Here is a 57,671-nt window from a genome sequence, read left to right as displayed (position 1 = left end):
TGTGCGCTGCGCGATACGGCTACGGTGCGCCGTGTTGCGGCATGGTGGGCGCGCCGGCTCGAGACGCACTGCATCATCGATCTCGCAGCGGGATTCTTCGTCGATCAGAAATGGGCGGACCTGCTGCCGGCCTTCATCGAGCACACCGCCATCCTGCGCCATCCCGGCTACAATGTGGCTTATTGGAATCTTGCGCAGCGAACGGTTCGGGCGCCGGCGGAACCAAGCGCCGGCGGCTGGAAGGTCAACGGCGCGCCGCTTCGCTTCTTCCATTTCAGCGGTTCGGCGGTCGATGAGGATTCGAGCTTCAGTCGTCACAGCCAGCAGTTCCGCACGGAGGCACTGCGCGACGTCGGAACGCTGTTTGAGCAATATCGGTCCGAAGTAAGGCGCTTTGGGCGAGAGGACTACCGGCGCATCCCCTATGCCTTCCGCTGGAATGGTGCCGGGCAGGAGAACGAGCACAGCCCGAGTTCGCTGCAGGACTTCACCGCGGTGAAAGGCGCCGCGGCGTCCTCGCGGCCTCTCACCATCGAGGCCCGGGCACCCAACCTGCCGGTGCTGCGCGCACGTTCCCAGGGCGAGATGTCGGCGTTCGCGGCCGACCTCGCGCCGAAGATGGCGCGACGCCGTGCCTTCGAGGCGAGCCTGGTGCCAAACGAGTCCGGCGAGGCGGGGTTCACGGTCGAAGGCCAGTGCGTCGTCTGCGGCGGCACGCGGCCGCTTCAGGTCAACTTCAACTACGCGACCGGACGACTGCCGGACGGGCGCACCCTGCCGAACTGGCGGGAGCACCTGGCCTGCACGGGCTGCGGCCTCGGCAACCGGCTGCGGGCTTCTTTGCATCTCCTCTGGCAGGAACTCCGGCCGCGGCAGCACGACCGCATCTACATCACCGAGCAGGTCACGCCGCTGCATGACTGGCTGCGCCAGCGCTTTCCCTTCGTCGTTGGCAGCGAGTACCTGGGCCCGGGCCACACCCCGGGCGAGATCGTGGACGGCCTGCGTCACGAGGACGTTCATCGGCTGAGCTTTCCCGATGCGGGCCTGGACCTGATCCTGAGCTTCGATGTGCTCGAACATGTTCCCGATGCGCGGCAGGCTCTCGCGGAGTTCTGGCGCTGCCTGAAGCCGGGAGGTTCGCTGCTTTTCACGGCACCATTCCGCGAGGATCTTCACAGCCACCTGGTGCGTGCGGTGCTGCGCCCTGACGGCTCCATCGAGCATCTGATGGAACCCGAGTTCCACGGCAATCCGGTTGATCCGGAGGGCGGCAGCCTGTGCTTCCAGTATTTTGGGTGGAAGATCATCGAAGACCTGTCCGCCGTCGGCTTCAGCGACGCGGAGGGCCTGTTCTACTGGTCGGCGCAGTTCATGTATCTCGGCGGCGCGAACAGCGTCTTCATCGCGCGGAAGCCGCTATAGGCCTTGTGCCGGCCGCCCCGGTCGCCGGGGCGGATCCTATCGGGGCGAAGGCGGCGCGGCGGGCGCCTCGGGCATGTTCCTGGGGCGCCGGTCGGTCCAGCAGAGCATGGCCCGCTCGACGGGCAGCCACCAGATCTCGTCGGGCTGGAACTGGTCGATCCACTTCCAGTCGAAGTGACAGCCCTCGTGATGCAGCCAAACGACGCGCCGGGCATTCTGCGCGGTCAGCATCAGAATTTCGACGTTGGAGAAGGAATCGCCGATGATCATGATCGTCGGCCCTTCGACCCGATCGGATGTGGTGACGAAGGGGGGTGGAAAGGGTGGGTTACCCGGCAAGGTCTCGCCCTGAGGCATCGGGATCGTGAGGTAGCGGACGGGCTCGGACAGATCGGCGCCCAGGCCGAGCAGACGGCTGAGGTCGCTGCCGCTGCGCCGTGTCGTAGGCCCGAAGATCGTAGGCCGATCAACCCGCCATGATTCGCGTCCCATGGCGGCGACTACGGCGTTGTATCCGGCCAGCGAACCCGCCGGGTTCCAGTGCGTGTCATAGCGAAAATAGACGCGCCCGGCCTGCCGCGCGGCACGAAGGCTAGGGCGCATGTCGAGGGTCCTGACGCCGCGCTCGCGCAGTTCCGTCATCAGCAGGTCGTATTCAGTTGTCCGATCGCCGCGCCGAGCCCAGCGCGGCAGCAAGTCGTCATAGATCGTGCTGCCGTTCGGGGGGACGCCGAAGATGAACCCGATTCCGCGCGCGGCGAGTATCGTATCGACTTGGCGAACGAGATCTGCCGTCTGCCGCACCTGATCCGCACGGATCAGGTGCCCGGCGCTCTGCTCAACGGCTCCCTCTGCGCGATAGAAAAGCTGCCAGCGCTTGCCGATCAACACAGAGTCATTGCCACTGGCCAGCAGCCAGTGCGCCACCAAGGCCTGAGCATGGATCATGTGGCGGCGAAGCCCGAAGTTATCGCGCAGCCAGGGATCGACCCGCGCTGGAAATGTGATCCATTCGAGCCAGCCCCGCGGCATGGCGGGCGCTTCGGCAGGGGGGCGCAGTTCATCGGGGGAGCGCATGGTATTGGGGAACACCACACCGGTAATCAGCGGCACGGCGAGCAGGGCCACCAGGCAGAGGAACCATCCGCGGCGATACCGGAAGAACATGGGCCTCAGAACCTGAAGTAGAGAAAAGGGCTATAGGTCCCGGCTGCAGCATAGAGCAGGCTGAGAATCAGCAGACCAAAGGTCCAGGCCGTGTCCACTGTGGCGCGAAGCCTAGCCAGGCCCGGGACGGCCAATCGACGCAGGGCAGGACCCCAAGCCGGCATCGTCGCGAACGCCCATCCGGCTGCAAGCGCCAGCATGACGCCGGGCTCGAGCGCGAGATGGACCTGTAAGCGCATGGCGCCGATACCGTTCCAGCCCAGCAGCCCGGCATACATCGCCGCAGCCCCGCCGACGTCATGCGCGCGGAACAGCACCCAGCCACCCATCACGGCGAGGATTGTGTAGGCCCAGCGCAGCGCCACCGGCAGCCTCCCCAGCACGCGGTTCAAGCCCATCCGTTCGATCACCAAAAAGGCGCCATGCCAGGCGCCCCAGAGCACGAAGGTCCAGTTGGCGCCGTGCCAGAGCCCGCAAAGCAGGAAGACGAGGATCAGATTGCGGTAGAGTTGCGCAGAGCTGCCTCGGCTACCGCCGAGCGGGATATAGAGGTAGTCCCTGAGCCAGCTCGACAAGGAGATGTGCCAGCGCCGCCAGAAATCGGTGATGGACAACGCGGTATAGGGAAGCCGGAAGTTCCGCGGAAGACTAAAGCCAAGGATGAATCCGAGGCCTACCGCCATGTTGGAGTAGCCGCAGAAATCGAAATAAATCTGGACCGTATAGGCAAGCAACCCTGTCCAGGCCTCGAGCATCGACGGCGCGGAGGTGCGGTCAAAGACGGTCTCTACGAGGATTGCGACCTGATCCGCGATAAGGATCTTTTGGGCTAGACCGATAATGAAGATGCGCGCCCCGATCGAGGCTCGGCCAAGTGTATGTCGGCGCGAGCGCAATTGCCGCGCGATTGTTTTGTAACGCACGATCGGTCCCGCCACGAGCTGCGGAAATAGAACAATATAGAGTGCGATTTCACTAGGACGCCTATTCGCGCGGAAGCGGCGCCGATAAACATCAATGATATAAGAAAGGCAATGAAACGTGAAAAATGATATCCCCAATGGCAGGGGAAGATTTGGCTGCTTTATAGAAACCCCGAGAACGGGCAATAGTACTGCATTGATATTCTGAACTATGAAATCCCCGTACTTAAAGGATGCCAGAAGGAGAAGATTCAGTGCCACGGCGACGATCGTGGCGATCAATCGATTCCGTCGCTCTTCACGATCTATATAGATCGCCGCCGTCCAGTTGAGCGCCAGCGATAAGAGAAGCACCAGAACGAACCACGGTTCGCCCCAACCATAGAAAATTAAGGAGAAAACAATTATAATATAATTTCTGATTTTATCTATTTTTACTGTAAAATAACACAGAAAAAATAAAGGAAGAAAGAAAAACAAAAATATCGCTGACGAGAAAACCACGATTTTACTTACCAGAAACGCTTAACGTTCTGATTGTCAGGTGATTCATTGTGGCGGGCTTCCGGTGTGGTGCGCGGCCACAGACAGGCCAGCAGGATGATGCGATTCGGCGTAGGTATTGTGGTGCTTAGCATTGCGGCCTCCTAAGTCAACGGAGGCCAACGAACACCTGGATCATCCCGTGAGGTCTTGTCTGATCCACTACCGCGGCGAACGCACACCTCGAACAATCCCCGCCATTGGAAGCCGGTGAAAGTGGCGAGTGGGGCGCTGCAGGAGACGGGCGTCCGTCTATCGACCGCTGACAGGGACGATTACCGCCCCGCCTGTATTTCCGGTGGTTGGGCTTGCACGCGGACGCGCCTCTCCCTTCGACCCAGACCAGGCGGCGCATGTGGTGGGCCGGGTTGGTCAGCGTGATGTGCGCGCGGCGCGGAAAAGACCGAAGCAGCGCATAGCCAGGACCTCCAGCGTCCTCCGGCCCGTATCCGTCGCCACATTCTTGCGGTTGTAACCGTTGTGACGATGTAGGTCCGTCAACAGGTCGCCCGGGAACTTCCAAGAGACCTTGCACTCGGCGTGAAAGCTCAGCAGGCGGAGAGCGGGACGCCAAAGAGAACTGGCGGCGGAGCTAGTCATTGGCGAACCCGCCTCGGGCCCGAACTCCCGGCTACCAGGGAAAATACTGGGAAAACTCGAGCAGAACGCCGGATTCCATCGTCGCTGCGCGCCCGAAACCCAAGAAATTTGGGCCTTGCCGCCGGGACACCCTACTACCCGAACAGGGAATTTCTGGGTCCCTAACAAGGATTGCTCAGCCATTGGCAGGCTACTTAAGCCGGCCCATTCCCGCAGGCGTTATCGGCGTGGCGTCGGCACCAAGGCCGGCAAAACGCTCCCGCACTATGGCCCCGCCAATCGATGCGCCACTCTGGCCCGTTGAGCGCATCTACGCTCTCCGCTGGCGCGACGTCGATGCCAGCAGCGTAACCCAGCTTGATGACAGCCTCTTCTACGCTCGCGGTTCACTATTCGCGCGCGCCGGACGCGTTCGGCACCGCATCGCCGCTTCAAGTGCGAAGGCATCTCGCGTCTGCCCGAGACCGACGGCGGGATGCGACGGCCAGACATTCCAGCGTTGGCGCCGTGGAACCCTTGGATGTGGGTACCACACGGTTGACATGACCATCTCATGGTCGTTTTGCCTATTTTTCGACCCTATTATTTCTGCATGAGAGCGTCTTGCTGATATTTTCCGCATCTCTATAGTCAACCACGGGACGGACGTCGCACTCCAGCAGGGGATTACAGCGCATGTTCCGTCGCCGAGACCTTGGATCAGCCGTTGCCGCCGCCGTGGCGATGCCCCGACTGGCCTCCGCGCAAGCACAGCGCGTGCTGCGTTTCGTGCCGCAGGCCGACCTTCCGAACATTGATCCGATCGCCGGCACGCAGATCGTCGTGCGCAACGCGTCGTACCTCGTCTACGACACGCTGTTCGGCGTCGACTCCCGCCTCGTGCCCCGGCCGCAGATGGTCGAGGCCTATGACCTGTCGAGCGACGGGAAGGTCTGGACCTTCCGCCTGCGCGAAGGGCTGCGCTTCCATGACGGCGAGCCGGTCCTGACCCGCGACGCCGTCGCCAGCCTCCGGCGCTGGCTGGCGCGCGATACGATGGGACCGATGATCCTCTCGCGCCTTGACGCTATCGAGGGGATCGACGACCGCAGCTTCCGCATCCGCCTGAAGCAGCCGATGCCGCAGCTCCTCTGGGCGCTGGGCAAGCCGGCCTCGGCGGTGGTCATGCCGGAACGCATCGCCTCGCTCGACCCGCATCGCGTCGTGCCGGAGTTCATCGGCTCCGGGCCGATGATGTTCAAACGCGACGAATGGCTGGCCGGCGCGCGTGCGGTCTTCGTGCGCTCGCCGCACTTCCGGTCGCGCGACGAGCCGTCGGACTGGCTCGCCGGCGGCAAGCCGATGGCCTTCGATCGCATCGAGTGGATCACCATGCCCGATCCGTCGACGGCCGCGAACGCGCTGAGCAGCGGCGAGATCGACTGGTGGGAAAGCCCGATCGTCGACCTCGTGCCGCTGCTTCGCCGCAACCGGCGCATCAAGGTCGATATCGCCGATCCGCTCGGCAATGTCGGCACCTTCCGGATGAACCACCTCCATCCGCCGTTCAACGATGTGCGTGCGCGGCGCGCCATCCAGCTCGCACTGAGCCAGGAAGACTACATGCGCGCGATCGTCGGCGACGACGCCGACCTGTGGCGCCCGATGCCCGGCTTCTTCACGCCCGGCACGCCCACTTATACCGAGGTCGGCGGCGACGTGCTCAAAGGCCCGCGTCGCTACGACGAGGCGAAGCGCCTGCTCGCCGAGAGCGGCTATGACGGCGAGCCGATCGTGCTGCTCGCGACCTCGGACGTCCACATCAACAAGGCGCAATCCGACGTCACGCGCGACCTGCTGGCCAACCGCCTCGGCATGAACGTGGATTTCCAGTCGCTCGACTGGGGCACGGTCGGCCAGCGCCGCGCCAGCAAGGCGCCGCCATCCCAGGGCGGGTGGCACATCTTCCACACCTGGAGCGCCGGCGCATCCTGCCTCGTTCCCGCCGGCTACAACGGGCTCGCGGCCAGTGGCGATCGCGCCTGGTTCGGCTGGCCGAGCTCGGATTCGGTGCAGGAGGCGATCGCATCCTGGTACGCCGCCGTGGACGATGCCCAGGCCCGCGAGGCGATCGACCGCATCAACCGCGTCTCGATGGACTTCGTGACCTCCATCCCGACCGGATTCTTCCTGGGCCATACGGCCTGGCGAGACAATGTGCGCGGCGTCGTGCAGGCGCCCTTCCCGCAATTCTGGGGTGTGACGAAAGCCTGAGGGAAACGGAGCAAGACATGCAATACGATCTGATCCTGCGCGGCGGCCGCGTGCTCGATCCGGGCGGCGGCGTCGACACGGTGACCGACATCGCTTTCGCCGGCGGCAAGGTCGCGGCACTCGGCGAGGCGATCGGCAGCGCCAAGGCGGCTGAGGAGCGCAATGTCGCCGGCTGCATGGTCATGCCCGGCATGATCGACTTCCATACGCATGTCTACTGGGGCGGCACCTCCATCAGTGTCGATGCCGACATTCTCGCGCGGCAGGCCGGCACGACGACCTGGCTCGATGTGGGCAGCGCCGGCCCCGGCAACTTCCCCGGCTTTCTCAAGCACGTCATCGAGCCGAGCCAGACGCGCATCCTCGCCTATCTGCACATCTCCCATGCCGGCATCTTTGCTTTCACCATCATGGGGGAAAGCGAGGATCTACGCCTGATGAGCGCGCCGGCCTGTGCCAAGGTGGCGCGCGAATTCCCCGACGCGATCCGCGGCGTGAAGGTCCGCATCGGCGCGAATACCAGCGGATCGAACGGCATCGCGCCGCTCTATCACGCGATTGAGGCTGCCGACCTCGCCGGCCTGCCGACCATGTGCCATATCGACAAGCCGCCGCCGCGCTATGTCGATGTGCTCGAGGTGCTGCGCCCCGGCGACATCCTGACGCATTGCTACAAGCCATTCCCGAATGCACCCGTCTATGCCGATGGCCGCATCAAGGAAGGGCTGTGGGCAGCGCGCGAGAAGGGCGTGTATTTCGACATCGGCCACGGCCGCGGGTCCTTCGCCTTCAAGGTCGCGCGGGCCATGCTGGAAGGCGGCTTTCCGCCGGACATCATCAGCTCCGACGTGCATGTGCAATGCATCGACGGGCCGGCCTATGACAACCTTGTCACCATGTCGAAGTTCCTTTGCCTCGGCATGCCGCTTACCGAGATCGTGCGCGCGGTGACGGCCACGCCGGCGCATGTGCTGAAGCGTCCGGACCTCGCCGATCTCACGATCGGCACCACGGGCGATGCGACGGTGCTGCGCATCGAGGACGGTGACTTCCTCTATACCGACGTGGTCGGCGAGAAGATGCGGGGCAAGCAGCGCTTCGCCCTGGACAGCGTCGTGCTGGGCGGCCGCCTCTGGCACGCTGCTTCCGACGCGCTGCCGGCCTGACATCATGTTGTCGCGCAGCAACTCCCCGATCGTCGCCGCCTATGTCGAAGCGACGCCCGGCTCGGCCGCGCTGCATGCGCAGGCGGCGCAGCGCCTGCCGAGCGGCGTCGTGCATGACAGCCGCTATACCGACCCCTATCCGATGTACACGGAACGCGCGACGGGGCCGCGCAAATGGGACGTGGACGGGCGCGAGATCGTCGATTTCTACGGCGGCCACGGCGCCCTGATCCTCGGTCACTGCCACCCCGACATCACCGCGGCCGCGCAGCGGCAGCTCGCCCTCGGCACGCATTTCGGCAGCTGCCACGCGCTCGAGGTCGAATGGGCGGGGCTGATCCAGGAGATGGTGCCCTGCGCCGAACGCGTGCGCTTCACCTCCTCCGGCACCGAGGCGACGCACATGGCGCTGCGCCTCGCGCGTGCCTTCACCGGCAAGCCGCGTATCCTGCGGTTCCAGCGGCACTTCCACGGCTGGCATGACCACATGGCCTTCGGCGTCGATGGCCATTTCGACGGGTCGCCCACACCGGGCGTGCTGCCCGAGATCGCGGCGGAGGTGCTGCTCGTCCCGCCCGGCGACATCGCGGCGGTCGAGCAGGCACTCGACGAACATGACGACATCGCCGCCGTCATCATCGAGCCGACCGGCGCCTCGACGGGCGCGGTGCCGGTCTCGGCCGAGTTCCTGCACGGCCTGCGCGCGCTGACGCGCCAGCATGGCGTCGTGCTGATCTTCGACGAGGTGGTGACCGGCTTCCGCGTTTCGCCCGGCGGCGCACAGGGCGCGCTCGGCGTCACGCCGGACCTATGCACCCTTGCGAAGATCGTCGCCGGCGGTCTGCCCGGCGGCGCAGTGGCGGGGCGCTGGGAGATCCTCGACTGGCTCGACTTCGACGCCGCCGCCGCGAGCGGGCGGGAGAAGATCAAGCACCAGGGCACCTACAACGCCAATCCGGTCTCGGCCGCGGCGGCGATCGCCGCGCTGACGCTGATCCGCGACGGCGACGTCTGTGAGCGCGCGACCGCCGCGGCGCAGGCGCTGCGCGTGGCCTTCAACCAGGTATTGGTGGAGGAAGGCATCCCCTGGTCGGTCTATGGGGAACATTCCGTGCTGCACTTCTTCACCAACCCGCAGGGGATGCGGATCGACCCGCTCGACTTCGACGCCATGGCACAACCGGCATCCGTGCTGGCGAGTGATCCGCGCAAGACGATGCTGGCGAAGCTCTATCTCGCCCTGGTGCTCAACGGCATCGACCCGAAGGGAAGCCGTGGCCTGATCCTCTCCGCGACGCACGGCCAGGCGGAACAGGATTGGGCGGTCGCGGGCTGGCGCCGTGCGCTGCGCATGCTCAAGGCCGAGGAGGAGGTCGGCGCCCGGGTGGCCGAGGCTGTGCGCTGAGATGTCGCTCGCCGCAAGCCCCACCATGTCGGCGGCCGAATGGCAAGCGCGGTGTGAACTCGCCGCGCTGTATCGCGTCAGCGAGCATCTCGGCTGGACCGATCTGGTCAATACGCACATCTCGGCCCGCATCCCGGACGAGCCCGACACCTTCCTCATCAACCACTATGGCGAGCTGTTCGAGGAAATCACGCCCGCAAGCCTCGTGAAGATGGACATGCGGGGCAATGTGATCGGCGACTCCCGACGCTTCAACAAGGCGGGCTTCGCCATTCACAGCGGTGTCCTGCTGGCGCGCCCGGACGCGAATTTCGTGCTGCACACGCATACCCGCGCCGGGATGGCAGCCTCCCTCCTGCCCAATGGGCTGCGGCCGATCAGCCAGGATGTGCTGCATGTCTATGATGACCTTGCCTACCATGCGTACGGCATGCCTTCGACGCAGGAGGAATGCGATGCGTTGGGCGAGACTTGCCGCCTCGGCAGCTGCGTCGTCCTGCACAATCACGGCCTGCTGACCTTCGGCCGGAATGTGCATGGCACGATGCTGCGCATGTACAAGCTGGATCGCGCCTGCGACGTGGAGGTGCTGTCGCGCTCGCTCGGCGTCGCGCCGGTTGAGGTCGATGCCGCGCTGGTCCCGCAGATCGGCGCGAAGATGCGCCGCTGGCGGGATGGCGACGAATATGGCCGCGCCGAGTGGCAGGCGCTGCTGCGCAAGATCGGCTGGCGGCCCGACACCTGAACCCACCGCCGCCTTCCAGGACCATTCCGGAGTGGATTGATGAAGTACCTCATCGAGCAGATGACCTCGGTCGAATTCAAGGAACGCATGGCCGAGGATCCGGTGATCCTGCTGCCGCTCGGCAGCCAGGAGGTGCAGGGGCCGTGCAACCCGATGGGCGACTTCATGCTGGCGCGCGACCTTGCCGCGCAGGTCGCTGAGCGCACCGGGGCGCTGGTCGCGCCGACCTTTCCGTTCGGCTGGTCCGATTCCTTCCGTGCCGTTCCCGGCGGCATCCAGGTCTCGCCCGAGAGCTTCACCGGCGTGGTGCGCGACATGATCGGGGCATTCCTTGATCATGGGGTGAACCGTCTCCTGGTGTTCAACGGCCATACCGGCAACCACGCGCTGCTCGACCGGCTGGTGCGCGACATTCGCCGCGAGCGAGGCATCATCGTTCCTTTCATCGACATCTGGCCGATGGTTCCGGCGCGCGTGCGCGAACAGGCGCACGGACCGAACTGGAAGGCATCGGTCGGGCATGGCGTCGATCCGATCGGCTCGGTCTATGCGCATCTCTATCCCGAGCTCCGCCGTCCGGAACTCGCGGACCCGGTGCACAACGGGAAGATCCTGATGGGGCTGCCGACGCAGGGATTGAACTCCGTGCGCATGGGTGAACTCGACGTCTATGTGCCGATGCACATCACCGATCACACCGATGGCACGGTGAATGGCGACACCTCGATCTCGAACGCCGCCGCCGGCAAGATCTTCGCCGACTACATCGTCGATCAGACGTCGAAGCTGGTCGAGCACATGAAGCTGGCTGATCTCCGCGCGCCAGTGGCGTGACGCGATGCCGCGGTGCGCATCATTCGCCGCACAATTGCGCAGCGACACGCGATGGTGAGCAAGCCATCGCGGCTGTTCGCGGCGATGCCGCCGATGGCACGCCACTTGCTGCGCGGTTCAATCGATAGAGTCGTGTCCGCAGGCGAATGCGCACGATCACGCTGCATCGGGAATCCCAGGCAATGACGTCTCCCAGGCAGATCCATCTCGGCGTGTCGATGCGCAACCCGTATCACATCGCGGCCTGGCGCCATCCGGATGCGCCATCCCGCGCGGAGATCGACCTGGACAACTATGTCCAGGTCGCCCAGATCGCCGAGCGCGGCAAGTTCGACATGGCATTCCTCGCCGACGGCGTCGGCGTGCGTGCGAAGGAACATGCGGCGCGCCACATGGTCGCGCATGACATCGTGAATTTCGAACCGCTGACGCTGCTCGGCGCGCTGTCGATGGTCACGAGCCGCATCGGGCTGATCGCGACCGCGTCCACCACCTACAACGAGCCCTATCACATCGCGCGGAAATTTGCCTCGCTCGACCATATCAGCAAGGGTCGCGCGGGCTGGAACCTGGTCACGTCCTGGTCGGAGGCGGAGGCGCTGAATTTCGGCCTGGAGCAGCCGCCCGAGAAGCTCGGCCGCTACGACCGCGCCGCCGAGTTCGTCGAGGTGGTGAAGGGCCTGTGGGACAGCTGGGATGAAGACGCCTTCCCCATGGACAAGGCGTCCGGCACCTTCTTCGACCCGTCCAGGATGCATGTGCTGGATCATCGCGGCCGGCACTTCACGGTGCGCGGCCCGCTCAATGTGCCGCGCAGCCCGCAGGGCCGTCCCGTCATCATCCAGGCCGGCGCGACCGATCGCGGGCGGGAGATCGCCGCCGCGCATGCCGATGTGATCTACGCCGCATCGCAGACGCTTGCGGAGGCGCAGGCCTTCTATCGTTCGGTCAAGGATCGCATGCCCAAGTACGGGCGGCGTCCCGAACAGCTTGCGATCATGCCGGGCTTCTCGATCATCGTCGGCGCCACCGAGGAGGAGGCGCAGCGCAAGTTCCGCGTGTTGCAGGATCTGCTCGACCCGCAGGTCGGGCTCATGATGCTCTACAACATGGTCGGCGACTTCTCCGGCTATGACATCGACGGTCCGGTGCCGCGCCTCGATGCCGCGCCGCAGGTCCGCAGCGAGATCCTCTACGGCATCGCCGAGCGCGAGAAGCTCACGATCCGCCAGCTCTACGAACGCATCGCGGTCAGTCGCGGACACCATTCCGTCGTCGGCACGCCCGAACAGGTCGTCGACGAGATGGAGGCGTGGTTCACGCAAGGCGGCGCCGATGGCTTCAACATCCTGCCGCCGCATCTGCCGGGCGGGCTCGCGGATGTCGTCGACATGGTCGTGCCGGAACTGCAGCGCCGTGGCCTGTTCCGCAAGGAGTACGAGGGCACCACGCTGCGTGAGCATTTGGGGGTCGTGGTCGCGCCGGGCGAACGATCCTCGCAGCCTTTCCAAGGAGAAGTGGCATGACCGGGCGACGCGATCTTCTGGGCATGAGCGTCTTCGCGGCGCTCGCCGCGGGGCTGCCGATCTCCACGGCGCGGGCGGCGTCGGACACGTTGCGCGTCGCCTTGTCCACCTTCCCCGCGACGCTGCGGCCCTATGCCTCCTCCGGGAATACCGGGAATGGCATCAAGCTGATGATGCATCGGGGCCTCGCATCCTACAACACGGATGGCGAGGTGCAGCCGGAGCTTGCGACCTGGACCCAGCCCAGCTCCACCGAATACATCTTCGAGCTGCGCGAGGCATACTTCCACAATGGTGATCCCGTCACCGCGAACGACATCGCCTACTCGCTCAACGAGATCATCAAGGAAGGCTCGACGGCCTTCCTGAAGGAGAGTTTCGAAAGTGTCGAGACCGTCGAGGTGCTCGGGCCGAGGCGCGTGCGCGTCGCGCTCAAGAGGCCGTCGGCGACCCTGCTCCTGCTCCTGGCTTCTCCCTTCGCGCCCATGATCTCCGCCAAGTCGGCTGGTACGCCGCCCGAGGATCCGATCGGCTGCGGGCCGTTCACCATGGTCAGCCGCGTCCGTGGCGAGGGCTTCGTGTTCCGTCGCTTTCCGCGCTACTACCGCGAAGGCCTGCCGAAGATCGAGCATGTCCGGTCGACCTATTACGGTGACGAGAGCCTGCGCGTCGCGGCGGTTGAGAATGGCGATGCCGACCTGATGGAAGCCGTGCCCTGGCAGTCCATCACGACAATGCGCCAGAACCCGAATGTGCGGGTCGAAACCGGTATCGGCGGATTCTACTACTTCCTCTTCAACTTCACGCGCGGTCGATTCACCGATGCACGCCTGCGCCAGGCGGTCGGGCTTGCCGTGGACCGCGACGCCTTCGTCGCCGCGACCTTCTACGGTCATGGCGCGCCGCTGCACGGCCTGCCGATACCCGAGGGCGCGTCCTTCTCGCTGGAACTGGCCGGTGAGCCATTCCGTCGCGACGTGGCGCGCGCAAAGCAACTGGTCACGGAGGCGGGGTTCCCGAACGGGTTCTCCGTCAACGTCCCCTGCTACAGCTCCGTCAGCGCCTTCCAGCGTGCGGGCCAGGTCGTGAAGGAGAACCTCGCCGAGATTGGGATCGAGGTGAATCTCGTGCTCGCGGACTATGCACGCTACACCACGGGCGGGAACCGCGGTCAGTACGAGCTCGGCCTCTATGGCTCGACCGGCTTCTACAACGATCCCGATGCCATCGCCTCGATGCTGGTCGGACCGCCAAGCTATCTGCGTTCCTTCGGGTTCCGCAGCGAGCGGATCGAGAAGCTGCTCCAGGATGGCCGCACCGAGCTCGACCCGGCAAGGCGCCGCCTGATCTACGCCGAACTCCAGAAGGCCAATGGCGAGGAAGCGGCCATGATCGGGCTGGGCTGGCGCCATGAAGGCTATGCGATGCGCCACAACGTCACGGGCTTCAAGCGCATGCCGTACTCCCTGACGACCTATTCACCGATCCAGATGGAGGGTGTCACCGTCGGCTGATCCGTCGTGATGTGGTTTGCCAAGCGCGTCGCCCTGTCGCTGCTGCTCGTCTGGATGGTGGCGACCATGGCGTTCGGCGCCATCCATCTGGTGCCGGGCGATCCGGCCGAGATCATGCTGTCCGAAGGCGGCTTCGCCCCCGACCCCAGCGCGGTTGCGGCCTTGCGGGAAGAACTCGGTCTCGATCGGCCTTTGGTGGAACAGTATGCCGACTGGCTGCGCGGGCTTGCTCGCGGCGAACTGGGGCATTCGCTGCTCGACCAGGAACCCGTCGACGAGCTGATCGGGCGCCGTCTCCCCCGCACACTGGAACTTATCCTCGCGGCAACGGTGTTCGCCGCGCTGGTCGGCGTGCCGCTCGGCGTGCTCGCGGCAGTCCGCCGCGGCGGGCTGCTTGATCGAACGCTCAACGGCTTCGCGGCGGTTTTCGACGGCATGCCGGTCTTCGTCATCGCGACGCTGATGATCCTGGTGCTCGCCCGACAGCTCGAATGGGTTTCGACCGGCGGCTACGTTCCTTTCGCCGAGAACCCGTCAGCCCATGTCAAGCTGCTGATGATGCCAGCGATCGCGATCGGCCTGGGCTTTGCGGCGGTGGTCCTGCGCATGACGCGCGCGGCGGTGCTCGATACCCTCAACCGCGACTTCGTGCGTACCGCACGGTCCAAGGGGGCATCACCGCTGCGCATCCTGGTGCATCACGCGCTGCGCAATGCGCTGATGCCGGTGGTGACAGTCGTGACCCTGCACATGGGCGCCATGCTCGGCGGCACGGTGCTGACCGAGTTCGTGTTCAACTGGCCCGGCATCTCCAGCATGATGGTCGACGCCGTGAACAGCCGCGACTATCCGGTCGTCGTCGGCACGCTGTTCGTCATCGCGGCGATCTTCGTCGCCCTGAACCTGGCGGTGGACCTGCTCTATGGCATGATCGACCCGCGGGTCCGCGCCTGATGCGTCGTTTTCCCTGGTGGGCCGCCGGCTTTGTCGCGCTCAGCATCATCGTTGCTATCCTTGTCCCTTGGCTAGGGCTGCACGATCCCTACACCATCGCGACCGGCCGGCAGTTCGAGGCACCGTCCTGGACGCATCCGCTCGGACGCGATGAGCTTGGGCGCGATGTGCTGTCGCGCCTGCTCTGGGGCAGCCGCACCTCTCTCAGTGTAGCGCTCGCCTCCGCTGTCTCCGGCTGTGTTCTCGGCGTGCTTCTCGGCATGATCGGCGGCTTCCTGCGCGGCCCGGTGGAGGTCGTGATCCTGCGCGGAACCGATGCACTTCTGTGCTTTCCGCCGCTGCTGTTGGCGTTGTTGGCGGTGACGCTGCTCGGCGTCGGCTACTCGACCCTGATCCCGCTGATGGCCCTCGTCTTCCTGCCGAGTTTCGTCCGCATCGCCTATGCAAGCGTGCTGTCCATCCGGTCCCAGGACTATGTCGAGGCCATGCGTGTCCTCGGCGCGGGGCGCATCCGTGTGCTCATGGGCACGATCCTGCCGAACATCGCCGGCCCTGTACTGGTGCAGTTCAGCCTCGCGGCGTCCGCCGCAATCACCTTGGAATCGGGGCTGTCCTTCATCGGCCTCGGCGTCGCGCCGCCGACGCCGACCTGGGGTGGCATGATCGGCGCGGGGCGCTCGGTGATGCAGCACGCGCCGCTGCAACTCCTCTGGCCATGCCTGATGCTCACCATGACCATCGTGAGCATCAACATGCTCTGCGATGGCGTGCGCGACATGCTGGATCCGCAAAGCCTGCCGATGCGGCTGAAGCGGCGCCCGGTGTTGCCGCCGGCGCCACCCGCGCCGGCCGAGCGGGGCTTCCAGCTCCAGGGCCTGGACGTCGCGATCGTCACGCCCGGCGGCGGGCGCATCCTGCCGGTCAATGATGTCTCGCTGGCGGTGGCGCCGGGCCGCACGCTCGCGCTGGTGGGCGAGTCCGGGTCGGGCAAGTCGATGACCGGCCTCGCGCTGACCGGACTGCTGCCGGCCAGCGCGGCCGTCTCCGCGGGTGCCGCCTGGCTCGACGGAGAGGAACTGCTGCGCGAGGGCGAGAAGCAAGCCCGATCGCGCCGCGGTCGGGACATCGCCATGATCTTCCAGGATCCGGCGAGCAGCCTCAACCCGGTGCAGCGCATCGGCACGCAGATCGAGGAGATGCTGCGTCTGCACGACGCGCCTGGCGCGCCGGCGCGCGGCCCACGGGTGATCGAATTGCTGGCGCGTGTCGGCATTCCGGACCCCGCCCGGCGCGCCCGCGCCTGGCCCCACGAATTGTCCGGCGGCATGCGCCAGCGCGTGATGATCGCGATGGCGATCGCGAACCGCCCCAAGCTGATCATCGCGGACGAGCCGACCACCGCGCTCGACGTGACGATCCAGGCGCAGATCCTGGAACTGCTCGCGGAACTCCAGCGCGAGAGCGACCTCGCGCTGATCTTCATCACCCACAGCCTGCCCGTGGTGGCGGAGATGGCCGACACCGTCGCCGTCATGTATGCGGGACAGATCGTGGAGACCGGCGCCGTCGCCGACGTCTTCGCTGCGCCGCGTCACCCTTACACACGCGCCCTGCTGGCGAGTGCGGCGTCGCCCGAGGGCTCACCCCCGCAAGGCATCCCAGGCCAGGTTCCCGCCTTCACCGCATTGCCGCCCGGCTGCCGCTTCGCGCCGCGCTGCGGCATGCGCAGCGCGTCCTGCGAGGAGACGCCGCCTGCGCTCGTGGAGACAGCCGCCGGCTGGCAATCGCGCTGCGTCCGCTGGAAGGAACTGGCATGAGGCCGCCGGAGCTGGTGATCGCGGAAGACCTCACGCGACAGTTCGGCGGTGGGTTCCTGGCGCGCCAACGGCCCGTTCAGGCCGTGACGGGCGTGAACCTCGCCCTCGAACGCGGTTCCGCGGTCGGGTTGGTGGGGGAAAGCGGATCCGGCAAGAGCACCATCGGGCGCCTGCTGCTCGGCCTGCTGCCACCCAGCGATGGGCGCGTCCTGTTCGACGGGACCGATCTGCGCCGCACCACGCTGCCCGAGATGCGGCGGCTGCGCCGGCGCATGCAGCTCGTCTTCCAGGACCCTTACTCGAGCCTCAATCCGCGTCGGCGCGTTGGCGCGCAGATCGCCGATGGCATGACGATCCATGGCCTCGCGCCGCGCGCGCAGATATCAGAGCGCACCGCCGAGCTGCTGCGCCTCGTCGGCCTCAATCCCGCGCATGGCGGGCGGTTTCCTCATGAGTTCAGCGGCGGCCAGCGCCAGCGCATCGGCATTGCCCGCGCCCTCTCGACATCGCCCGACTTCCTCGTGGCGGATGAGCCAGTCTCGGCGCTCGATGTCTCCGTGCAGGCGCAGGTCCTGGCATTGCTGGCTGATCTGCGCGCGCGGCTGACGCTGACCATGGTGTTCATCAACCATGACCTCGCCGCGGTGCGGCACCTGTGCGATCGCGTCGTCGTTCTCTACCTCGGCAGGATCATGGAACAGGGGCGCACCGAGGAGGTGTTCCGCGCGCCGCGCCATCCCTACACCCAGGCGTTGCTCTCCGCCGCGCCGAGTCTCTCGGAAGGACGCATCCGCCAGCGCGTATTGCTGCGCGGAGAGCCCCCGAGCCCAGCCAATCCGCCGCCAGGCTGCGTCTTCCAGACACGCTGCCCCCGCGCCGTGGACCGCTGCCGGCAGGAGGTTCCGACGCTGCGTCCGCGCAGCGCAGGCGACCACCTCGATGCCTGTCTCCTCGGCACCTAGGCCAGGTATCAGGCCGAGAGCGGGACCCCGCCCTCGCGCGCCGCGACATGGCGGTTGCGCGGTTCCGGCAGACCGAGATTGCCGCGGAAGGTCGTAGCCTCGTAGTCGTCGCGGAACAGGCCTCGCCGCCGCAGTTCCGGCAGGACCAGGCGGACGAAATCCTCGAGCCCCACCGGCAAGTGGGTGGGAATGATGTTGAACCCGTCCGCGGCCTTCTGTTCGACCCAGTCGGCCATGGTATCGGCGATGTCCGCCGGTGTGCCGATCACGGTGCGGTGGCCGCGACCTGACGCTACGGCCTGGTAGAGTTGCCGGATGCTGTAGCCCTTTTCCTGCGCCAGCCGGAACATCACCGCGGCGCGGCTGCGCAGCTTCGGGTCCTGCGGTTCGGGCACCGGTCCGTCGAGCGGGTAGCCGGACAGGTCGCCGAAATTGCCGTAGATGCCGGCGAGGCCCACGAGGGGATCGATCAGCTCCTGCAGCTCATCGTGCTTCGCCTGCGCCTCCGCTCGCGTCGCGCCCACGATCGGCACCAGCCCTGGCAGGATCAGCAATTCCCCGGCCCGCCGCCCATGCGCAGGCAGGCGCCCCTTCACCGATGCATAGTAGTCCCGCGCCGAGGCGAGGTTCTGTTCCGCCGAGAAGACCACGTCGGCGAAGCGCGCCGCGATGTCGCGCCCCTGTTCCGACGCGCCGGCCTGCACGATGACGGGGCGGCCCTGCGGCGTGCGCGCGACGCTGAGCGGGCCGCGCACCGCGAAATGCTTGCCGCGGTGGTCGAGCGTGTGGAGCTTATCGGGATCGTAGAAGACGCCCGAAGCCTTGTCGTGCCGGAAGGCGTCGGCCTCCCAGGAATCCCACAGGCCGGTCGCGACCTCGGCGAACTCCATCGCGCGCTCATAGCGGTCGTCATAGGCCATCTGGTGGTCGCGGCCGAAGTTGAAGGCTTCCGCGTCCGACCAGGAGGTAACGAGGTTCCAGCCCGCGCGCCCCTTGCTGATGTGGTCGAGCGAGCCGAACTTCCGCGCGAGGTGATAGGGCTCGTTGTAGGTGGTGGAGGCCGTGGCCACGAGGCCGATGCGGCTCGTCAGCGCCGCGAGCGCCGAGAGCAGCGTGATGGGCTCGAGCTCCGCATTCTGGTTCGACCGGCAGAGCGATCCGGCAGGCTGATCCTTCTGTCGGATGCCGAGCCCATCGGCGAGGAACAGCATGTCGAGCTTCGCCGCCTCCGCGATGCGCGCGACATTCAGGAAATGCGCGAAATCCATCGCACCATCGGCCGGCACGCCAGGATGCCGCCAGCCGCCGGCGTGGTATCCGAGGGCGCGGATCGAGACGCCGAGCTTGAGTTGCCGCTGTTCCGTCATCGGTGTGCTCCTGCCGCGCCCGATGAACCGAAGCAAGGACCATACCGCCCCGCCATTCGCTCGAGGCGGCCGAGTGCCGGGCGCGGTCCGCCTTCGCGCCCGACTCTCAGCGGATGCGGTTCAATGGCTGAAGCGTCGCGTGCCGCCATCCACATGGATCACCTGGCCCGTGATGTAGCGCGCCCGCGGTGAACAGAGGAACGCGGCGAGGCAGGACAGGTCCCGCGGTTCGCCCACGAAACCCACGGGAATGTCCTGGATGGCGGCGCGCTGGGTCGCCTCGCTCGCCATGATGCGCCGATCCACCTGCTCCGAATGAATGCGCCCTGGTGGAAGGCAGTTGATGGTGATGCCTTCGCCAGCAAGGTGGCGCGACATCGCCTTGGCCCAGATGTGCACGGCGCCATTGGGCGCGTTAGCGGCGTTCACCTCGCGCGGTTCGTCCTGACCGGTCAGGCAGATGATGCGGCCATGGCGCTGCTCCCGCATGGTCGGGATGAAGGCATGGGCGATGCGGCGGCCGGCCTCGAAGTTCAGCAGCATCGCTTCTTGCCAGGCCTCGTCGCTGCCGAGATCGACCTGCGGACGGCTTCCGCCCGCATTGTTGATGAGGATATCGCAGCGCCCGAAGCGGTCCATCATCTGCCGGTGTATGCGTTCCGCCGCGCCCGGGGCGGTGATGTCCTCGACGATGATGAGGGTATCGGCGCCGGCGGGCAGTTCGGCGGCAAGCTGTTCGAGCAGCTCGCCGCGCCGGGCGAGCACACCGAGCCGGCAGCCTTCCGCCGCCAGTTCCTGCGCGATTGCCCGCCCGAGCCCGACCGAGGCACCGGTCACCAGGGCCACGTGCCCCGTCAGTTGCAGATCCATTCACCCGTTCCTTCGAATTGTGAGGGGCGCTGTCAAACCGCAGACGCCCGGCTGCGCAGCACGCCCGCCGCCATGCCGACCGCGGCGAGGGCCGGCTCGACCACCGGAATGCCAAGACGCTCGCTGAGCGCTTCGCGATAGGCCGCCATGCCGGCGCAGCCGGTGATCAGGACCTGCGATCCCATCTCCTTGAGCTTCTCGCCGCAACGCGCGAGGCGATCGAGCGTCGCGTCGGGATCGTTGGCGAGTTCCACCACCGGGATGTTGACCGCGACGCTGCCGGCGAAGCGCTGCGCCAGGCCAAGTTCCCGCACATAGCGCGCGAGGCGCGGGCGGGAACCGTCCGTGGTGGAGATGACGCCGAACTGATCCGCGAGCGCCATGGCGGTGTAGAAGGAACATTCACCCATGCCGAAGACGGGCCGGGCGGTGATCTCGCGGCTTGCCTGCAGCCCGGGATCGCCGAAGCAGGCGATGACGAAGGCGGCAGTGTGCGGCTCCTCCCGCCGAATCAGCGCCTGCAGCGGCGGCACGACCTCGGCCTTGTGCGTATGGGAGGAGATGCCGGGCGGCCCTTCAGCGAGGGTCGCACAATCAACCGCGATGCCGCCATCCTGCTGCACGGCAACCGATCGGTGCAGCGCGTCGGTGATGTGCTGGCTCGAATTGGGGTTCACCACGAGGATGCGGTGGGTCATGGGCTCTCCCGTGCCTGTGCGCGGCGTATGGATGTCGGCGCCACGCGACGCCACGCCACGCAAATTCCTTGCTACGGCCTAGCACAGGGCCGGGCCGCGATCATGCAAGATTTTCTGCTCACAAAATGGGCTCGCGCAAAATCTCCTGCGTAAGCCGGCGGCATACCCACCCGCCCACGGCAAGGATCCGGCTTCGCCGGCGCGTGGCATGTGACTTGCTGTTCACGTGCTCCGGACCGTTCAGCGGATCGTCCGGCCGCGCACGCCGCAGCTCCTGCCGGGGCCGCTGCGGCGCACCGGCCCAGACAGGAGAGCTCCCATGCGTCGCCTTGTACTTGCCCTCTTCCTGGCCGCCGCGCCGCTCGGTGCGAGCGTCGCACAGGAACCGCTCCGCGTCGGCGTGGACGGCACCTTCGCACCTCACGCCTTTCCGCGCCTCGAAGGCGGCGTACAGGGCTTCAACATCGACCTGATCAACGAGATCGCGAAGCGCCTCGGCCGGCCCGTTGCCATTGATGCGGTTGCCTTCTCCGGGCTGATCCCGGCGCTAAACGCGGGGCGCTACGACTTTCTCGGCGCGCCCGTCTCGATCACGCGGCAGCGCGCGGAGAACCTGCTCTTCACCGAGGGCTACTTCGTCAGTGCCTATCAGTTCGCGATCCGTCGCGGCAGCGCGCCGCTCACCTCGCTCGACCAGCTCCGCGGCAAGGCCGTCGCGGTGAACAAGGGGTCCGCCTATGAATCCTGGGCGCGCGAGAATGCCGAGCGCTACGGCTTCACCATCCAGACCTATGACAGCCAGCCCGATGCCGTCCAGGCGGTGCTGACGGGCCGCGCCTATGCGAACCTCGCCGGCAATACCGTGGTCCGCTACGCGGCGACGCAGATCCGCCAGCTCGTGCCCGACCTCGTGCTCGAGGATACGCGCATCGAATGGGCCTTCCCGCTCCGCCTCGGCAACACCGCCCTGCGCAACCAGGTCGAAGGCGTGCTGGAATGCATGAGGCGCGACGGCACGATCGCGCGGCTTGCCGAGAAGTGGTTCGGCGACGCGTCTCCGGCCGATTCGCTGGAACGCACGCCGCTTCCCGGCTACGGCCCGCCGGGCCGCCCGGGCCATGACGCGACCGAGCATCCGGCCAGCTGCTCCTAGATGGCTGACTCGATCATCAGCGCGCGGGCGATCTGGAAGAGCTTCGGCGAGCTGTCGGTCCTCAAAGGGATCGATCTGGAAGTGGCGGAGAAGGAGCTCGTCTTCGTCATCGGCCCCTCCGGTTCCGGCAAGAGCACGCTGCTGCGCTGCCTCAACCGGCTGGAGGAACCCGACAGCGGATCGATCCGCATGGATGGCACCGAGATCCTGGAGAAGAAGGTCGACATCAACGCCGTGCGGCGCCGCATCGGGATGGTGTTCCAGTCCTTCAACCTCTATCCGCACATGAGCGCGCTCGGCAATGTCACGCTTGCGTTGCGTCACGTCCTCGGGCTGCCGCGCGACGCGGCGGAGGCGCGGGCGCTCGCCGCCCTCGAACGCGTGGGTCTCGCCGACCGCGTCAGCCATATGCCGGGGCAACTTTCGGGCGGCCAGCAGCAGCGCGTCGCCATCGCCCGCGCCATCGCGATGGAGCCGCGCGTCGTGTTGTTCGACGAGCCGACCAGCGCGCTCGACCCCGAGCTCGTCGGCAGTGTCCTGCAGGTGATGCGTGACCTGCGTGAGAGCGGCATGACCATGGTCGTCGTCAGCCACGAGATGGCCTTCGCCCGCGCCGCGGCCGACCGCGTGGTCTTCATGGCCGATGGCGAGAAGCTCGAGGAAGGCCCGCCCGCCAGCATCTTCGGGAACCCGCGGCACGAGCGCACCCAGGCCTTCATCCGTCAGATCGAGCGGCACTGATGGACGGTCTGGACGGGTTCATCTTCTCCTTCTTCAACCTCCGCGTCATGGTCGAGTACCTGCCGGACATCGCGGCGGGCTTCCTGCTGACGGTTGTGCTGGCGGTACTCGTCGTCATCTCCGGCCTGGCAGCGGGCCTCAGCCTCGCCGTGCTGCGCAGCTTCGGGGTGCGCCCGCTCAACTGGCTGATCATCTTCACCGTCGATCTGTTTCGCGCCTTGCCGTCGCTCGTCATCATCATGCTGCTGTTCTTCGGCCTGCCGACGGCGGGGATCAGCATGTCGGGCTTCACCGCCACCTGGCTGTCGCTGACGCTGGTGCTGATGTCCTTCTCCGAGGAGATCTTCTGGGCCGGCATCACCGCCGTGCAGAAGGGGCAATGGGAGGCCGCGCGATCGACCGGGCTCGGCTATCTCGGCACGCTGCGCCTTGTCGTGCTGCCCCAGGCGATCCGCATGACCATCCCGCCCCTGACCAACCGGGCCATCTCGATCACCAAGGGCACTGCACTGGGCTCCGTCGTCGGCGTCAGCGAGATCCTGGGATCGGCGCAGAGCGCGATGGCCTTCTCGTCGAATCCCTCGCCGCTCACCCTGGGCGCGATCGCCTACCTCATCCTCTTCGTTCCGATGATCGGCCTGGGCCGCTGGATCGAAGCACGTTTCGCCTGGAGGCGCTGACGATGGAGGACTTCGTCGACGCCTTCTTCAATCTCGACATCATCCGCCGCGCCTCGCCGATCCTCTGGAGCGGCCTGCTGCAGACGCTGCTGCTGGCGGTGACGGTTGTGCCGGTGGGGGCGGTGGGCGGCGTTCTGCTTGGCCTCCTCACCTCCTCACCCAACAAGACCGTGCGGCGCAGCTTCGCGCTCTGGACAGACTTTTTCCGCGGCGTTCCGCCGCTGGTCCTGCTGGTGTTCATCTATGCCGGCCTGCCCTTCGCCGGCCTCGACACGGGGGCCTGGGGTGCGGTGGTGATCGGCTTCCTGCTCAACACCAGCGCCTACTATGGCGAGATCCTGCGCGCCGGCATCGAAAGCGTCCCGCGCGGCCAGGTCGAGGCCGCGCGATCGACCGGCCTGACCGCGACAAAGACGATGGGCCTTGTCGTATTGCCGCAGGCGGTGCGGAACGTGCTGCCCGACCTGGTGAGCAACACGCTGGAGGTGGTGAAGCTCACCTCCATCGCCAGCGTCGTCGCGATGCCCGAATTGCTGTTCCAGGCCCGCCAGGCGCAGAACGCGACCTACAACGCCTCACCTATCGTTGCCGCGGCGATCGCCTATTTCATCATGCTCTGGCCGGTGGTGCGGCTGATCTCCCGGCTCGAGAACAAGGTCCTGGTGGCGCGTCGCTAAAGCATCTTCACCCGATCAGGTGATCTCGCCTGATCGGGATCTGCCCCAACTGACGCCGGACTTCGCGCGACCCACCCGATGCGGGATCGCCGCGTCAACCCGGTTGCAGGTCGTCCTCGTCACCATCGATCGGGATATGGCGTATGGCGGCGGCGAAGGCATCCCGCTCGCGGAAGGACCGCACCGTGCGCTGCCGTTCGACGACCATGAGTTCCGACAGCAGCGCATTGACCAGCGCCATCGCACCCGTCAGCGAATTCCCGAAGAAGGCGCTGCGCGTGCCGGTCGTGAACAGGATGTCGGCGAGCGGCGCAAGCGGCGAGAGCGGCCCATCGGTGATCACCAGCGACCGCGCCCCGTGTTGGCGCGCGATGCGCAACGCCCCTTCGACCATGCGCGAATAGCGCGGGAAGCTCAGCGCGATGATGGCGTCCTTCGGCCCGATGCCGATCATCTGATCGAGGCGCGTTCCGCGCGCGGGGTCGAGCAGGATCGGCTGATTGACCAGGTGCCGCAGGTGGAAGGCAAGCATGTCCGCCAGCCCGAACACGCTACGCACGCCGATGACATAGACCCGCCGTGCGCCGGTGATCAGGCCGACCGCGCCTTCGATGTCCGTGGTCGGCAGCGTCTCGGCCAGAAGGCGCAGCGTCTCGCTGTCGTGGCGCAGCGATTCCCGCGCCGCGTGCCCGCGCTTGCGCGGCGTCGGCGTGCCCGCCACGCGGCCGAGCTGGCTCAGATATTGCCGAACCTGGTCCTGGACTTCCTTGCGCAGTGCGGGATAGCCCGCGAAGCCGACCGCCTGGGCGAAGCGCACCACCGTCGACTCACTGATCCCGAGCCGTTCGGCAACCTTGGTCGCGGTCAGCAATGCGACCTCGGCCGGCTGTTCGAGGATCAGTGCGGCGACGGCACGGCCGCGCTCGCCGAGGCGCTCGGCGGCGGCGGCGATGCGGCGTTCCAGATCTGGCGAGAGGCGATGCATCGGCGCTGCCCGTCAGGCGATCTCGCCTTCCTCCCGCAATAGGCGGATTGCGCCGCGCAGGGCATCAAGCGTCTGCGCCAGCTCGGCCTCCCCATGCGTGCCCGACGCAAGCCCGCCGGGCCAGGGAGAGAGGTCCACGCCGAACAGCCGCGTCGCCAGCCGAAGCTTCCCGGCCACGCGATTGCCGCGCGGCAGCTTGAGGTCGGCATAGCCGAGCGACGCCGCATCGAAGCTGCGTGGATCGACGGGAAGGCCATTCGGATTGATGAAGATGTGGAAGGCGCCATAGGCGCCATAAGCGACCCAGGGCAGTCCCAGTTCGCAGAACATGTCATTGGCCGCGGCGATGAAGGCCGCGGCATAGGCATGCGTGCGGTCCAGCACATCCGTGTCACGCAGGATCTCGAGCGTCGCGACCCCCGCCGCGGCCGAGAGCGGATTGGCGTTGAAGGTGCCCTGGTGGCCGATCTTCTCGACGCCGCGCTGCGCTGCGCGTTCGGGGTCGAGCAGTTCCAGCACGTCGCGGCGCCCGACGACCGCCCCGCCCGGCAGCCCGCCGGCGAGGATCTTCGCCAGCGTCGCAAGGTCGGGCGTGATGCCGAGCGCCTGCTGCGCGCCGCCGCGTGACACGCGGAACCCCGTCACCACCTCGTCGAAGATGAGCAGGATGCCGCGCTTCGCGGTCTCCTCGCGCATCCGCTGCACGAAGTCGGGACGCAGCGGGACCTGCCCATAGGTCGAGCCGGTCGGCTCGAGGAACGCCGCGGCGATCTCGCCCTCATGCGCGTCGAGCGCGGCGATCAGCCCGGCCTCGTCATTCGGATCGACCAGCACGGCCTGCTCGGCAAGGGCAGGCAGCACGCCCGCACTCGCGGAGCCGTCGAAGTGATGCGTCACGCCGAAGGCGACATGGTCGTGCCAGCCATGGAAGTGGCCGCGCAGGCGCAGGATGCGCGACCGGCCGGTCGCGGCCCGGGCCAGGCGCATCGCCATCAGCGTCGCCTCCGTCCCGGAATTGGTGAAGCGCACCAGCTCGGCGCAGGGCACCATGGCCTGCACCAGCTCGCCCCAGCGCAGTTCGAGGTCGTGATTCGCCCCGTAATGCGTGCCGCGCATCGCCTGTTCCGCGACGCGGGCCATCACCTCTGGCGGCGCATGGCCGAGGATCAGCGCACCATGGCCGCCGACATAGTCGACATACTCATTGCCGTCGCTGTCCCATTTGCGCGCGCCGGCGGCATGGGTGACCGACAGCGGATGCGGCAGCTGGTAGCGGCTGTCATGCGTGACCCCGGCGGGGAACACCGCGCGGGCGCGGCGATAGGCATCCGCCGAGGACGGCGTGCGCGCCAGGTAGGCCGTGACGATCGGCGAGTTGGTCGTGGTATCCATGGCGATCACGCGAAGGGGTTGAAGCTCGTGGGAAAGACGCCGCGCGGCTGCATCAGCGGGTAGGGATCGCGTGGCAGGAACTGGCCGAAGCCCGGGTCGACACCACGCTTGCCGTCCTGCACCACCGCAGTGCCGCGCACCAGCGCCGCGACCGGCCAGCCCGTGACCTCCATGCCCTCATAGGGCGTGTAGTCCACCGCGTGGTGCAGCTCGGCATTGGCGATGCGGCGCGTCGCCTTGGGGTCCCAGATCGCGATATCGGCATCCATGCCGATCGCGATCGACCCCTTGCGCGGGTAGAGTCCGAACAACTTCGCCGGGTTCGTCGCGGTGATGGCGGCGAATTGCTGCAGGTCGATGCGGCCCTTCACCACGCCCTCGCTGAACAGCAGCGGCAGCCGCGTCTCGAGCCCCGGCACCCCGTTCGGCACCTTGGAGAAGGAGGCATCCGTGCCGAAGGCCTGCTTGCCGGCCGACCCGCCGTAATTCGTCGGCGCGTGATCCGAGGAGACGACGCCGATCACCCCGTCGCGGATCGCCTGCCACAGCGCGTCGATATCGGCCTGCTCGCGCAGCGCGGGGCTGCAGATCGCCTTCGCACCCTCGAAGCCCGGCTTGTCCAGCGCCGCGGCCGTCAAGGTCAGGTATTGCGGGCAGGTCTCCGCGAAGACCTTGAGGCCGCGTGCCTGGCCGCGACGGATCTCCTCGACCGCCTCGGCGCAGGTGACGTGGAAGACCTGCAGCGGCTGGTCCAGCAGCTCCGACATCATGATGATGCGGTGCGTCGCCTCGCGCTCGACCAGCGGCGGCTTGCTGATGGCGTGGTAGGGCGCGGTGATCTTGCCGGCCGCCTCCAGCCGCCTGGTCATCCAGGCGATGGCGGCGTCGTTCTCGGCATGCACCGTGACGAAGGCCTGGTTCTCCCGTGCCGTCGCCAGCACGGCGATGACCTGCGCATCGTCCAGGCGGCTCGCCTCATAGGTCATGAACACCTTGATCGAGCGATGGCCGGCCGCGATCAGCGGCGGCAATTCGGCCAGCACCGCCGGCGTCGGGTCGGTCACGATCAGGTGGAAGCTGTAATCCACCACCGACTTCGTCGCGAGGCGATGATACTCCTCGACGCTCGGCGTCAGCGCCGAGCCCTTGTAGTGCGGGGCGAAGCAGATCACCGAGGTGGTGCCGCCGAAGGCCGCCGAGGTGGTGCCCGATTCGAACGTGTCGGCAGGCACGATGCGCGAGCCCTTCTTGTACTGCTCGATATGGCAATGGCTGTCGATGCCGCCCGGCAGGACGAGCAGCCCCGCCGCGTCGATCTCCTTCGCCGCGCGCGGCAGGTCCTTGCCGAGGGCGGTGATGACGCCGCCGCTGATTCCGATGTCGCAGACCATGGTGTCGGCAGCGGTCACCACCGTGCCGCCGCGGATGACGGTCTGAAGTTCCTGCATCGCGTTCGAACCTGTCCGATCAAGGGAGGCAAAGGCGCCTGCGGGGACGCCATGCGTGCAGAAACAATGGCAGGTGATTCGTCATCGCGCAATTTTTCCTGCTTGCATGCTGCGCTGCGGCAGGCTGACATGTCGGGCACCCCGATGTCCGAACCCGAAGGGATGATCCCGATGCCGCGTCTCGTCCGTGTCGCCGCCGCGCAGCTTGGCCCCATCGCCCGCGAGGAAAGCCGCGCCGCCGTCGTCGAGCGGCTGCTCGCCATGCTGCACAAGGCGCACAGCTTCGGCGCCCAGCTCGTCGTCTACCCCGAGATGGCGCTGACCACCTTCTTCCCCCGCTGGGTCTTCGACGACGTCGATGACGCCGACGCCTTCTGCGAAACCAGCATGCCGAACCCCGACGTGCAGCCACTGTTCGACGAGGCGAAGCGCCTCGGCATCGGCTTCTACCTCGGCTATGGTGAGCTGACGCAGGAGGAAGGCCGCAAGAAGCGGTTCAACACCTCGATCCTGGTCGGCGCCGACGGGTCGATCATCGGCAAGTACCGCAAGGTCCATCTCCCTGGCCGCAAGGACGCCGACCCGACCGGATGCGCGGGCAATTTCGAGAAGCGCTACTACGAGGTCGGCAACCTTGGCTTCCCGGTGTTCCGCGCCTTCGACGGCGTGATGGGCATGGCGATCTGCAACGACCGCCGCTGGCCGGAAACCTATCGCGCGATGAGCCTGCAGGGGGCGGAGCTGATCATGCTCGGCTACAACACCGGCACGGTGAAGCGCACCATGGTCGGCAATGCGCAGGTGCAGGAACCGGCGCATCTTTCGTCCTTCCACAATCATCTCGTGATGCAGGCAGGCGCCTACCAGAATTGCTGCTGGGTCGTGGGCGTCGCCAAGGCCGGCATGGAGGAAGGCGTGGAGTTCATGGGCGGCAGCTGCATCATCGCGCCGACCGGCGACATCGTGGCGCAGGCGGTGACGACGGCCGATGAGGTGATCGTCGCCGATTGCGACCTCGACCTGTCGCTGCACAATCGCCGGACCACCTTCAATTTCGAGGTGAACCGTCAGATCCAGACTTATGGAATCATCACCGCGCAGCGCGGCGTGGTTGTGAGCGTATGACGAGGGCGCGGCCGCGTCCCCGCCGGGCGGCGGAACGCGCCGCGCTGAACGCCACCGCGGAGTGACCCCTGCCATGTCCAGGCGCATGATGAAGCTCGGGCTCAACCTGGTCGCCAACGGCGCCCATGGCGGCGGCTGGCGCATGCCCGAGGCGCATCTCGGCGCCGCCATGGACATCCGCATGTGGAAGGCGCTGGCCAAGGAGGCCGAGCGCGCCAGGTTCCACTTCATGTTCTGGGCCGACGGCATGGCGGTGCGCAGCTCGGCCGCCGACGAGCGGCAGCTCAGCTACGACAGCCGCATTGACGTGTTCGAACCGATGACCCTGCTCTCCGCCCTCTCGGCGGTGACCGAGCGCATGGGCTACATCGCCACGGTCTCCACCACCTACTACGAACCCTTCGCCATCGCGCGGCTCTTCGCCTCGCTCGACCACATCACCGAGGGGCGGACCGGCTGGAATGTCGTCACCTCCTGGTCCGAGCAGGAGGCGCTGAACTTCAACCGCGACAAGCATATGGAGCACGCGGCGCGCTATCGCCGCGCACAGGAGGCAGTCGATGTTATCCTCGGCCTGTGGGATTCCTGGCAGGACGACGCCTTTATCCGGGACAAGGCAACCGGGCAATACTTCGACCCCGCGAAGCTGCACATCCCGGATCATCGCGGCGAACACTTCAAGGTGCGCGGCCCGCTCAACGCCAGGCGGCCGGTCCAGGGCTATCCTGTGATCGTACAGGCCGGCTCATCCGGGCCCGGGCAGGACCTGGCGGGGCGCATCGCGGAGATGGTCTACACCATGCAGAAATCCTGCGCCGCGGCGCAGGCCTTCTACGCCAGCGTCAAGGGTCAGGTCGTGGCGCATGGCCGCGACCCGGACAAGGTCCTCGTGATGCCCGGCATGATGCCGATCATGGGGAGGACCATGCAGGAGGCGCGCGATCGCGCCGAGCAGATGCAGGCGTTGATCCATCCGCAGCTCGGGCTCGCCGCGCTGGTACCGGCGTTCGGCGACCTGTCCGGCTACGACCTGGACGGGCCTGTGCCGCAGATGCTGGCGGACACCAACAGCGTGAAGAGCGAGCACGCGACGCTCGCGAAGCAGGTGGCGGCGAACGGCAGCATGACGATCCGCGAGCTGATCCACCAACGCTCGGCCTCGGGCCATCACGTCATCGTCGGCACGCCGCAATCCATCGCTGACGAGATGGAGGAATGGTTCGTCAACCGCGGCTGCGACGGATGGAACATCCTGCCGCCCTACTTCCCCGGGCCGGTCACCGAGGTCTTCGACCAGCTGATCCCGGAACTGCAGCGCCGCGGCCTGTTCCACACCGACTATGAGGGCGTGACGCTGCGCGAGAACCTCGGGCTGGCGCGTCCGGACCACCCGGCGGTGCGCAGGGCCGCGGCGGCGGATAGCCGACTGTCCATGCGGGTTCCGGAGCGCCGCTAGCACTACTTTGGCCGAAAGGGCTTGAGACGGAGGTCGAGGCTGCGACTGGAGTGCGGACATCGGCGGTGAGATGTGTCGAACAAGTGCTGCTGGATGGCTCGGCGGACGGCAGGGCGGCTGGGCTCAGGTGGTGGTCCGGACGTGCGCTTATCCCACCTTCGCCGCCATGAGCTTCTGCGTCTGAAGAAAGCGTAGGCGAGCATTGTCATCAGCGCGTAGCGATGCAGCCCTGTCCAGCAGCGTCCCTCGAAGTAATCGAGGCCAGGTTCTTCCTTCAGTTGCTGGTGCGCCTGGCCGCAGACCCAACGCGCGCCTTAATGGCGGCCAGCGCGCGCAGCGGAGTGTCGGCGGGCCGGTTCGAGAGATAGCACTTCCAGCTCGCCGTCCGAGCGTCGTTCGCCGATGTGTCAGGTCTCTCACCCGGCATATGCTGGGCGCCCATGTCGCGGATGCGCTGCGGCGGGCCATCGGCAAAGCAGCCATGGGCTGGAGCAGGGTCCTCTCCTACTGTTAGAAGGCGACTCATACACGATCGGGTTCAATACCGAGCGGGCGTGGGCCGCGGCGAGCGGTGGTCTGGGGGCAGGCTTCACGCCGTCGGGGCGGTTCGGATCAACGACGAGGCCGTGGATATCAAGAACCGCCCCTTCGCGCTGAAGCCCGGGGATGTGATTGGCACCAACGCTTGGCGGTACGGGCTTCGGTTCTGCGTGAGCGCGCGCACGTTCTGAATGGCGTTGCGTCCGTCCTCAGGCAGAGGCTTGCGCCTGCTGCCTTGCTCGGTCTCCACGTGCATTGCGGTAGCCCGAATGCGGCGCCCCCACGGCTACCAATCGTTTCTGAAGGAGGATTGTTGCTGGCGTTGACCGCCGTTCGAGACTCCGTGGCGGGAGACAACAGTTCCAGTGTCCCGCTCGAAGGGAAGGATCCAGTATCGCATTGCTCGCGGACGGATCCGCGCGAACCCGATCGAGTCGTTATGCCGCCGAGGCGCTCCTATCGCAGCAGCCTTGGAACCTCGGGGGCTTTGCGTCGATACTGAGGCTTTGTACCAATCGGCGCATCGAGGATGAACCGGTACCGCATTGCCTTCGTCACGATCGGCCAGTCTCCACGCGGGGACATGGTGCCGGAGGTGCTTGCCCTGACCGGCGCCGAGGCCGGCGAAATCGACGCCTGCGAACATGGCGCGCTGGATGGCCTGGACGACACCGCCATCGCCGAGGGCGCGCCGCGCCAGCGCGAGCCGGTCCTCCTCACGCGTCTCGCGGATGGGCGCCGTGTCCGCGTCGGCGCCGGCTTCCTCGGCCGCCGGCTGGAACCGCTGCTGCATCGGCTCGACGGTGAGGGCCACGATCTGATCGTCCTGCTGAGCACGAGCCTGTTCCAGCCCTATCGCCTGCGCACGCCGCTGGTGCATGCGCAGCAGGCCGTCGATGCCTGGATCGGCGCGCTGGTCATGGGTGAGGCTCGTCTCGGCGTCATCCACTCGCTCGTCGAACAGCACCGCACCTCCGCGCATGGTGCGCTGATCCAAACCGCGCGGGCCGTGGCACGCGAGGACGACCTCGAAACGCTTGATGAAGCCGCCCAGCGGCTCGCCGCGACCAACCTGATCCTCATGCACTCGGTCGGCTATACCGAGGCGATGGCGCAGCAGCTTGCCGCGCGGACGCAGAAGCCCGTGGTCACCGCCCGGCGGATCGTGGCGAGCGCCGTGCGCCTCCAGCTTCTGATCCTGGCGACGCGCCCGGCGCCGGAGGCGGAGGGACCGCATGCCCTGATCGAACGCCTGCCCGGACCGACCGAGACGCTCACCCCGCGCGAGCGCGAGGTCCTGACTGCGATGCTCGAAGGCGAGGGCAACAAGGAGATCGGACGTCGCCTCGGCATTAGCCACCGCACGGTGGAGATCCACCGCGGCCGCGTCATGACCAAGCTGAGCGCCGGTTCGGCCGTCGAACTGATGCGGCGCCTGATGCTCGTGCGGAACGCCTGATACCGACGGGCCGGTCTGCTGACCGGACCGAGGCCGCGAAGGCGGCCCGCCGGTAGTCCGGCGAAAGCCAAGCAAACCGGAGGTTTGCACCCGGCGCCTGAGGGCATGAAAAAGCCAAGACCAGCGGTCCCGAATAGGGGCCCTTGGTATGAGGCTGCCCGCATCGCGGGCGGATTGCCCGCGCAATTGCATGAAAACGACGCAGTCGTAAGGGGCCGTCCGTACAGCGGGCGGCCGCCACCCTGCTGTACCGTTGCTCGATCGATCACCATGGCTGCGTTCGGCGCGGCGTCAGACAACGGACAGGATGCTGGGTCGGATGACAGAGGCAGCGTCGCGCTACCGGATCGGGTTCGATATCGGCGGCACCTTCACCGACTTCATCCTGCTCGACCGCAGCAGCGGCACAATCCGCCTGCACAAATGCCTGACGACGCCGCAGGATCCGTCCGAGGGCGCGCTGGCGGGTCTGGCCGAACTCGTGTCGGGCGCCGGTCTTGCCCTGTCGGACATTGCCGAGATCGTGCATGGCACGACCCTTGTCACCAACGCGCTGATCGAGCGCCGCGGTGCATCGCTCGGCATGATCACCACCGCGGGTTTCCGCGACGTGATCGAGATGGGCACGGAACAGCGCTACGACATCTACGACCTGTTTCTGCAGTACCCCGACCCGCTGGTGGCGCGGCGCCACCGCCTCGAAGTGCCGGAGCGCCTGGACCGCGACGGCAATGTCGTGACGCCGCTCGACCACGGCGCAGTGAAACAGGCGGCGCGCAAGCTCATGGCGGCGGGGGCGGAGGCAATCGCCATCTGCTTCCTACACGCCTATCGCAACCCGGCGCATGAGAAGGCGGCCGCCGCCGCGATCCGCGAGGAATTCCCCGACGTCGCGCTGTCGCTTTCCTCGGAAGTCGTCGCGGAGCTGTGGGAGTACCAGCGCTTCGTCACCACCTGCGCCAACGCCTATGTCCAGCCGCTAATGGACCGCTACCTGAAGCGGCTCGAACGCGAGTTATGGACGCAGGGCTTCCGTGGCGCGCTGCGGCTCATGCAATCGGCCGGCGGTCTCGTCGCGCCGGATGCCGCGCGCGCCTTCCCGATCCGGCTGTTGGAAAGCGGACCCGCTGGTGGCGGCCTGGCGACCGCCTTCTTCGGCGGGCTGGTCGGCAAGAAGGACGTCATCTCCTTCGACATGGGCGGCACCACCGCCAAGGCCTGCATGATCGCCGACGGTGTCTGCGAGGTCGCGCCGATGATGGAAGTGGCGCGGCTGCACCGCTTCAAGAAGGGCTCGGGCCTGCCGATCAAGGCCCCGGTCATCGACATGATCGAGATCGGCGCGGGCGGCGGTTCCATCGCGACGATCGACGAGGTCGGCCTGCTGAAGGTCGGGCCGCATTCCGCCGGCGCCGATCCGGGCCCGGCCTGTTACGGCCACGGCGGCACGCAGCCGACCGTCACCGATGCCAATCTCGTGCTCGGCTACTACGATCCCGGCTTCTTTCTCGGCGGGCGGATGGCGCTCGACAAGCCGGCGGCGGAGAGCGCCCTCGAAGGGGTCGGCGCGAAGCTTGGTCTCTCGGCCGTCGAGACGGCCTGGGGCATTCACCGCACGGTGACCGAGAGCATGGCCGCCGCCGCCCGCATCCACATCGTCGAGAAGGGCAAGGACCCCCGCCACTACGCGATGGTCGGCTTCGGCGGCGCCGGCCCGGCCCATGCGGTGGAAGTGGCGCGCATCCTCGGCGTCGGTGAGGTGCTGATCCCGCCGGCCTCGGGTGCCGCCTCGGCGCTCGGCTTCCTCGCCGCGCCGCTGTCCTTCGAGAGCGTGCGATCGCTGCCGGTGGCGATGGACGATGCGGACGCGCCGGCGCAGATGGAGGCGACGCTGGCGGCCCTTGCCGCCGAGACCGCCGCCATGCTGACGGCCGCCGGAATCCCGGACGCCGACATCATCATCGAGCGCAGCGCCGACATGCGCCTCGCCGGCCAGCTTCATGAGATCAACGTGCCGTTGCCGGCCGGCGCCATCACGGCGGCGACGCTGCCGGCGGTGATGGCCGCCTTCCGCCGCGTCTATTCCGCGCGTTTCACCTCGGTCTATGAGGGCGTGGTCGCCGAGATCATCTCCTTCCGCGTTCGCGCCGTCGGTCCTTCTCCGGCGTTGACCGTCGCCCAGGCCGACGCACCTGACGGCGGCGTGCTGCTCAAGGGTCGCCGCCCCGCCTTCTTCGGCGACGCGTTCCTCGACACGCCCGTCTACGACCGCTACGCGCTGAAGGCCGGCGAGACGGTCCAGGGCCCCGCCATCATCGAGGAGCGCGAAGCCACCACCGTGATCGGCCCGCGCGACAGCGTCACGGTCGGCGCGGCCGGCACGCTGCGCATCGCGGTGGGCGTCTCGGCGCCGGTCGCTGCGCGCATCACGCCGGCGACGCCGATCGAGGAGGCCTGCGCCCTGATCGAGGCAGATCCGGTCTCCCTCGAGATCATGTGGAGCCGGCTCGTCACTATCGTCGAGGAGATGTGGCACGCGATCTGCCGCACGGCCTTCAGCCTGATCGTGTCCGAGGCGCAGGACTTCGCCTGCGATCTGCTCGATGCGGATGGCGAATCCCTCGCGCACTCGCCGCGCGCCATGCCGGTCTTCAACCTGACCCTGCCGCGCGCGGTGAAGGCGATGCTGAAGAAGTACCCGGCCGAGACGCTGAAGCCGGGCGACGTGCTGATCACCAACGACCCGTGGATGTGCGCGGGCCACCTGTATGACATCGCGATCGTCACCCCGGTGTTCATGGAAGGCCGGCTGGTAGCGCTGATCGGCACGGTCGGTCATGTCGGCGACATCGGCGGCATCAAGAACGGGCTGAAGGCGCAGGAGGTCTTCGACGAGGGCCTGCAGATCCCGCCCGCGAAGCTCTACCGCGCGGGCGATCCGAACGACACGCTGTTCGACATGATCGGCGAGAACGTGCGCAAGCCGGAGGAAGTGCTGGGCGACCTGCATTCCTTCATCGCGGCGAATGCGCAGGGCGGCGAGCGGCTGCTCGGCTTCATGCGCGACTACGGCATGCAGGATCTGCGCGCCCTCGCCGCGGTGGTGCAGGGCCGCGCGGAACGCGCGATGCGCGACGCGATCCGCGCCCTGCCGGATGGCGTGCATCATTCGAAGGTCAGCAACGCCGCGCTGGGCCAGGTGCTCGAATACCCGCTGAAGGTGACGGTGTCGGGCGATGAGATCGAACTCGACTTCGACGGCGCGCCGGGCCAGCTGCCGGTCGGCGGCCTGAACTGCACCTACAGCTATACGGTGGCGCACGGGTCGTACCCGCTGAAGTGCATCCTGAGCCCGCAGGTGCGCGGCAATGCCGGCTGCTATCGGCCGATCACGGTGAAGGCGCCGGGAGGGTCGGTGCTGAACTGCACGCGGCCGGCTGCGGTCGCGCTGCGCACCCGCACGGGCTGGTACCTCGCGCCGAACATCTTCCGCGCGCTATCCGAAGCCGCGCCGGACCGTGTCCAAGCGCATACCGGGTTGCCGGTGTCGGTGAAGGTGCATGGCCGCGATGCCAAGGGGCGCCTCTACGCCGACCACTTCTTCATGGGCGGCGGCCAGGGCGCGGGTGCGAATGGCGACGGCAAATCCGCGCTGCTCTGGCCGACCTCGGCGGCGAATACGTCGATCGAGCTGTTCGAGACACGTTCGCCCGTCCTGGTCGTCGAGAAGTCGCTGATCGCGGATTCCGGCGGCGCCGGGAAACATCGCGGCGGCCTCGGCACGCGAACGCGCATGCGCAAGCTGCATGATGACGGGCTGCCGACCGAAGCCTCGGTCGCCGCCGAAGGCGTGGGTGTCGACTCCCCCGGCCTGTTCGGCGGCCTGCAGGGCGGCCGCGCGCGCGGCGCCGTGCTGGACCGCGAAGGCAACCTGGTGCGCGACTGCGGCAGCGGCGAGCTCGTCACGCTGACCGACACGAGCCGCATGATCGAAGTGCGGCTCTGCGGCGGATCCGGCTTCGGCCCGCCGGAGGAGCGCCCGTCCGCGCTGCTGGAACGCGACTTGCTTGAAGGATACGTCACGCCGGGCAGCGCCCCTGCCGCGGCGCAGGCCGCCGAATAGGAGACGAAGCATGAATCGCCGCGAACTCCTGCTGGCCGCCGGCGGCCTGATGTCTGTGCCGGCCGCCTCGCTCAGCCCCGCCTACGGCTTCGAGCGGGAAGGCGATCGTCGCATCATCGTCTTCTCCGGCAATCAGCCCGTGCCGATCCTCGACCCACACCAGCGCTACGACTGGTCCACGCGCATGATGCAGCGCTGCCTCTACGATGCGCTGGTGCGCTACGAGGGCGCACCGGCCCGTATCATCCCCTGGCTCGCCGAAAGCTGGGACACCAGTGCCGACGGTCTGACTTGGACCTTCCGCCTAGTCGGCAACGCGAAGTTCAACAATGGCGACGTGCTGGACGCCGAGGCGGTGCGCTTCTCCTTCGAGCGTGGCCTGAAACTCAACAAGGGCATCTCCTGGATGCTCTCGCGCCACCTGAAGCCCGAAAACATCGCGGCGGTCGATGCGCGCACTGTCCGCTTCACGCTGGACCGCCCCTATCCCGACTTCCTGTCATTCCTGCCGTTGTGGTTCATCGTGAACCCAAAGCAGGTCACGGCGAATGCCGAGGGTGACGATGACGGCCAGAAGTGGCTGACGGCGAACGCCGCCGGCTCCGGCCCCTTCCGTATCCGCCGGTGGGATGGCCAGTCGGTGATGGCGCTGGAAGCCGTGCCCGACTACTGGAAGGGCTGGCCGATGCCCGAGCCGGAACGCCCGGCCGGTGTCATCTTCCGCGTCATGCGCGAATCCGCGCCGCGCAAGGCCGCGCTGCAGCGTGGCGAGGTGGATGTCGCCTCCGGCCTGACGCCGGATGATCTCTCCCAGCTCGCGCGCATGCCGAACATCGTGGTGTCGGACAACGAAGGCGCTGCGCCCTTCGCCATCATGATGAATACCCAGAAGGGGCCGACCGCCGACATCAACCTGCGCAAGGCGATCGCCTACGCCTTCGACTATGAGGCGCTGATCGCGATCCACAAGGGCGACGCGAAGCTGATGGACGGGCCGTTCCCCTTCGTCACCGAGGGCCGCATCCAGTTGGACATGCCGCGCAAGGACCTCGATCGCGCGAAGCAGTTTATGGCCCGCACGCCGACGCCGAATGGTGGTCTCGAGCTGGAATACCTGCATGTCGCGGGCAATGAGGTGCAGCGGCAGATCGGCCTCGTGCTGCTGAACGCGCTGCAGCCGCTCGGCATCCGCGTGAACATCGTGGGTCAGCCCTGGCCGACGCTGGTCGGGCGTGGCGGATCGCCGGAGACGGCGGCGGCGATGACGGCGGTCTATGTCACACCGGTCACGACCTCGCCCGACACCGTTGCGTCGCAATACGCCTCCTCGGCGGCCGGGCAGTTCTGGGGCATCCATCACCTGCGCGATGCCGATATCGACCGCATGGTCGCCGAGGCCGCGGTCGAACTCGATGAGGCGAAGCGCCTCGACCTCTACGCGCAGATCCAGCGCCGCGTGGTCGACCTCCAGCCGGTCGTCTTCTGCATGACGGCGAACCAGCGCTGGGCCATGCGCAGCTATGTGCGCGGCTTCCAGCACCAGGCATTGAACCTGACGGGCGAGATGGACCTCTGGTCGCTCTACGTCGCGCGCGGATGAGCATGCTGCGCTACCTGGCCGGGCGGCTGGCCTATGTGGCGCTCATGCTGCTCGGGCTCGTGGTGATTACCTTCGTGATCTCCAACGTGACCCCCGCCGACCCGGCGGCACTCGCGGCGGGGCCGGATGCGACGCCCGACATGGTGGCGACGCTGCGGCGTGAGTACGGGCTGGACCGGCCACTGCCCGAGCAATTCCTGCGCTACGTGACCGACCTCGCGCAGGGCCGCTTCGGCCGGTCGATCCAAAGCGGCAATACGGTCGGTGAGGATCTTCTCCGCTACGTTCCCGCCACGCTGCAACTGGTGATCCTCGCGATGGGCTTCGCCTGCGCGGTCGGCATTCCGCTCGGCATTCTCGCCGCGGTGTTTCGGCATTCCTGGGTTGATCACGGCATCCGCATCCTTGCCGTCTCCGGCATCGCCCTGCCCGCCTTCTGGATCGCTCTGCTGCTGCAACTCGTCCTTGCCGTCTGGTGGGGCTGGCTGCCAACCGGCGGCATCCTGTCCATCGCCGCCGATCCGCCGCCCACCATCACCGGCATGGTGCTGTTCGATGCGCTTCTGGCCGCCGATTGGGGCGTCTTCGCCGATGCGGCGTCGCATGCCGTGATGCCGGCCTTCGTGCTCTCCCTGCCCTGCCTGGCCTCCGTACTGCGCGTGAACCGCGCGGAGATGATCGAGGTGCTCGGGTCCGACCACGTCACCGCGGCGCGCGCGCACGGCGTGAAGCCAGGGCGCGTGATCGGCCTGCTCGCGCTGAAGAATGCAATGCTGCCGACGCTCGCCATGATCGGACTGCGCTTTGGCTGGATGCTCGGCGGCACCGTGCTCGTCGAGACCGTGTTCGACTGGCCCGGCATCGGGCTCTATGCCGTGAATGCCGCCATCGCGTCGGACTTCAAGCCGGTGATGGGCGTGACGCTCGTGATCGGCCTGATGTTCATGCTGACCAACCTGCTGGTTGACCTCGCCTATGGCTGGCTCGACCCGCGGACGCGCAGCGCATGAGCGACGCCAGCCTTCCCGCCGCGACGACCGTGCCCTCGCGCCTCGCACGGCTGCGCGTCGAGCACGCCGGCACGATCCGCCAGGCGCGCTTCTTCGCCTGGACCTTCGCGCGCAGCCCCTCCGCGATGCTCGGCCTGGTTCTCGTGCTCGCCTTCATCGTGCTGACGGCGATCGGGCCCTGGATCGTGCCCTATCCGGAGCACGCCACCGGGGCGGTGAACCTGGCGAACCGGTTGCAGCCGCCATCCGCCGCGCATTGGTTCGGCACGGATGAGATGGGCAGTGACATCCTGACGCGTGTCGTCATCGGCACGCGCACCAGCTTCTGGATCGGCGCGACCATCACGGGCCTCGCCATGCTGGTCGGCGTGCCGCTCGGCATCGCGGCGGGCTATTTCGGCGGGCGTGTACGGTCGGTCATCATGCGCATCACCGACGTCTTCCTCGCGGTGCCGGGGCTCGTCCTGGCGCTCGCCATCGTCGCCTCGCTCGGCCCCGGCATCCTGCATGGCGTACTGGCGCTCGCCATCGTCTGGTGGCCCGGCTATGTGCGGCTGATCGAGGCAAAGGCGCTCACCCTGCGGTCCGAAGCCTATGTCGAGGCGGCACGCACGATGGGGGCATCGCACGCGCGCATCCTGCGGCGCCACATCCTGCCCAATTGCATCAGCCCGCTGGTGGTGAAGGCCAGCATGGACATGGGCATGGCGATCCTCGCCGCCGCCTCGCTCGGCTTCATCGGCCTCGGCGCCAAGCCGCCGGCGCCGGAATGGGGCGCGATGATCGCGACGGGCCGCACCTACATGCCGGATTGGTGGTGGTACTCGGTGTTCCCGGGCGTGTTCATCTTCCTCACCGTACTCGGCTTCAACCTGTTCGGGGACGGGCTGCGCGACACGCTCGACCGGCGGAGCTCACGCGGGTGAGCCTGATCGAGATCGCGGATTACCGCCTCGCCTTCGACGGCTTCGAAGGCCGGGTGCAGGTGCTGGACGGCATCGACCTGGCGATCGAGGCGGGCGAGGCCGTCGGCATCGTCGGCGAGACCGGCTGCGGCAAGTCGGTGCTGGCGCGCAGCATGCTCCGCCTGAATCCCGCCCCGCCGGCGCGCATCGTCTCCGGGCAGATCCGCTATGACGGCGCGGACATCCTGGCGATGCCGCCGGACCGGCTGCGCGACCTGCGCGGCGGCACCATCGGCATGGTGTTCCAGGACCCTGTCACCTACCTCAACCCGGTCTTCACCATCGGGCGGCAGATGGCGGAAGTGCTGCGCGCGCATGAACCCGACCTGTCGCGCGCACAACGCCGCGCGCGCAGCATCGAACTGCTCGACGCCGTCCGCCTGCCCGATCCGGCGGGCCTGCTCGACCGCTACCCGCATGAACTGTCCGGCGGCATGCGGCAGCGCGTGCTGATCGCCGAGGCGCTCGCCGGCAATCCGCGCGTGCTGATCGCGGACGAGCCGACCACGGCGCTCGACGTCACCATCCAGCGGCAGATCCTCGCGCTGATCGCCGATCTGGTGGAACGGCTCGGGCTGACGCTGGTGCTGATCAGCCACGACCTCGGCGTGATCGGCGCGGTGTGCCGCCGCATCGTCGTGATGTATGCCGGCACGGTGGTGGAGGATGCGCCGGCGGAATCGCTCTTCCGCGCGCCGCAACACCCCTACACGCGCGGCCTGCTGGCCGCCATGCCCGATCTCGGCCGGCCCGACCACATGCCCGAGGGCATCGCCGGCAGCATCCCGGACCTGCGCTCCCCGCCGAAAGGCTGCCGCTTCCATCCCCGCTGCCCGCTGGCGACCGCCATATGCAGCGAACGCAAGCCGGTGCTGGACGGCGGGCCGCACGCCGTCGCCTGCCATGCCGTGGCGGCCGCCGCATGATCCCGCTGCTCGCGGTCGAGGACGTCACGGTCCGCTTCGGCGACTTCGCGGCGGTCAGCGATGTCAGCCTGGCGCTGATGCCGGGCGCGGCGCTGGGGCTGGTCGGTGAATCCGGCTCGGGCAAGTCCACGCTGCTGCGCGTGCTGCTGCGCTTGCAGGCCGTCGCTTCCGGCCGCGTGCTGATGGACGGTGCCGACATCACGACGGCCCGCGAGGGCGGCCTGCGTGCGCTGCGGCGGGACGTGCAGGTGGTGTTCCAGAACCCGCATTCGGCGTTGAACCCGCGCCTCAGCGTCCATGATTCAGTGGCCGAGCCCTTACAGATCCAGGGCGTGTCGAACCGGCAGCAGATGCGCGACCGTATCACCGGGCTCCTCGACGATGTCGGTCTCGGTGAGCAATTCCTCTGGCGCTTTCCGCATGAGCTCTCGGGCGGGCAGAAGCAGCGCGTCTGCATCGCGCGTGCCCTCGCGACCCGGCCGCGCGCATTGCTGCTCGATGAGCCGACGTCGGCGCTCGATGTGTCGGTGCAGGCGCAGATCATCGACCTGCTGCGCCGGCTGAGGCAGCAGCACAACCTCGCCTTCCTGTTCATCTCGCACAATCTCGCTGTGGTGCAGCTGCTGTGCGAGGAGGTGGCGGTGCTCCGCCAGGGCGTGATCGTGGAACGGGGGGCAGTGAAGCAGGTCCTGCACGCCCCGCAAAACCCATACACGCAGGCACTGATCGCCTCTGTCCTATCCCCAGGTGGCAGCCGGCTCAGCGGACCAGCCGTTTGTGAAGGTGTCAGAGCTTTCGGCATCCATTGACGCATGGCAGTGCGCCGTTCCGAGCCGCATCGGCTAGATGTACTTGTTACTTACGTTGTCTCTCCTGAGACAGACGATTTTCACAGGAATGGTTACGCAGGGGTTGAATCGAGAACAGTGTTGGAGAGACGCAGGGTGATGTGACTCGTGCTGATCCGGTGCACGCCGTAGGCAGAGGAGCACGTGGGCGTCGTATCGGATACAACCTCCAGAGCGACGCCGCCTAGAGGTCCCTACCGCCGCGCCAGTCGGTGGAGGAGCAATTGGACGGTGGCGAGACGGCCGATGCCAGCAGCGTCACCGGCCTGACAACAACGGTAGGGGCATCCGGCCATGCATGGCTATCCCGGCATGCGCGACCATGGCCTGACGGACAGCAATTCATGCCGGAAGAAGCTCAGGCGGGGGCGCCATGGACCGTTGCTCCGCCGTCCACGCCCCGCACCAGCACTCACCGGGTTCGATCCATCAGCCAGCCGAACAGCCCGCCCTCAATGGCGGCATTGGCCACCAGCGTACTCCAACTCCGAATGCTGGGCGATCAGTACATATGGGATCTGAAGTGAGAAACGATGCGCTTGCCCGCAGAAATTCCGCTGCCTTCGCGTCTGCTCCCACTCAAACGTCTCGAAAGGCCCCGGAAGAAAGGTAACCATCCGGCGAGGGCCGCGGTGTGCAATGGATCAGGCGGCGACGGTGTGAATGGCCTTAGCGCCCTTTCAATTCCAAGGCAGCAATTCGTGCAGGCACGATGCTGAGTGGTTGGAGATGCGGGCCAGCACGTCGGCGAGCCAGGCGCGCGGATCGACATCGTTGATCATCGCGGTGACGATCAGCGAGTACATGGCAGAGGCTCGCTAGCCGCCGCGATCGGAGGCGGCCAACAGCCATGACTTCCCCCCCAGGGCGATGCCGCGCAGCGCGCATTCGGCGGCATTGTTCGTGAGCCAAATGCGGCCATCGTCGAGGAGCCGCGTGAACGCACTCCAGCGCTTCAGCATGTTGTCCATCGCCTTGGCCAGCTCAGTGTGCCGAGACAGCGTGCCACGGGTCGCGTGCATCCAGGCCTCGAGGTCGGCCGCCAGAGATGCGATGCGCTGCTGACGGGCTGCCCCGCGAGCCTCGGCCGACAGGCCGTTGACGGCACGCTCGGCATCAAAGATGGCATCGATCCGGCGCATAGAGATCCTTGAACCCGGCATAGACGTCCGCCTGCAGGAGCCCGCCATAGCCGGCGAGGTGTTGTCACGGGTGCTCCGCCGAGCGGTCGCAGGGACTGTCAGGAATTTCGTGTGTGGCCGGTCATGATGGGAAGGAGACCTCCCCCCATGGCCCGACGGAAAGAGCCGGTCATCCCTGACGCGATCCTGGACAAGTTGCTGTCCGGGTCGGAAGCCAGCCGCGTTCGATCACGGCGGCCTGCTGGATCAGCTGAAGAAGGCGCTGGCCAAGCGCGCGCTGAACGCCGAGATGGACCACCACCTGGCGGGCGAGGCCGGCGCCGGCAACAGCCGCAACGGCTATGGGCGCAAGAGCGTGGCGACCGACACCGGCCGGATGGCGCTGGAGGTGCCGCGGGACCCGTCAGGGCAGCTTCGACCCGCTGCTGATCGCGAAGTACCAGCGGCGCTTCCCCGGCTTCGACGACAAGACCGTCTCGATGTACGCGCGGGGCATGAGCACGCGCGAGATCGCGGGCCACCTGCTGGATTTGTATGGCGTCGAAGTCTCGGCGGACCTGATCAGCACGGTCACCGATGCGGTGCTGGATGAGATCGATGCCTGGCAGGCGCGGCCGCTGGAGCCGGTCTACCCGCTGGTGTTCTTCGATGCGCTGCGGGTGAAGATCCGCGACGAAGGCCTAGTGTACAACGAGGCGGTGCACGCACTCGGCGTGCGGGCGGACGGCACCAAGGAAATCCTTGGCATGTGGCTCGAGCAGAACGAGGTGCGCGTCAGGAACGAGCTGCGCAACCGCGGTGTCGAGGACATCCTGCTCGCCGTGGTCGACGACCTGAAGGGCTTTCCCGAGGCGATCCTGGCGGCCTTGCCCGAGCCGCAACGAGCACGGCCTGACCAAGCCCTACCACCCGTGGACGAATGGCCATGTCGAAAGGATGAACAGGACACTCAAGGAAGCCACCGTCCAGCGCACCACTACGGCCGCCACGACGACCTCCGCGGACATCTCGCCCTGTTCCTCGACGTCTACAGCTACGCGCGGCGCCTCAAGACCTTGAACGGCCTCACTCCCTACGAGTTCATTTGCCGCTCATGAGCCGCAGAGCCTCATCGGTTCACGGCAAATCCGCATCACTAATTATCATTCTAAATCAATGACTTAGGAGATGGCGGACAGGGAGGGATTCGAACCCTCGATACGCTTTTGACGTATACGCACTTTCCAGGCGCGCGCCTTCGACCGCTCGGCCACCTGTCCGTTGGGGCGCGGACCATAGTCACGGTGCGGCCGCAGGGCAACCCGCGATCCGTACCCGGAAGCATTCAATCCGCGAACTGACCCGCCGCCTGAATCAGCGGCCGCCACTTGGCGATATCCGCCTGCCAGAACTCGCGGTGCGCCTGTGGCGTCGCCCGCGCCACCGGCACCGGCGCAGTGCCGAGGTCGGCGAAGCGCCGCTCGATCGTGGGGTCCTGCAACGCCTTCAGCAACGCCTGGTTCAGCCGTGCCGCGACCGGCGCCGGCGTACCCTTCGGCGCGTACAGACCGTGCCACACGCTTACCTCGAAGCCGGGCAGCCCGCCCTGCGCCGCGGTCGGCAGGTCCGGCAGCGCAGACAGGCGCTCCGGCGTCGTAACCGCGAAGGCGCGGATCGTACCGGCGCGAATCTGCTCGGTCGTGTTCGTCGTCTGGTCGCACATCAGGTCGACCGTGCCGGCCACCAGGTCATTCATCGCCGGGCCCGTGCCGCGATACGGCACAGTCGTCATGCGCGTGTTCACCGCCTGCATGAACAGCAGGCCACAGAGGTGGCTCGCCGCCCCGATGCCGGCATTGGCATAGTTCAGCCCTTCACCCTTCTGCCGGATCAGGGCAACGAGCTCAGCGAGGTTGTTCGCCTCGATATTGCGCCGCGCCACCAGCGTCATCGGCACCTCGGTGACGAGGCCGAGCGTCTCGAAACCGTTGATGGGGTCGTAGGCGAGCCGGCGATAGAGCGTCGGCGTCGTTGCCATGCCGATATGGTGAAGCAGGATGGTATAGCCATCGGGCCGCGCATTGGCGACGCGCTGCGCACCCAGCGTGCCGCCGGCACCGCCGACGTTCTCCACCACCACCGGCTGACCAAGATCGACGCTCATGGCCTGCGCGATCAGCCGACCGACGGTGTCGGTCGGGCCACCGGCGGCGAACGGAATCACCATGGTGATCGGCTTGTTGGGAAAGGCTCCCTGCGCCATTGCCGGTGCGGCAAGGCCCGCCCCGAGCGCTGCGCCAGCGAAAACCCGGCGGGTGACGACCGTCATGCGACGTCCTCCTTTTGGCGGGTGGACAAACGCCATCCGCGCGACTTACTTCGCTCGAGATCAAGCCTCGGCTGCGTCAAGTCAAGAGGTCGCGGACGCCTCGCCTAACGGTCACGCCTCGGAATTGCGTGCCTCGCGATCGTCCGAAGCGTCGTAACGGGCCCCCGCCGGTCAGGCGTCCATCTTCAGGGCGGCGATGAAGGCGCTCTGCGGAATCTCGACCTTGCCGAACTGCCGCATGCGCTTCTTGCCCTCCTTCTGCTTGTCGAGGAGCTTGCGCTTGCGGCTGATGTCGCCGCCATAGCACTTGGCGGTGACGTCCTTCGACATGGCGGAGATCGTCTCGCGCGCGATGACGCGCCCGCCGATCGCCGCCTGGATCGGTATCTTGAAGAGCTGGCGCGGGATCAGCTCCTTCAGCTTCTCGCAGATCGACCGACCGCGGCGATCCGCCTGGCTGCGATGCGCCATGAAGGACAGCGCATCCACCGGCTCAGCATTCACCAGAATCGAGATCTTCACCAGGTCGCCAGCCTCGTAATCCTCCATCGCGTAGTCGAAGCTTGCATACCCGCGGGAGATCGACTTCAGCCGGTCGTAGAAGTCGAACACAACCTCGTTCAGCGGCAGCATGTAGACCGCCATGGCGCGGCTGCCGACATAGGTCAGTTCCACCTGCCGCCCGCGGCGTTCATTGCACAGCGTCAGCACCGGGCCGAGATATTCGTCCGGCACCATGATCGTGGCCTTGATCCAGGGCTCGCGGATCTCCGCGATCATGGTCGGGTCCGGCATGTCGGCGGGGTTGTGGAGATCGCTCTCCTGCCCGTTGTTCAACTTCAGCTTGTACACGACGGACGGCGCCGTCGCGATCAGGTCGAGGTCGAACTCACGCGACAGACGCTCCTGCACGATCTCCAGATGCAGCAACCCGAGGAAGCCGCAGCGATAGCCGAGGCCGAGCGCGGCCGAGGTCTCCATCTCATAGTGGAAGCTGCTGTCGTTGAGCCGCAGCTTGCCCACGCTCTCGCGCAGCTTCTCGAAATCATCGGCATCGACGGGATACAGACCGCACCACACGACCGGGATGCTGGGCTTGAAGCCAGGCAGCGCCTCGGCCGCGGGGTTGCGGTCGTCGGTGATGGTGTCGCCCACATTGGTGTCGGCCACGGTCTTGATGGCGGCGGTGACGAAACCCATCTCGCCCGGCCCGAGGCTCTCGCGCGCCACCATCTTCGGCGTGAAGATGCCGACCTGCTCGACCGTGTGCACCGCGCCGTTCGACATCATGCGGATGCGCTGGCCCTTGCGCAGATGCCCGTCGCGCACGCGCACCAGCACCACCACGCCGAGATAGGCGTCGTACCAGCTGTCCACCAGCAGCGCGGTCAGCGTCTTGTCCGCATCGCCCTTGGGTGGCGGCAGGCGCGTCACGATCGCCTCGAGCACGCCCTCGATGTTCAGCCCCGTCTTGGCGCTGATCATCACGGCGTCGGATGCATCGAGGCCGATCACGTCCTCGATCTGCTGCTTCACCCGGTCCGGCTCGGCGGCCGGCAGGTCGATCTTGTTGAGCACGGGCACGATCTCATGCCCCGCATCCAGCGCCTGGTAGACGTTGGCGAGGGTCTGTGCCTCGACGCCCTGCGAGGCATCGACCACCAGCAGCGAGCCCTCGCAGGCGGCGAGCGAGCGGCTCACCTCATAGGCGAAGTCCACATGGCCCGGCGTGTCCATCAAGTTCAGGACGTAGGTCTCGCCGTCCTGCGCCTTGTAATTGATGCGCACGGTCTGCGCCTTGATGGTGATGCCGCGCTCGCGCTCGATATCCATGCTGTCGAGCAACTGTTCCTTCATGTCGCGCGCAGCCACCGTCCCGGTCAACTGGATCAGTCGATCGGCGAGCGTGGACTTCCCATGGTCGATATGGGCGATGATGGAAAAGTTGCGGATGCGGTCGAGCGGCGTATCGGTCATGGGAATCCGGGCAAGGCGGGCGGCAGGGGCGGTCCCGCCTGTCTGTTCAGGGGGGAGATAGGGCAGACCGCCCCCAAGTCAAAGCGTCTTCGCCGCCCGGGCTGCCCCCTTATTCGATCCGGGCGCCGCTGACCTCGACCATTTCGCGCCAGCGCGGGCGTTCGGCCTGGATGCGGGCACGGACGGCCGCCGGCTCCAGGGGCGGCATGGTCAGCAGGCCATGGGTCCGCAGCTTGTCCTCGAGCCCCGGATGGGCGGCCGCCCCGCGCACCAGGGCGACGATCCGCGCCTGGACCTCGGGCGGCATGCCCGGCGGGCCGGTGATGATGTTCCAGGACTGCAGGTCCAGATCGGCAATGCCGAGATCCGGGAAATCGCCCATTCCCGGCACGTCCGGCAGGAACGGCAGTCGTTCGCGCGCGCCTACGGCCAGCGCCCGCAACCGCCCGGCCTGCACATGCGGCATCAGCGCCGGCATGAAGTCGAAGCACATGTCGATGTTGCCGGCCAGCAGGTCGTTCAGCGCCGGTGCCCCGCCGCGATAGGGCACCACCGTCATGTCCGCGCCGCTGCGCTTCGCGATGGTCGCGACCAGCAGGTGGGAGGCCCCGCCGCTGCTCGCCGCACCATTGGTCAGGCCGTTGCCCGGGCGCTTCGCCCATTCCACCATCGCGCGGAAATCCGTCCAGCCGCGTTCGCGGGCACGCTGCTCGGTCACCGCGCACATCACGGTACTGGTGACCATGCTCGTCACCGCCGTCAGATCACGGTCCACATCGAGCGGCATGCGCGCCATCATCATCGGCAGGGTGGTGAACAGGGCGATGCTGAACAGGCCGACGGTGGTGCCGTCCGGCGCCGCCTTCGACACGGCGTCCATCGCGATCAGCCCGTTGGCGCCGGACCGGTTCTCGACAATCACCGCCTGGCCGGCCGTGGCCTGGAACGCCTCTCCATAAAGCCGCGCGATGGTGTCGGATTGCCCGCCGGGCGGGTTGGGCACGATCAGGCGGATCGGGCGGCTGCCCTGCGCCCGCAGCACGCGCGGCGCGGCCAGCAGCGGCAGGGTGGCAAGGGCGATACGACGAGAGAGAAGCATGCGCGGATTCCCGGTTTTCGGCGGCATGGGCCAAGCAAGCCGCGCACCACCCCGCCTGGCGCCACCCGGCGCATCGCCTATCCTGTGCGCGGCACGGCCCTTGCCGGGACGGCGCCGCATCATCGCAAGGGTTCAACATATGCCAAAGCGCGCCGTCTCCTCCCCCCGCGTCTTCAAGACCACCCGCCCCTTCGCCCAGGCGACCATCGCCGGCGGCTTCATGTTCGTCTGCTTCACCGGCCGCGACCCGGAAGGAAAGTTCGCCATCGGGGATGTGCGCGCGCAGACCCAGCAGGCCATCGACAACATCCGCATGCTGATCGAGGAAGCGGGCGGCACGTTGGACGATGTCGTGAAGTGCACCGTCTACGTGACGGACCGGGCGAATTGGGAGCCGATGAACGACGTCTATTTCGCGAACTTCAAGGACAACCCGCCGCATCGCGTGTCCTGCATCGTCTCCGGCCTCGGCTCGCCGGACTGCCTCGTGGAAATCGACGCGACCGCCTACCTCGGCGACAAGGCCTGATCCAGCATCGGCGCCAGCCGCCACATGGCGATGGCGCCGAGCAGCGGCCCGATGCCGAGCAGCGCGAAGGCCAACCCCGGCGACAGCAGCGCCATGACGTGCGGCAGCGCCCCGATCACCACCGCCGTCAGCAGGAACCCCATCGAGGTTTGCACCGTCAGCATGGTGCCGACGTAGTCCGGCGGCGAGAGGCTGACGACGCAGGCCGAGAACTGCGCCGAATCCGCCACCACCGCGAAGCCCCAGACGAAGGCGACCCCGAGCGCCAGCGCAGGCCAGGCGGCGGCCGGCCCGATCACCAGCGCGCAACCGCCCGACACCAGCATGCACAGCGCCGCGACCCGCGCCCGGTTCCAGCGGTCCGCCGCCAATCCGGCGACCACGCAGCCAACCGCGCCGGCGGCCATGATGCCGAACACCCAGGACCCCACCTGCGGCCGCCCCAGCACGCCGACCAGGAACACCCCGATCCACGCCCACATGGCATAGAGTTCCCACATGTGGCCGAGATAGCCGAGATTGGCGAGGCGCAGCCCCCGGTTGCGCCAAGCCTCGAGCATCTGAGCCGGTTGGAAGGGCGGGCGGGCGCCCATCAGCGGGCCTGGACGGAAACCCAGCACCAGCAGCCCGCCGAGGGCGGCGAGCCCCCCTGCCCCGCCATAGGCCACGCGCCAATCGACGGAACCGATCAGCCCCGGCAGCAGATGCGGCAACGCCGAGCCCAAGGTCAGCGCGCCCACCACAATGCCGATCAGCAGTCCGAGATCACCCTTCGCCCAGGACGCCGCGAGCTTCATGCCCACCGGATAGACGCCCGCCATGGTCGCGCCGGCGACGAAGCGCAGCGCCAGCGCCGCGGTGCCGGACGGCGCGACGGCGGTCTGCGTCAGCGTCGCCACGGCGGCCACCAGCGCGCAGGCACAGAACAGCCGTCGCGCATCCAGCCGGTCGGCCAGTGACAGCACAGCGCTGAGCAGCGTCCCCGCCACGAAGCCAAGTTGCACCGCCGCCGTCAGCCAGGCCGCCCGGCCCGGGGAGACCAGCCCATCCCGGATCAGCCCCGGCACTGCGACGGTCCCGGCGAACCAGACCGACAGCACCAGTACGATGGCGGCGGCCAGCAGCGCCATCTGCGTGCCCTTCGCCGAATTCCCTGGTTCCACGGAGCAACCCCCAGCGTCCCGCGACCGGTGTAGGACGGTTGCTTCGGGGAGGAAATCAGTCCTCGGCCGCGACCGCGACGGGCTGCGGTGCCGCGCGCCGCGGTTTGAAGCTGAGGAACTGCTTCTCGACCAGATGCCAGGAGGCGAAGGCGAGCGTCGCGGAGATGGCGAAGACCAGCAGCAGATCGTCCCAGCCTGCGCCGGACACCGAGAAGCGATCGAGCAGCAGCTGCTGCACCGGGAAGCTCCAGAGATACAGCCCGTAGGACAGGTCCCCCCAGCGGCCGGCCCGGTGCGCCACCGGCATGCGGGCCAGCCCGATCGACAGCGTCGCCACCGGCACGGCGAACAGCAGCAGTGCTTCCTGCGAGGTCGCATCCCGGCCCAGGACCAGCACGGCCAGCAGCACCGCCGGCGCCATCAGCGGATGCAGCAGCCGCTCCGCCTTCGCCACCGCGAGGCAGGCGCCGATCAGGAAATACGGTGCGAGATCGAAGGCCGCCCAGAACTCCGTGCCGAGGATGACGAGTTCCGGCGGACGCTGCCCGCTGTGCAGGAAGCGCAACTGCAACCACGCGCAGGCCGCGGTCGCGACCAGCAGGAAGGGCAGCGGCGTGTTCCGCACCCGCCACACCCAGGCCAGCGCGATCAGGGATGGCAGCAGCAGGTAGAGAGAGAACTCCACCGGCAGGGTCCAGAGACTGCCATTCACCACATTCGCATGCGGCGTGCCGTCGAAGACGCCCGGCAGCCCGAGCCGCACATACAGCACGAGATTGAGGAAATAGCGGAAGAAATCCGGACTGCGGAAATAGTCCCGCGCCGGCATGTCCGTCACGACGGGGCCCAGCAACAGCGCGGTAACCAGCACCACCACGGCGAGCGCCGGCAGGATGCGCAGCACGCGGCGCGTCAGGAACCGCCACATGTCCGGATCGCGCAGCCAGCTCGTCGCGATCAGATAGCCGCTGAGGGCGAAGAAGATGCAGACACCCAGCGTATGGATCGGGCGGCCGCCGAAGCCCGGCGCGTCGCCGCCGCTCAGCAGATAGGCGTGGCCGATGATGACGAGGATCGCCGCACCAAGCCGCACGGCGTCCAGGTTGTTCTCACGTGCCAAACGCCCATCCTCGTTGCTGTCATGCCCGCAACGCCGCACCCGTCGCCTTGGTTACGGCGGCGACGATCCGGTCGGCCACGGCTTCGATCTGCGCGTCAGTCAGCGTCGCCTCGCGGGGCTGGATCGTCACCTGGATGGCGAGCGACTTGGACCCGTCCGGCACGCCCTTCCCGCGATAGACGTCGAACAGCGCGGCGTCCGCGATCAACGCCTTGTCGGCACCGCGCGCGGCGCGCAGCAGCGTCTCGGCGGCGATGGATTCATCGACGATGAAGGCGAAGTCACGGCGCAGCGGCTGGAAGGCAGGCAGGTCGGGCGCGGATTTCTTGCGGCGCTTGGGCTCGGGGATGGCATCGAGGAAGACCTCGAAGGCCACAGCCGGGCCCGGCAGGTCGAGCGCGGCGAGCACGGTCGGATGAATCTCGCCGAAGGTGGCGAGCACCGTCTTCGGACCCTGCCGCACGACGCCGGAGCGGCCCGGATGATAGTAGCCCGGCGCATCCATCGTGACCTGGAGCGCGGCCATCGGCACGCCAAGCGCGGCGAGCACGGCAATGGCATCGCCCTTGGCATCCATCGCATCGACGCCGCGCGAGGCTTCCGCCCAATGCCGCGGCGTCGCGCCATGCCGCACGCCCGCAGCGACAGCGAGTTGTCCCTCCGGCATGACATCGCGATAGCTCGCGCCGAGTTCATGCAGGGAGACATCACCGAAGCCGCGCGCCGCGTTGCGTGCCGCCGCCAGCAGCAGCGAAGCGACCGGCGTCGGCCGCATCTGATCGAGATCAGCGGCGATCGGGTTCACCAGATGCAGCGCATCCGGCGGAGACCATGGCGTTTGCCGCTCCGCGGCGGGGCCGAACAGCGCCGCCGTCTTCGCCTCCATGAAGGCGAAGGTCACGGCTTCCTGCATGCCGCGAGCCGCCAGCACGCGACGCGCGAGCGCCGCCCGCACCTGCTTCGGTGTGAACGACGCGGCAGGGATCACCGCCGCGACCGGCAGCGACACCGGCGGCACGGCATCGAGACCGCCGAGCCGAAGCACTTCCTCGACCAGATCCGCTTCCGGCTCGACCGCCGCGCAGCCCTCGGCCGCCTTCGCCGCTCGCGCGGGATCAAGACCGTCGAACTGCGTCAACGCGCCGCCCCCGGCGCGATAGGCCGAGAGATCGGAGGCGATGTCGTTGCGCCAGGAGGGAACCGCGACTGTCACGCGGTCTGCTTCGCGGCTCTCTGTGGCGAAACCTAGGCGCGTGAGGCGATCGACGATCTCGTTCTCGGCAAGTTGAAGTCCGCCGAGCCCGGCGATGCGCTCGAAGCGCAGCGTCGCGCTGCGCTGCCACGCCGGTTCCGCACCGGCTTCGGAGACGCTGCTCGCCTCACCGCCGCAAAGCTCGATGATCATGCGCGTCGCGGCTTCCAGCGCATCCGGCAGGAAGGCGGGATCGAGGCCGCGTTCGAAGCGTGACCGAGCATCGCTGCGCAGGTCGTGCCGCCGCCCGGACAGCGCGACGCGCACGGGATCGAACAGCGCGCATTCGATGAAGCATTCGGTCGTGTTCTCGTCGCAGCCGGACGGCTCGCCGCCCATCACGCCGCCGAGGGCTTCCGGCCCGGCCTCGTCGGCGATGATGCCGTCCTCGGCCGTCAGCGCGTACTCCTTGCCGTTCAGGGCATGCAGTGTCTCGCCATCCCGCGCCATGCGCATCGCGAGCGTCGTGCCCTTCACCTTCGTGACGTCGAACACATGCAGCGGCCGGCCGAGGTCGAAGGTGAAGTAGTTGGTGATGTCCACCAGCGCCGAGATCGGCCGCAGCCCGATCGCCGTCAGCCGGTCCTGCAGCCACTTCGGCGAGGGCCCGTTCTTCACACCGCGCACCGCGCGACCCAACACCCAGAGGCAGGCGCGCGGTTCCTCGATGGTCCAGGTCAGCGGCGTGTCATAGGTCGCCGCGACCTTGGGTGCGGACCACGGCTTCAGCGTGCCGATCCCCGCCGCCGCCAGGTCCCGCGCCACGCCACGCACCGACAGCGCATCGCCGCGGTTCGGCGTGACGCTGATCTCGATGATCGGATCGTCGAGGCCAGCCCATTTCACGTAGGACGCACCGACCGGCGCATCCGCCGGCAGATCGACGATGCCGGAGTGATCGTCGCCGAGTCCCATCTCTCGCGCCGACAGCATCATCGCTTCCGACTTCACGCCGCGGATCTCGCCGACCTTCAGCGTGACGCCGGTGCCCGGTACGAATTCACCCGGCAGCGCCGCGACGCCGATCAGCCCGGTGCGCGCGTTCGGCGCGCCGCAGACGACGGACCGCTCGACGCCATCGCCGATATCGACGCGGAGCTGGCGCAGGCGGTCGGCGTTCGGATGTTGCGTCGCCTCGATGACGCGCGCGATGCGGAAGGTGGCCAGTGCCGCCGCGCGATCCTCGATGCCTTCGACCTCAAGGCCGATGGCGTTGAGGGTGCGGGCGATGTCCTCGACGGACGCATCCGTGTCGAGGTGGTCCTTCAGCCAGGAAAGCGTGAACTTCATTGCGTCGGCCTCGTGGTCGTGACGAGGCGGGGCCTCGTGAGCATCGTGGTGGGGTGACGATTGGAGGGGCTGTGCCCCTCCAAGCCACCCCACCAAAGGCCGAAAGGCCTTTGGAAACCTTCACCTGGTGCTCGGCGCGTCGTACGGGGATCGTGACCACCCGCTGCGCCCAGCGCACCAGTCCAACAGACAAAAATAGAAGGGGGATTCGGGGGAATACTTTCCCCCGACCTGTCACACCCCTTCATGCAGCGTCGCCGGCGCCAGCGGGTTCGCGGCGTAGTGGCGCAGCCAGCGGATATCGGCCTCGTAGAACGGGCGCAGGTCAGGGATGCCGTGCTTCAGCATGGTGATGCGTTCGATGCCCATGCCGAAGGCGAAGCCCTGCCACTCGCGCGGGTCGATGCCGCAATTCGCCAGCACCTTCGGGTGCACCATCCCGGAGCCGAGGATTTCCAGCCAGTCGCCGCCCTTGCCGAGTTCGCCGGTTTTCCGCGACCAACCGATGTCCACTTCCATCGAGGGCTCGGTGAAGGGGAAGTAACTGCTGCGAAACCGCACCGGCAGGTCGGCGATGCCGAAGAAGGCGCGCAGGAAGTCGATCAGGCAGCCCTTGAGGTGGCCGAGGGTGATGCCGCGGTCGATGACCAGCCCTTCGACCTGGTGGAACATCGGGGAATGCGTGGCGTCGTGGTCGGCACGGTAGGTGCGGCCGGGAACGATGACGCGGATCGGCGGTTCCTGGGACAGCATGGTGCGGATCTGCACCGGAGAGGTGTGGGTGCGCAGCACGGGGCGGCGGCCATTCACTTCCGGCAGGTAGAAGGTGTCGTGGTCCTGGCGTGCCGGGTGGTGGTCGGGAATGTTGAGCGCGCCGAAATTGTGCCAGTCGCCCTCGATGTCGGGGCCTTCGGCGACGGCGAAGCCCATGGCGCCGAACAGGGCGGTGAGTTCTTCCATCGTGCGCGCGATGGGGTGAATGCCGCCATCGGCGGCGGTGCCGGGGGCGGAGGGGCGTGGAGGCAGGGTGACGTCGATGCGTTCGGCGGCGAGGCGGGCGTCGAGAGCGGCCGCATCGAGCACGACGCGGCGGGCTTCCAGCGCCGCCTCGATCCCGCCCTTCAGCCGGTTCAGCGCGGCGCCGCGTTCCTTGCGCTGGTCTGCAGGCACGGCGCCGAGGCCCTTCAACAGCCCCGTCAGGCTGCCGGACTTGCCGAGGACGCCCACGCGGACGGCATCCAGCGCGCGCAGATCGGTCGCGGCGGCCAGGGCGGCTTCGGTCTCGGCCTGCAGGGAAGCGAGGTCGTCACTCATGGGGGCGTTCATGTCCGACAAATGCACGAAGGGCCGCGCCCCGGTCACCCGGGAAGCGGCCCTCTGCTAAACGCTGAAACGGCGCAGGGGAACCCCCGCGCCGAGGGGTCAGGCGAGCTTCGCCTTCGCCTGCTCGACCAGCGCCGCGAAGGCCGCCGGTTCGTCGAAGGCGAGCGCCGCCATCATCTTGCGGTCCATCTCGATGCCCGCCGCCTTGATGCCCGCCATGAAGCGGGAATAGGTCAGGTCGTGCTCGCGGACAGCCGCGTTGATGCGCTGGATCCACAGGCCGCGGAACTCGCGCTTCTTGTTGCGGCGGTCGCGGTACGCGTACTGAAGCGCCTTCTCGACGCGCTCGAGCGCGGGGCGATAGGCGGTCGAGGAGCGGCCGACATAGCCCTCGGCGAGCTTCAGGACCTTCTTGTGACGGGCGTGCTTGGTGACGCCACGCTTAACACGAGCCATGGTGCGTCCCCTTCCTTACCGGTCCAGCCCGTAGGGCAGCCACTGCTTCACGGTGTCGCCGTCCTGCTTGTCCAGGACGTACATGCCGCGGTTCTGCCGCTTCATCTTGGTCGTCTTGGCGGTCAGCATGTGGCGCTTGTTGCCGGCGCCGGCCTTGACCAGGCCGCTGGCGGTCAGTCGGAAGCGCTTCTTCACGCTCGACTTCGTCTTCATCTTGGACATTTGGCCCTCCTATTCGGGGTCGGCGCGCCCCGCCGCACCATGCAATGGGGACGCGCATTCCCGGCCGGGCATGTCCATGGGGCCACGACGCGGGAGGCGGGGCGTATAGCCCCTGCCCCGGCCCGTGGCAACCGGACCTTCACATTCCTTGGTGTTTCCTGTGGCCATGCCCGCCGCCGCGACGGAACCGACGCCCTTGGACACCAGCCTCGATCAGGCGCTCGCCCCCCATTTCGCCGGGCTGCGCGCCTTCATGGACCGTCGTATCGCGGAACTGAGCGCCGAGTTGTCCGCCTCTGTCCAACTGATGGGCATGACGGAGGAGGCTTTGGGGGCGCGAATTACCGAGGTCCATGCCCAGATCGCGCGGCTGATCGCCATCCCGGCACATGGAGCGCGGAACTCCGGGTTGGAGCTGGAAGCCGTGGTGAACGCCACGGAATCGGCGGCCGACACCATCTTGGAAGCGGCGGAGGCGATCCAGACCTGGCTGGACGAGGGCAGCGGCGATACGGCGGCTCTGACCGAGCGGGTGAACGCCATCTTCCAGGCCTGCTCCTTCCAGGACCTGACCGGCCAGCGCATCCGCCGGGCGATCAAGCAGCTTCAGCAGGTGGAGACCATGCTGGAAGGGCTGATGCCCGGCAGCCCGGCCGTCGCGACGCCGAAGCTGGAAGTGGTGGGCCATTCGCCGACCGTTGCCGACCCTGCCAGCGCCGGCCCCGACCTCGCGCAGGCCGAGATCGACCGCCTGCTGAACGGCTGACCCGCCGCGTCAGTTCAACCGCCGCACCGCGGAGGAACTCGCGCTGAAATCCGTGCCGCCCCTCGGGCTCGGCGTGAACCGCATCGGCACGGCGAGCATCTGGCCACACGCCTCGAACACCCAGTTCTCGGTCCAGGCGCGGGTGCGGCGGGTCGCGGTTGACTCACTGTCCTGCCCGTCGAAATCGGCCGCTTGCGGTCTGATCTGCTGGCAGTTGGGCGCCGCCACGCGGGCCGCGGCCGTGGCTGCCTGCATCGCGTCCCGTTGCAGTACAGGGTCCGTCACCGTCGTGCCGGGCAAGGTCTCGACCATGCGGGAAGCGCCGTCCGGCATCACCACGGCCAGATAGTTCCGCTGCATCCGGCGCCCGCAACCTTCGATGAGGATGCGATGGTAGGTCGCCTCCCGCACCGTCGGGTCGGTGAAGCGGGCGGGCGGGGCAGCGGGCCGCGCCGTGGCGCTCGGGCAGCCGCTGGATGCGATGAAGGCCTGCGCGCGCTGAAGGGCCGCGGCAGCGGCGGTATTGGGCGCGGTGGCGGGTTGGGCCAGCGCCGCGCCGGATGTCAGAAGAAGGGCCAGCAGGCCCGAGGGGATGGATCGCATCGCTCGGTCTCCATGGGGGCTTGGAGGCCATAAACCCGCCAACCATGGCAGCATGCGGGCACTGCACCGCCGCGAACGGGCAGCCCTGCGCGAGACGTGGGTTCCGGGGAACCGCGCGGCACTCTATATGCGCTCACGTTATGGTTCCCTTCCGCAAGATGCACGGCCTCGGCAACGACTTCGTCGTGCTGGACGGGCGCGCCGCCACGCTGCCGGTAACGCCCGCGCGCGCTGCTGCTGTCGCGGACCGTCATTTCGGAATCGGCTGCGACCAGTTCATCGTCATGGAGCCGCCCGCCCCCGGCGCGGATGTCTTCATGCGCATCCTGAATCCGGACGGGTCCGAGGCCGGCGCCTGCGGCAATGCGACGCGCTGCATCGCCGCCCTGGTGGCGGAGGAACGCGGCGCCGACCGCGTGGTTGTGCGCACCATCGCCGGCGAGTTGCCGGTGGAACGGCTACCCGGCGGGCTGTGGCGCGCGGATATGGGCCCGGCGCGTCTCGGCTGGCAGGACGTGCCGCTG

At 67.5% G+C, this 57,671-nt stretch carries 45 protein-coding genes, 1 tRNA gene and 4 pseudogenes (2 of these 50 only partly in view); 29 read left to right on the top strand and 21 right to left on the bottom strand.

Translation table 11 applies throughout. The features are described from left to right. A protein-coding gene (locus tag GXW78_RS27990) for a class I SAM-dependent methyltransferase (RefSeq protein ID WP_246522197.1) crosses the window boundary here: on the top strand, window positions 1–1,425 show its 3' portion. The gene continues 480 nt to the left of window position 1, outside the view; the window shows 1,425 of its 1,905 coding nt (coding positions 481–1,905); the start codon falls outside the window, past its left edge; it ends in the stop codon at window positions 1,423–1,425. 36 nt (window positions 1,426–1,461) lie between these two features. Here GXW78_RS27990 and GXW78_RS14345 read toward each other — a convergent pair whose 3' ends face one another. Together GXW78_RS14345 and GXW78_RS14340 are read right to left on the bottom strand one after the other, a co-directional pair. Next, a complete protein-coding gene (locus GXW78_RS14345; RefSeq protein ID WP_211869507.1) occupies window positions 1,462–2,592 on the bottom strand; it encodes an alginate O-acetyltransferase AlgX-related protein in 1,131 nt (376 codons plus the stop codon). Window positions 2,593–2,597: 5 nt separating this feature from the next. After that, window positions 2,598–4,019: an MBOAT family O-acyltransferase gene (locus GXW78_RS14340; protein ID WP_211869506.1), complete on the bottom strand. Its 1,422-nt coding sequence runs from the start codon at window positions 4,017–4,019 to the stop codon at window positions 2,598–2,600. 1,314 nt (window positions 4,020–5,333) lie between these two features. Between GXW78_RS14340 and GXW78_RS14335 the strand changes: the two genes are divergently transcribed. From GXW78_RS14335 to GXW78_RS14290, 10 genes are all read left to right on the top strand, one after another. Next, window positions 5,334–6,911 carry an ABC transporter substrate-binding protein gene (locus tag GXW78_RS14335; RefSeq protein WP_211869505.1) on the top strand — a complete coding sequence of 526 codons (1,578 nt, stop codon included), beginning with the start codon at window positions 5,334–5,336 and terminating at the stop codon, window positions 6,909–6,911. A gap of 17 nt (window positions 6,912–6,928) precedes the next feature. Continuing rightward, on the top strand, window positions 6,929–8,077 hold the full coding sequence (locus GXW78_RS14330) for an amidohydrolase/deacetylase family metallohydrolase (protein ID WP_211869504.1): 1,149 nt from the start codon (window positions 6,929–6,931) through the stop codon (window positions 8,075–8,077). A 4-nt stretch (window positions 8,078–8,081) separates the two neighbouring features. Next, on the top strand, window positions 8,082–9,482 hold the full coding sequence (locus GXW78_RS14325; RefSeq protein ID WP_211869503.1) for an aspartate aminotransferase family protein: 1,401 nt from the start codon (window positions 8,082–8,084) through the stop codon (window positions 9,480–9,482). Window position 9,483: 1 nt separating this feature from the next. Beyond that, window positions 9,484–10,227, top strand: coding sequence for a class II aldolase/adducin family protein (locus GXW78_RS14320; protein ID WP_272876846.1), 744 nt, complete (start codon window positions 9,484–9,486; stop codon window positions 10,225–10,227). A gap of 39 nt (window positions 10,228–10,266) precedes the next feature. Continuing rightward, on the top strand, window positions 10,267–11,061 hold the full coding sequence (locus GXW78_RS14315) for a creatininase family protein (protein WP_211869501.1): 795 nt from the start codon (window positions 10,267–10,269) through the stop codon (window positions 11,059–11,061). A gap of 182 nt (window positions 11,062–11,243) precedes the next feature. Then, entirely contained in the window at window positions 11,244–12,587 is a 1,344-nt protein-coding gene (locus GXW78_RS14310; RefSeq protein WP_211869500.1) for an LLM class flavin-dependent oxidoreductase, read from the top strand. After that, complete coding sequence (locus GXW78_RS14305; RefSeq protein ID WP_211869499.1) at window positions 12,584–14,101, top strand: ABC transporter substrate-binding protein; 1,518 nt, start codon at window positions 12,584–12,586, stop codon at window positions 14,099–14,101. The genes GXW78_RS14310 and GXW78_RS14305 overlap by 4 nt, the downstream gene beginning before the upstream one ends. 9 nt (window positions 14,102–14,110) lie before the next feature. After that, a complete protein-coding gene (locus GXW78_RS14300) occupies window positions 14,111–15,055 on the top strand; it encodes an ABC transporter permease (RefSeq protein WP_246522216.1) in 945 nt (314 codons plus the stop codon). After that, window positions 15,055–16,872 carry a dipeptide/oligopeptide/nickel ABC transporter permease/ATP-binding protein gene (locus GXW78_RS14295; RefSeq protein WP_211869497.1) on the top strand — a complete coding sequence of 606 codons (1,818 nt, stop codon included), beginning with the start codon at window positions 15,055–15,057 and terminating at the stop codon, window positions 16,870–16,872. The genes GXW78_RS14300 and GXW78_RS14295 overlap by 1 nt, the downstream gene beginning before the upstream one ends. Continuing rightward, window positions 16,869–17,834 carry an ABC transporter ATP-binding protein gene (locus GXW78_RS14290; RefSeq protein ID WP_211869496.1) on the top strand — a complete coding sequence of 322 codons (966 nt, stop codon included), beginning with the start codon at window positions 16,869–16,871 and terminating at the stop codon, window positions 17,832–17,834. Before GXW78_RS14295 ends, GXW78_RS14290 begins: the two co-directional genes overlap by 4 nt. A gap of 8 nt (window positions 17,835–17,842) precedes the next feature. On the opposite strand, the gene GXW78_RS14285 is transcribed toward GXW78_RS14290, so the two are convergent. The 3 genes from GXW78_RS14285 to GXW78_RS14275 form a co-directional block, all read right to left on the bottom strand. Next, window positions 17,843–19,201, bottom strand: coding sequence for an LLM class flavin-dependent oxidoreductase (locus GXW78_RS14285; protein ID WP_211869495.1), 1,359 nt, complete (start codon window positions 19,199–19,201; stop codon window positions 17,843–17,845). Window positions 19,202–19,321: 120 nt separating this feature from the next. After that, on the bottom strand, window positions 19,322–20,071 hold the full coding sequence (locus GXW78_RS14280) for an SDR family oxidoreductase (RefSeq protein ID WP_211869494.1): 750 nt from the start codon (window positions 20,069–20,071) through the stop codon (window positions 19,322–19,324). A 32-nt stretch (window positions 20,072–20,103) separates the two neighbouring features. Continuing rightward, window positions 20,104–20,769, bottom strand: coding sequence for an aspartate/glutamate racemase family protein (locus GXW78_RS14275; RefSeq protein WP_211869493.1), 666 nt, complete (start codon window positions 20,767–20,769; stop codon window positions 20,104–20,106). A 319-nt stretch (window positions 20,770–21,088) separates the two neighbouring features. Here GXW78_RS14275 and GXW78_RS14270 point away from each other — a divergent pair, with 319 nt between their 5' ends. The 4 genes from GXW78_RS14270 to GXW78_RS14255 are packed head-to-tail and all read left to right on the top strand — an operon-like array spanning window position 21,089 to window position 24,020. Next, window positions 21,089–21,922: a transporter substrate-binding domain-containing protein gene (locus tag GXW78_RS14270; protein WP_211869492.1), complete on the top strand. Its 834-nt coding sequence runs from the start codon at window positions 21,089–21,091 to the stop codon at window positions 21,920–21,922. Further along, window positions 21,923–22,663 carry an amino acid ABC transporter ATP-binding protein gene (locus GXW78_RS14265; RefSeq protein ID WP_211869491.1) on the top strand — a complete coding sequence of 247 codons (741 nt, stop codon included), beginning with the start codon at window positions 21,923–21,925 and terminating at the stop codon, window positions 22,661–22,663. Further along, on the top strand, window positions 22,663–23,343 hold the full coding sequence (locus tag GXW78_RS14260; RefSeq protein WP_211869490.1) for an amino acid ABC transporter permease: 681 nt from the start codon (window positions 22,663–22,665) through the stop codon (window positions 23,341–23,343). Before GXW78_RS14265 ends, GXW78_RS14260 begins: the two co-directional genes overlap by 1 nt. Window positions 23,344–23,345: 2 nt before the next feature. Then, complete coding sequence (locus tag GXW78_RS14255) at window positions 23,346–24,020, top strand: amino acid ABC transporter permease (protein ID WP_211869489.1); 675 nt, start codon at window positions 23,346–23,348, stop codon at window positions 24,018–24,020. Window positions 24,021–24,114: 94 nt separating this feature from the next. On the opposite strand, the gene GXW78_RS14250 is transcribed toward GXW78_RS14255, so the two are convergent. From GXW78_RS14250 to hydA, 3 genes are read right to left on the bottom strand one after another with little or no spacing between them, the layout of a single operon-like run. After that, window positions 24,115–25,005: a MurR/RpiR family transcriptional regulator gene (locus tag GXW78_RS14250; protein WP_211869488.1), complete on the bottom strand. Its 891-nt coding sequence runs from the start codon at window positions 25,003–25,005 to the stop codon at window positions 24,115–24,117. A 12-nt stretch (window positions 25,006–25,017) separates the two neighbouring features. After that, window positions 25,018–26,397: an aspartate aminotransferase family protein gene (locus GXW78_RS14245; protein WP_211869487.1), complete on the bottom strand. Its 1,380-nt coding sequence runs from the start codon at window positions 26,395–26,397 to the stop codon at window positions 25,018–25,020. A 5-nt stretch (window positions 26,398–26,402) separates the two neighbouring features. Beyond that, window positions 26,403–27,845 carry a dihydropyrimidinase gene (gene hydA, locus GXW78_RS14240; RefSeq protein ID WP_211869486.1) on the bottom strand — a complete coding sequence of 481 codons (1,443 nt, stop codon included), beginning with the start codon at window positions 27,843–27,845 and terminating at the stop codon, window positions 26,403–26,405. 171 nt (window positions 27,846–28,016) lie between these two features. Here hydA and GXW78_RS14235 point away from each other — a divergent pair, with 171 nt between their 5' ends. After that, window positions 28,017–28,970 (top strand): N-carbamoyl-D-amino-acid hydrolase, encoded by a 954-nt coding sequence (locus GXW78_RS14235; protein ID WP_211869485.1) that lies wholly within the window; start codon window positions 28,017–28,019, stop codon window positions 28,968–28,970. Between the two features lie 73 nt (window positions 28,971–29,043). Continuing rightward, entirely contained in the window at window positions 29,044–30,426 is a 1,383-nt protein-coding gene (locus GXW78_RS14230; RefSeq protein ID WP_246522195.1) for an LLM class flavin-dependent oxidoreductase, read from the top strand. Between the two features lie 2 nt (window positions 30,427–30,428). On the opposite strand, the pseudogene GXW78_RS28710 reads toward GXW78_RS14230, so the two are convergent. After that, window positions 30,429–30,898: pseudogene (locus GXW78_RS28710) on the bottom strand (IS701 family transposase); the annotation flags it as partial. A gap of 597 nt (window positions 30,899–31,495) precedes the next feature. On the opposite strand from GXW78_RS28710, the gene GXW78_RS27980 reads away from it, so the two are divergent. The 7 genes from GXW78_RS27980 (at window position 31,496) to GXW78_RS14195 (ending at window position 41,858) form a co-directional block, all read left to right on the top strand. After that, window positions 31,496–32,425, top strand: coding sequence for an AroM family protein (locus GXW78_RS27980; protein ID WP_246522193.1), 930 nt, complete (start codon window positions 31,496–31,498; stop codon window positions 32,423–32,425). 319 nt (window positions 32,426–32,744) lie between these two features. Then, on the top strand, window positions 32,745–36,548 hold the full coding sequence (locus GXW78_RS14220; RefSeq protein WP_246522191.1) for a hydantoinase B/oxoprolinase family protein: 3,804 nt from the start codon (window positions 32,745–32,747) through the stop codon (window positions 36,546–36,548). 10 nt (window positions 36,549–36,558) lie between these two features. Continuing rightward, window positions 36,559–38,148 (top strand): ABC transporter substrate-binding protein, encoded by a 1,590-nt coding sequence (locus GXW78_RS14215; RefSeq protein ID WP_211869483.1) that lies wholly within the window; start codon window positions 36,559–36,561, stop codon window positions 38,146–38,148. A gap of 2 nt (window positions 38,149–38,150) precedes the next feature. After that, on the top strand, window positions 38,151–39,158 hold the full coding sequence (locus GXW78_RS14210; RefSeq protein ID WP_211869482.1) for an ABC transporter permease: 1,008 nt from the start codon (window positions 38,151–38,153) through the stop codon (window positions 39,156–39,158). Further along, window positions 39,155–40,084, top strand: coding sequence for an ABC transporter permease (locus GXW78_RS14205; RefSeq protein WP_211869481.1), 930 nt, complete (start codon window positions 39,155–39,157; stop codon window positions 40,082–40,084). Before GXW78_RS14210 ends, GXW78_RS14205 begins: the two co-directional genes overlap by 4 nt. Continuing rightward, window positions 40,081–41,049: an ABC transporter ATP-binding protein gene (locus tag GXW78_RS14200; RefSeq protein WP_211869480.1), complete on the top strand. Its 969-nt coding sequence runs from the start codon at window positions 40,081–40,083 to the stop codon at window positions 41,047–41,049. Before GXW78_RS14205 ends, GXW78_RS14200 begins: the two co-directional genes overlap by 4 nt. After that, window positions 41,046–41,858: an ABC transporter ATP-binding protein gene (locus tag GXW78_RS14195; RefSeq protein ID WP_211869479.1), complete on the top strand. Its 813-nt coding sequence runs from the start codon at window positions 41,046–41,048 to the stop codon at window positions 41,856–41,858. Before GXW78_RS14200 ends, GXW78_RS14195 begins: the two co-directional genes overlap by 4 nt. A 719-nt stretch (window positions 41,859–42,577) precedes the next feature. Here GXW78_RS14195 and GXW78_RS14190 read toward each other — a convergent pair. Further along, window positions 42,578–43,042 (bottom strand): annotated as a pseudogene (locus GXW78_RS14190) (IS66 family transposase); the annotation flags it as partial. Window positions 43,043–43,186: 144 nt separating this feature from the next. On the opposite strand from GXW78_RS14190, the pseudogene GXW78_RS14185 reads away from it, so the two are divergent. Both GXW78_RS14185 and GXW78_RS14180 read left to right on the top strand, forming a co-directional pair. Further along, window positions 43,187–43,914 (top strand): annotated as a pseudogene (locus GXW78_RS14185) (IS256 family transposase); the annotation flags it as partial. Window positions 43,915–43,921: 7 nt separating this feature from the next. Continuing rightward, window positions 43,922–44,136 (top strand): annotated as a pseudogene (locus GXW78_RS14180) (integrase core domain-containing protein); the annotation flags it as partial. Window positions 44,137–44,207: 71 nt separating this feature from the next. Here the strand turns inward: GXW78_RS14180 and GXW78_RS14175 are convergent. The 4 genes from GXW78_RS14175 to GXW78_RS14160 all read right to left on the bottom strand — a co-directional run bounded on the left by GXW78_RS14175 (window position 44,208) and on the right by GXW78_RS14160 (window position 48,423). Then, a tRNA-Ser gene (locus GXW78_RS14175) sits at window positions 44,208–44,298 on the bottom strand. Window positions 44,299–44,363: 65 nt separating this feature from the next. Then, on the bottom strand, window positions 44,364–45,347 hold the full coding sequence (locus tag GXW78_RS14170) for a tripartite tricarboxylate transporter substrate binding protein BugD (protein ID WP_211869478.1): 984 nt from the start codon (window positions 45,345–45,347) through the stop codon (window positions 44,364–44,366). Between the two features lie 171 nt (window positions 45,348–45,518). Beyond that, complete coding sequence (gene lepA / locus GXW78_RS14165; RefSeq protein ID WP_211869477.1) at window positions 45,519–47,324, bottom strand: translation elongation factor 4; 1,806 nt, start codon at window positions 47,322–47,324, stop codon at window positions 45,519–45,521. 109 nt (window positions 47,325–47,433) lie between these two features. Further along, window positions 47,434–48,423, bottom strand: a complete 990-nt coding sequence (locus GXW78_RS14160; protein ID WP_211869476.1) for a Bug family tripartite tricarboxylate transporter substrate binding protein — start codon at window positions 48,421–48,423, stop codon at window positions 47,434–47,436. Window positions 48,424–48,562: 139 nt separating this feature from the next. Between GXW78_RS14160 and GXW78_RS14155 the strand changes: the two genes are divergently transcribed. Next, on the top strand, window positions 48,563–48,952 hold the full coding sequence (locus tag GXW78_RS14155) for a RidA family protein (RefSeq protein WP_211869475.1): 390 nt from the start codon (window positions 48,563–48,565) through the stop codon (window positions 48,950–48,952). On the opposite strand, the gene GXW78_RS14150 is transcribed toward GXW78_RS14155, so the two are convergent. From GXW78_RS14150 to rpmI, 6 genes are all read right to left on the bottom strand, one after another. Beyond that, a complete protein-coding gene (locus GXW78_RS14150; protein ID WP_338147751.1) occupies window positions 48,931–50,115 on the bottom strand; it encodes an MFS transporter in 1,185 nt (394 codons plus the stop codon). The genes GXW78_RS14155 and GXW78_RS14150 overlap by 22 nt on opposite strands. A 55-nt stretch (window positions 50,116–50,170) precedes the next feature. Further along, entirely contained in the window at window positions 50,171–51,235 is a 1,065-nt protein-coding gene (locus GXW78_RS14145) for an acyltransferase family protein (protein ID WP_211869474.1), read from the bottom strand. Window positions 51,236–51,254: 19 nt separating this feature from the next. Further along, entirely contained in the window at window positions 51,255–53,777 is a 2,523-nt protein-coding gene (pheT, locus tag GXW78_RS14140; RefSeq protein WP_211869473.1) for a phenylalanine--tRNA ligase subunit beta, read from the bottom strand. A 234-nt stretch (window positions 53,778–54,011) separates the two neighbouring features. After that, a complete protein-coding gene (gene pheS / locus GXW78_RS14135) occupies window positions 54,012–55,091 on the bottom strand; it encodes a phenylalanine--tRNA ligase subunit alpha (protein ID WP_211869472.1) in 1,080 nt (359 codons plus the stop codon). A 108-nt stretch (window positions 55,092–55,199) separates the two neighbouring features. Further along, entirely contained in the window at window positions 55,200–55,556 is a 357-nt protein-coding gene (gene rplT, locus GXW78_RS14130; RefSeq protein ID WP_211869471.1) for a 50S ribosomal protein L20, read from the bottom strand. A 15-nt stretch (window positions 55,557–55,571) separates the two neighbouring features. Further along, window positions 55,572–55,778, bottom strand: a complete 207-nt coding sequence (gene rpmI, locus GXW78_RS14125) for a 50S ribosomal protein L35 (protein ID WP_211869470.1) — start codon at window positions 55,776–55,778, stop codon at window positions 55,572–55,574. 166 nt (window positions 55,779–55,944) lie between these two features. On the opposite strand from rpmI, the gene GXW78_RS14120 reads away from it, so the two are divergent. Further along, a complete protein-coding gene (locus GXW78_RS14120) occupies window positions 55,945–56,544 on the top strand; it encodes a protein phosphatase CheZ (protein WP_211869469.1) in 600 nt (199 codons plus the stop codon). Window positions 56,545–56,553: 9 nt separating this feature from the next. On the opposite strand, the gene GXW78_RS14115 is transcribed toward GXW78_RS14120, so the two are convergent. Beyond that, entirely contained in the window at window positions 56,554–57,147 is a 594-nt protein-coding gene (locus GXW78_RS14115; protein WP_211869468.1) for a hypothetical protein, read from the bottom strand. A gap of 140 nt (window positions 57,148–57,287) precedes the next feature. Between GXW78_RS14115 and dapF the strand changes: the two genes are divergently transcribed. Further along, window positions 57,288–57,671, top strand: the start of a protein-coding gene (dapF, locus tag GXW78_RS14110) for a diaminopimelate epimerase (protein ID WP_211869467.1). It continues 447 nt past the right edge of the window; the window shows 384 of its 831 coding nt (coding positions 1–384); it begins with the start codon at window positions 57,288–57,290; the stop codon falls past the right edge of the window.

The organism is Neoroseomonas terrae (assembly GCF_018129025.1).
Taxonomy (GTDB): domain Bacteria; phylum Pseudomonadota; class Alphaproteobacteria; order Acetobacterales; family Acetobacteraceae; genus Neoroseomonas; species Neoroseomonas terrae.
The sequence above is the reverse complement of the archived record's forward strand: the minus strand, read 5'-3'. Positions and strand labels throughout refer to the sequence as shown.

What these genes read in the sequence shown, in the direction of transcription:
- GXW78_RS14280 (WP_211869494.1), bottom strand. Translation starts at nt 20,071, where the DNA reads ATGGATCTGCAACTGACGGGGCACGTGGCCCTGGTGACCGGTGCCTCG.
- GXW78_RS14255 (WP_211869489.1), top strand. Translation starts at nt 23,346, where the DNA reads ATGGAGGACTTCGTCGACGCCTTCTTCAATCTCGACATCATCCGCCGC.
- GXW78_RS14295 (WP_211869497.1), top strand. Translation starts at nt 15,055, where the DNA reads ATGCGTCGTTTTCCCTGGTGGGCCGCCGGCTTTGTCGCGCTCAGCATC.
- pheS (WP_211869472.1), bottom strand. Translation starts at nt 55,091, where the DNA reads ATGAGTGACGACCTCGCTTCCCTGCAGGCCGAGACCGAAGCCGCCCTG.
- GXW78_RS14120 (WP_211869469.1), top strand. Translation starts at nt 55,945, where the DNA reads ATGCCCGCCGCCGCGACGGAACCGACGCCCTTGGACACCAGCCTCGAT.
- pheT (WP_211869473.1), bottom strand. Translation starts at nt 53,777, where the DNA reads ATGAAGTTCACGCTTTCCTGGCTGAAGGACCACCTCGACACGGATGCG.
- rplT (WP_211869471.1), bottom strand. Translation starts at nt 55,556, where the DNA reads ATGGCTCGTGTTAAGCGTGGCGTCACCAAGCACGCCCGTCACAAGAAG.
- rpmI (WP_211869470.1), bottom strand. Translation starts at nt 55,778, where the DNA reads ATGTCCAAGATGAAGACGAAGTCGAGCGTGAAGAAGCGCTTCCGACTG.
- GXW78_RS14260 (WP_211869490.1), top strand. Translation starts at nt 22,663, where the DNA reads ATGGACGGTCTGGACGGGTTCATCTTCTCCTTCTTCAACCTCCGCGTC.
- GXW78_RS14250 (WP_211869488.1), bottom strand. Translation starts at nt 25,005, where the DNA reads ATGCATCGCCTCTCGCCAGATCTGGAACGCCGCATCGCCGCCGCCGCC.
- GXW78_RS14160 (WP_211869476.1), bottom strand. Translation starts at nt 48,423, where the DNA reads ATGCTTCTCTCTCGTCGTATCGCCCTTGCCACCCTGCCGCTGCTGGCC.
- GXW78_RS14335 (WP_211869505.1), top strand. Translation starts at nt 5,334, where the DNA reads ATGTTCCGTCGCCGAGACCTTGGATCAGCCGTTGCCGCCGCCGTGGCG.
- GXW78_RS14265 (WP_211869491.1), top strand. Translation starts at nt 21,923, where the DNA reads ATGGCTGACTCGATCATCAGCGCGCGGGCGATCTGGAAGAGCTTCGGC.
- GXW78_RS14230 (WP_246522195.1), top strand. Translation starts at nt 29,044, where the DNA reads ATGTCCAGGCGCATGATGAAGCTCGGGCTCAACCTGGTCGCCAACGGC.
- GXW78_RS14210 (WP_211869482.1), top strand. Translation starts at nt 38,151, where the DNA reads ATGCTGCGCTACCTGGCCGGGCGGCTGGCCTATGTGGCGCTCATGCTG.
- GXW78_RS14155 (WP_211869475.1), top strand. Translation starts at nt 48,563, where the DNA reads ATGCCAAAGCGCGCCGTCTCCTCCCCCCGCGTCTTCAAGACCACCCGC.
- hydA (WP_211869486.1), bottom strand. Translation starts at nt 27,845, where the DNA reads ATGCAGGAACTTCAGACCGTCATCCGCGGCGGCACGGTGGTGACCGCT.
- GXW78_RS14300 (WP_246522216.1), top strand. Translation starts at nt 14,111, where the DNA reads ATGTGGTTTGCCAAGCGCGTCGCCCTGTCGCTGCTGCTCGTCTGGATG.
- GXW78_RS14275 (WP_211869493.1), bottom strand. Translation starts at nt 20,769, where the DNA reads ATGACCCACCGCATCCTCGTGGTGAACCCCAATTCGAGCCAGCACATC.
- GXW78_RS14320 (WP_272876846.1), top strand. Translation starts at nt 9,484, where the DNA reads ATGTCGCTCGCCGCAAGCCCCACCATGTCGGCGGCCGAATGGCAAGCG.
- GXW78_RS14215 (WP_211869483.1), top strand. Translation starts at nt 36,559, where the DNA reads ATGAATCGCCGCGAACTCCTGCTGGCCGCCGGCGGCCTGATGTCTGTG.
- GXW78_RS14330 (WP_211869504.1), top strand. Translation starts at nt 6,929, where the DNA reads ATGCAATACGATCTGATCCTGCGCGGCGGCCGCGTGCTCGATCCGGGC.
- GXW78_RS14115 (WP_211869468.1), bottom strand. Translation starts at nt 57,147, where the DNA reads ATGCGATCCATCCCCTCGGGCCTGCTGGCCCTTCTTCTGACATCCGGC.
- GXW78_RS14235 (WP_211869485.1), top strand. Translation starts at nt 28,017, where the DNA reads ATGCCGCGTCTCGTCCGTGTCGCCGCCGCGCAGCTTGGCCCCATCGCC.
- GXW78_RS14245 (WP_211869487.1), bottom strand. Translation starts at nt 26,397, where the DNA reads ATGGATACCACGACCAACTCGCCGATCGTCACGGCCTACCTGGCGCGC.
- GXW78_RS14290 (WP_211869496.1), top strand. Translation starts at nt 16,869, where the DNA reads ATGAGGCCGCCGGAGCTGGTGATCGCGGAAGACCTCACGCGACAGTTC.
- GXW78_RS14220 (WP_246522191.1), top strand. Translation starts at nt 32,745, where the DNA reads ATGACAGAGGCAGCGTCGCGCTACCGGATCGGGTTCGATATCGGCGGC.
- GXW78_RS14315 (WP_211869501.1), top strand. Translation starts at nt 10,267, where the DNA reads ATGAAGTACCTCATCGAGCAGATGACCTCGGTCGAATTCAAGGAACGC.
- GXW78_RS27980 (WP_246522193.1), top strand. Translation starts at nt 31,496, where the DNA reads ATGAACCGGTACCGCATTGCCTTCGTCACGATCGGCCAGTCTCCACGC.
- GXW78_RS14170 (WP_211869478.1), bottom strand. Translation starts at nt 45,347, where the DNA reads ATGACGGTCGTCACCCGCCGGGTTTTCGCTGGCGCAGCGCTCGGGGCG.
- GXW78_RS14310 (WP_211869500.1), top strand. Translation starts at nt 11,244, where the DNA reads ATGACGTCTCCCAGGCAGATCCATCTCGGCGTGTCGATGCGCAACCCG.
- GXW78_RS14345 (WP_211869507.1), bottom strand. Translation starts at nt 2,592, where the DNA reads ATGTTCTTCCGGTATCGCCGCGGATGGTTCCTCTGCCTGGTGGCCCTG.
- GXW78_RS14205 (WP_211869481.1), top strand. Translation starts at nt 39,155, where the DNA reads ATGAGCGACGCCAGCCTTCCCGCCGCGACGACCGTGCCCTCGCGCCTC.
- lepA (WP_211869477.1), bottom strand. Translation starts at nt 47,324, where the DNA reads ATGACCGATACGCCGCTCGACCGCATCCGCAACTTTTCCATCATCGCC.
- GXW78_RS14195 (WP_211869479.1), top strand. Translation starts at nt 41,046, where the DNA reads ATGATCCCGCTGCTCGCGGTCGAGGACGTCACGGTCCGCTTCGGCGAC.
- GXW78_RS14325 (WP_211869503.1), top strand. Translation starts at nt 8,082, where the DNA reads ATGTTGTCGCGCAGCAACTCCCCGATCGTCGCCGCCTATGTCGAAGCG.
- GXW78_RS14285 (WP_211869495.1), bottom strand. Translation starts at nt 19,201, where the DNA reads ATGACGGAACAGCGGCAACTCAAGCTCGGCGTCTCGATCCGCGCCCTC.
- GXW78_RS14270 (WP_211869492.1), top strand. Translation starts at nt 21,089, where the DNA reads ATGCGTCGCCTTGTACTTGCCCTCTTCCTGGCCGCCGCGCCGCTCGGT.
- GXW78_RS14305 (WP_211869499.1), top strand. Translation starts at nt 12,584, where the DNA reads ATGACCGGGCGACGCGATCTTCTGGGCATGAGCGTCTTCGCGGCGCTC.